At 73.2% G+C, this 54,103-nt stretch carries 52 protein-coding genes, 2 tRNA genes and 1 pseudogene (1 of these 55 cut by a window edge); 24 read left to right on the top strand and 31 right to left on the bottom strand.

Annotation, left to right across the window (positions count from 1 at the left end; genetic code table 11):
* Positions 1-367: the 3' portion of a FadR/GntR family transcriptional regulator gene (locus AC3EUJ_RS20075; protein WP_431963211.1), read on the top strand. The gene continues 341 nt to the left of window position 1, outside the view; the window shows 367 of its 708 coding nt (coding positions 342-708); the start codon falls outside the window, past its left edge; the stop codon is at positions 365-367.
* 53 nt (positions 368-420) lie between these two features.
* On the opposite strand, the gene AC3EUJ_RS20070 is transcribed toward AC3EUJ_RS20075, so the two are convergent.
* Positions 421-957, bottom strand: coding sequence for an AAA family ATPase (locus AC3EUJ_RS20070; RefSeq protein ID WP_431963209.1), 537 nt, complete (start codon positions 955-957; stop codon positions 421-423).
* Positions 958-1,112: 155 nt separating this feature from the next.
* Between AC3EUJ_RS20070 and AC3EUJ_RS20065 the strand changes: the two genes are divergently transcribed.
* Positions 1,113-2,072 carry a hypothetical protein gene (locus AC3EUJ_RS20065; protein ID WP_431963207.1) on the top strand — a complete coding sequence of 320 codons (960 nt, stop codon included), beginning with the start codon at positions 1,113-1,115 and terminating at the stop codon, positions 2,070-2,072.
* On the opposite strand, the gene AC3EUJ_RS20060 is transcribed toward AC3EUJ_RS20065, so the two are convergent.
* The 3 genes from AC3EUJ_RS20060 to AC3EUJ_RS20050 all read right to left on the bottom strand — a co-directional run bounded on the left by AC3EUJ_RS20060 (position 2,069) and on the right by AC3EUJ_RS20050 (position 3,361).
* Positions 2,069-2,527, bottom strand: coding sequence for a MarR family winged helix-turn-helix transcriptional regulator (locus AC3EUJ_RS20060; RefSeq protein ID WP_431963205.1), 459 nt, complete (start codon positions 2,525-2,527; stop codon positions 2,069-2,071). The genes AC3EUJ_RS20065 and AC3EUJ_RS20060 overlap by 4 nt on opposite strands.
* 106 nt (positions 2,528-2,633) lie before the next feature.
* Positions 2,634-2,969: a DUF202 domain-containing protein gene (locus AC3EUJ_RS20055; RefSeq protein WP_431963203.1), complete on the bottom strand. Its 336-nt coding sequence runs from the start codon at positions 2,967-2,969 to the stop codon at positions 2,634-2,636.
* Positions 2,969-3,361, bottom strand: a complete 393-nt coding sequence (locus AC3EUJ_RS20050; RefSeq protein WP_431963294.1) for a YidH family protein — start codon at positions 3,359-3,361, stop codon at positions 2,969-2,971. The genes AC3EUJ_RS20055 and AC3EUJ_RS20050 overlap by 1 nt, the downstream gene beginning before the upstream one ends.
* A gap of 111 nt (positions 3,362-3,472) precedes the next feature.
* Between AC3EUJ_RS20050 and AC3EUJ_RS20045 the strand changes: the two genes are divergently transcribed.
* A complete protein-coding gene (locus AC3EUJ_RS20045; protein ID WP_431963201.1) occupies positions 3,473-4,048 on the top strand; it encodes a TetR/AcrR family transcriptional regulator in 576 nt (191 codons plus the stop codon).
* A gap of 74 nt (positions 4,049-4,122) precedes the next feature.
* Positions 4,123-4,791 (top strand): annotated as a pseudogene (locus AC3EUJ_RS20040) (DUF817 domain-containing protein); the annotation flags it as partial.
* A 52-nt stretch (positions 4,792-4,843) separates the two neighbouring features.
* On the opposite strand, the gene AC3EUJ_RS20035 reads toward AC3EUJ_RS20040, so the two are convergent.
* Positions 4,844-5,380, bottom strand: a complete 537-nt coding sequence (locus tag AC3EUJ_RS20035; protein WP_431963199.1) for an NUDIX hydrolase — start codon at positions 5,378-5,380, stop codon at positions 4,844-4,846.
* 314 nt (positions 5,381-5,694) lie between these two features.
* Between AC3EUJ_RS20035 and AC3EUJ_RS20030 the strand changes: the two genes are divergently transcribed.
* The 4 genes from AC3EUJ_RS20030 (at position 5,695) to AC3EUJ_RS20015 (ending at position 10,067) form a co-directional block, all read left to right on the top strand.
* Positions 5,695-5,841, top strand: a complete 147-nt coding sequence (locus tag AC3EUJ_RS20030) for a hypothetical protein (RefSeq protein WP_431963197.1) — start codon at positions 5,695-5,697, stop codon at positions 5,839-5,841.
* 193 nt (positions 5,842-6,034) lie between these two features.
* Positions 6,035-7,396: an NAD(P)/FAD-dependent oxidoreductase gene (locus AC3EUJ_RS20025; RefSeq protein WP_431963195.1), complete on the top strand. Its 1,362-nt coding sequence runs from the start codon at positions 6,035-6,037 to the stop codon at positions 7,394-7,396.
* Between the two features lie 57 nt (positions 7,397-7,453).
* Positions 7,454-9,211: an acyclic terpene utilization AtuA family protein gene (locus tag AC3EUJ_RS20020; RefSeq protein ID WP_431963193.1), complete on the top strand. Its 1,758-nt coding sequence runs from the start codon at positions 7,454-7,456 to the stop codon at positions 9,209-9,211.
* Positions 9,212-9,218: 7 nt separating this feature from the next.
* Positions 9,219-10,067: a pirin family protein gene (locus tag AC3EUJ_RS20015; RefSeq protein ID WP_431963191.1), complete on the top strand. Its 849-nt coding sequence runs from the start codon at positions 9,219-9,221 to the stop codon at positions 10,065-10,067.
* Here AC3EUJ_RS20015 and AC3EUJ_RS20010 read toward each other — a convergent pair.
* The 3 genes from AC3EUJ_RS20010 to fahA all read right to left on the bottom strand — a co-directional run bounded on the left by AC3EUJ_RS20010 (position 10,018) and on the right by fahA (position 14,319).
* A complete protein-coding gene (locus tag AC3EUJ_RS20010; RefSeq protein ID WP_431963189.1) occupies positions 10,018-11,496 on the bottom strand; it encodes a pyridoxal phosphate-dependent decarboxylase family protein in 1,479 nt (492 codons plus the stop codon). The two genes, AC3EUJ_RS20015 and AC3EUJ_RS20010, sit on opposite strands and share 50 nt — an antisense overlap.
* Positions 11,486-12,919 carry an MFS transporter gene (locus tag AC3EUJ_RS20005; protein WP_431963187.1) on the bottom strand — a complete coding sequence of 478 codons (1,434 nt, stop codon included), beginning with the start codon at positions 12,917-12,919 and terminating at the stop codon, positions 11,486-11,488. Before AC3EUJ_RS20005 ends, AC3EUJ_RS20010 begins: the two co-directional genes overlap by 11 nt.
* A 146-nt stretch (positions 12,920-13,065) precedes the next feature.
* On the bottom strand, positions 13,066-14,319 hold the full coding sequence (gene fahA, locus AC3EUJ_RS20000) for a fumarylacetoacetase (RefSeq protein ID WP_431963185.1): 1,254 nt from the start codon (positions 14,317-14,319) through the stop codon (positions 13,066-13,068).
* 229 nt (positions 14,320-14,548) lie between these two features.
* Here fahA and AC3EUJ_RS19995 point away from each other — a divergent pair, with 229 nt between their 5' ends.
* Positions 14,549-15,838 carry a chloride channel protein gene (locus tag AC3EUJ_RS19995; protein WP_431963183.1) on the top strand — a complete coding sequence of 430 codons (1,290 nt, stop codon included), beginning with the start codon at positions 14,549-14,551 and terminating at the stop codon, positions 15,836-15,838.
* 351 nt (positions 15,839-16,189) lie between these two features.
* Here AC3EUJ_RS19995 and AC3EUJ_RS19990 read toward each other — a convergent pair whose 3' ends face one another.
* From AC3EUJ_RS19990 to AC3EUJ_RS19980, 3 genes are all read right to left on the bottom strand, one after another.
* The gene (locus AC3EUJ_RS19990) at positions 16,190-16,543 is read right to left on the bottom strand and encodes a hypothetical protein (protein WP_431963181.1); all 354 of its coding nucleotides are present in this window, start codon (positions 16,541-16,543) and stop codon (positions 16,190-16,192) included.
* Positions 16,544-16,699: 156 nt separating this feature from the next.
* Positions 16,700-16,843 carry a hypothetical protein gene (locus tag AC3EUJ_RS19985; protein ID WP_431963179.1) on the bottom strand — a complete coding sequence of 48 codons (144 nt, stop codon included), beginning with the start codon at positions 16,841-16,843 and terminating at the stop codon, positions 16,700-16,702.
* Positions 16,844-17,112: 269 nt separating this feature from the next.
* A tRNA-Leu gene (locus AC3EUJ_RS19980) sits at positions 17,113-17,200 on the bottom strand.
* 173 nt (positions 17,201-17,373) lie between these two features.
* On the opposite strand from AC3EUJ_RS19980, the gene AC3EUJ_RS19975 reads away from it, so the two are divergent.
* The 3 genes from AC3EUJ_RS19975 (at position 17,374) to AC3EUJ_RS19965 (ending at position 20,167) form a co-directional block, all read left to right on the top strand.
* Positions 17,374-18,702 carry a M20/M25/M40 family metallo-hydrolase gene (locus tag AC3EUJ_RS19975; RefSeq protein ID WP_431963177.1) on the top strand — a complete coding sequence of 443 codons (1,329 nt, stop codon included), beginning with the start codon at positions 17,374-17,376 and terminating at the stop codon, positions 18,700-18,702.
* Positions 18,703-18,843: 141 nt separating this feature from the next.
* A complete protein-coding gene (locus AC3EUJ_RS19970) occupies positions 18,844-19,077 on the top strand; it encodes a chaplin (RefSeq protein WP_431963175.1) in 234 nt (77 codons plus the stop codon).
* Between the two features lie 190 nt (positions 19,078-19,267).
* Positions 19,268-20,167: a chaplin gene (locus AC3EUJ_RS19965; protein WP_431963173.1), complete on the top strand. Its 900-nt coding sequence runs from the start codon at positions 19,268-19,270 to the stop codon at positions 20,165-20,167.
* 69 nt (positions 20,168-20,236) lie between these two features.
* Here AC3EUJ_RS19965 and AC3EUJ_RS19960 read toward each other — a convergent pair whose 3' ends face one another.
* The gene (locus tag AC3EUJ_RS19960) at positions 20,237-20,425 is read right to left on the bottom strand and encodes a DUF5703 family protein (protein ID WP_319133625.1); all 189 of its coding nucleotides are present in this window, start codon (positions 20,423-20,425) and stop codon (positions 20,237-20,239) included.
* A gap of 47 nt (positions 20,426-20,472) precedes the next feature.
* On the opposite strand from AC3EUJ_RS19960, the gene AC3EUJ_RS19955 reads away from it, so the two are divergent.
* A complete protein-coding gene (locus AC3EUJ_RS19955; protein ID WP_431963171.1) occupies positions 20,473-21,090 on the top strand; it encodes a hypothetical protein in 618 nt (205 codons plus the stop codon).
* 59 nt (positions 21,091-21,149) lie between these two features.
* Here AC3EUJ_RS19955 and AC3EUJ_RS19950 read toward each other — a convergent pair whose 3' ends face one another.
* On the bottom strand, positions 21,150-23,294 hold the full coding sequence (locus AC3EUJ_RS19950; RefSeq protein WP_431963169.1) for a helix-hairpin-helix domain-containing protein: 2,145 nt from the start codon (positions 23,292-23,294) through the stop codon (positions 21,150-21,152).
* Positions 23,218-24,198, bottom strand: a complete 981-nt coding sequence (locus AC3EUJ_RS19945; RefSeq protein ID WP_431963167.1) for an aldo/keto reductase — start codon at positions 24,196-24,198, stop codon at positions 23,218-23,220. The genes AC3EUJ_RS19950 and AC3EUJ_RS19945 overlap by 77 nt, the downstream gene beginning before the upstream one ends.
* 126 nt (positions 24,199-24,324) lie before the next feature.
* Here AC3EUJ_RS19945 and AC3EUJ_RS19940 point away from each other — a divergent pair, with 126 nt between their 5' ends.
* Entirely contained in the window at positions 24,325-25,377 is a 1,053-nt protein-coding gene (locus AC3EUJ_RS19940; RefSeq protein ID WP_431963165.1) for an LLM class F420-dependent oxidoreductase, read from the top strand.
* A gap of 30 nt (positions 25,378-25,407) precedes the next feature.
* Here AC3EUJ_RS19940 and AC3EUJ_RS19935 read toward each other — a convergent pair whose 3' ends face one another.
* The gene (locus AC3EUJ_RS19935) at positions 25,408-26,013 is read right to left on the bottom strand and encodes a hypothetical protein (protein ID WP_431963163.1); all 606 of its coding nucleotides are present in this window, start codon (positions 26,011-26,013) and stop codon (positions 25,408-25,410) included.
* A gap of 273 nt (positions 26,014-26,286) precedes the next feature.
* Between AC3EUJ_RS19935 and AC3EUJ_RS19930 the strand changes: the two genes are divergently transcribed.
* Positions 26,287-27,075 carry a ferritin-like domain-containing protein gene (locus AC3EUJ_RS19930; protein ID WP_431963161.1) on the top strand — a complete coding sequence of 263 codons (789 nt, stop codon included), beginning with the start codon at positions 26,287-26,289 and terminating at the stop codon, positions 27,073-27,075.
* On the opposite strand, the gene AC3EUJ_RS19925 is transcribed toward AC3EUJ_RS19930, so the two are convergent.
* Entirely contained in the window at positions 27,005-28,126 is a 1,122-nt protein-coding gene (locus tag AC3EUJ_RS19925) for a magnesium and cobalt transport protein CorA (RefSeq protein ID WP_431963159.1), read from the bottom strand. The genes AC3EUJ_RS19930 and AC3EUJ_RS19925 overlap by 71 nt on opposite strands.
* 64 nt (positions 28,127-28,190) lie before the next feature.
* Here AC3EUJ_RS19925 and AC3EUJ_RS19920 point away from each other — a divergent pair, with 64 nt between their 5' ends.
* The 4 genes from AC3EUJ_RS19920 to mshC all read left to right on the top strand — a co-directional run bounded on the left by AC3EUJ_RS19920 (position 28,191) and on the right by mshC (position 31,639).
* Positions 28,191-28,889: a histidine phosphatase family protein gene (locus AC3EUJ_RS19920; protein WP_431963157.1), complete on the top strand. Its 699-nt coding sequence runs from the start codon at positions 28,191-28,193 to the stop codon at positions 28,887-28,889.
* A 58-nt stretch (positions 28,890-28,947) separates the two neighbouring features.
* Positions 28,948-29,544: a DUF3090 domain-containing protein gene (locus AC3EUJ_RS19915; protein WP_431963155.1), complete on the top strand. Its 597-nt coding sequence runs from the start codon at positions 28,948-28,950 to the stop codon at positions 29,542-29,544.
* Positions 29,502-30,338 (top strand): SCO1664 family protein, encoded by an 837-nt coding sequence (locus AC3EUJ_RS19910; RefSeq protein ID WP_431963153.1) that lies wholly within the window; start codon positions 29,502-29,504, stop codon positions 30,336-30,338. The genes AC3EUJ_RS19915 and AC3EUJ_RS19910 overlap by 43 nt, the downstream gene beginning before the upstream one ends.
* Positions 30,339-30,409: 71 nt before the next feature.
* Positions 30,410-31,639: a cysteine--1-D-myo-inosityl 2-amino-2-deoxy-alpha-D-glucopyranoside ligase gene (gene mshC, locus AC3EUJ_RS19905; RefSeq protein WP_431963151.1), complete on the top strand. Its 1,230-nt coding sequence runs from the start codon at positions 30,410-30,412 to the stop codon at positions 31,637-31,639.
* A 124-nt stretch (positions 31,640-31,763) separates the two neighbouring features.
* Here the strand turns inward: mshC and AC3EUJ_RS19900 are convergent, their stop codons facing one another.
* The 11 genes from AC3EUJ_RS19900 to AC3EUJ_RS19850 all read right to left on the bottom strand — a co-directional run bounded on the left by AC3EUJ_RS19900 (position 31,764) and on the right by AC3EUJ_RS19850 (position 40,650).
* Positions 31,764-32,702, bottom strand: coding sequence for a PAC2 family protein (locus AC3EUJ_RS19900; RefSeq protein WP_431963149.1), 939 nt, complete (start codon positions 32,700-32,702; stop codon positions 31,764-31,766).
* Between the two features lie 150 nt (positions 32,703-32,852).
* Complete coding sequence (locus tag AC3EUJ_RS19895) at positions 32,853-33,893, bottom strand: glycoside hydrolase family 18 protein (protein WP_431963147.1); 1,041 nt, start codon at positions 33,891-33,893, stop codon at positions 32,853-32,855.
* 97 nt (positions 33,894-33,990) lie between these two features.
* Positions 33,991-34,662: a FadR/GntR family transcriptional regulator gene (locus AC3EUJ_RS19890; RefSeq protein WP_431963145.1), complete on the bottom strand. Its 672-nt coding sequence runs from the start codon at positions 34,660-34,662 to the stop codon at positions 33,991-33,993.
* 170 nt (positions 34,663-34,832) lie between these two features.
* Positions 34,833-34,906, bottom strand: a tRNA-Pro gene (locus tag AC3EUJ_RS19885).
* A 65-nt stretch (positions 34,907-34,971) separates the two neighbouring features.
* Positions 34,972-35,733, bottom strand: coding sequence for a ferredoxin reductase (locus tag AC3EUJ_RS19880; protein ID WP_431963143.1), 762 nt, complete (start codon positions 35,731-35,733; stop codon positions 34,972-34,974).
* On the bottom strand, positions 35,726-36,349 hold the full coding sequence (locus tag AC3EUJ_RS19875) for a sulfite oxidase-like oxidoreductase (protein WP_431963141.1): 624 nt from the start codon (positions 36,347-36,349) through the stop codon (positions 35,726-35,728). The genes AC3EUJ_RS19880 and AC3EUJ_RS19875 overlap by 8 nt, the downstream gene beginning before the upstream one ends.
* Positions 36,346-37,665 carry an amidohydrolase gene (locus AC3EUJ_RS19870; protein ID WP_431963139.1) on the bottom strand — a complete coding sequence of 440 codons (1,320 nt, stop codon included), beginning with the start codon at positions 37,663-37,665 and terminating at the stop codon, positions 36,346-36,348. The genes AC3EUJ_RS19875 and AC3EUJ_RS19870 overlap by 4 nt, the downstream gene beginning before the upstream one ends.
* Positions 37,662-38,429 (bottom strand): phosphorylase family protein, encoded by a 768-nt coding sequence (locus AC3EUJ_RS19865; RefSeq protein ID WP_431963137.1) that lies wholly within the window; start codon positions 38,427-38,429, stop codon positions 37,662-37,664. Before AC3EUJ_RS19865 ends, AC3EUJ_RS19870 begins: the two co-directional genes overlap by 4 nt.
* Before the next feature lie 54 nt (positions 38,430-38,483).
* Positions 38,484-39,359, bottom strand: a complete 876-nt coding sequence (locus AC3EUJ_RS19860; RefSeq protein ID WP_431963135.1) for a hypothetical protein — start codon at positions 39,357-39,359, stop codon at positions 38,484-38,486.
* Positions 39,356-40,267, bottom strand: coding sequence for an ABC transporter ATP-binding protein (locus AC3EUJ_RS19855; RefSeq protein WP_431963133.1), 912 nt, complete (start codon positions 40,265-40,267; stop codon positions 39,356-39,358). Before AC3EUJ_RS19855 ends, AC3EUJ_RS19860 begins: the two co-directional genes overlap by 4 nt.
* Positions 40,264-40,650: a GntR family transcriptional regulator gene (locus AC3EUJ_RS19850; RefSeq protein ID WP_431963131.1), complete on the bottom strand. Its 387-nt coding sequence runs from the start codon at positions 40,648-40,650 to the stop codon at positions 40,264-40,266. The genes AC3EUJ_RS19855 and AC3EUJ_RS19850 overlap by 4 nt, the downstream gene beginning before the upstream one ends.
* Before the next feature lie 136 nt (positions 40,651-40,786).
* Here AC3EUJ_RS19850 and AC3EUJ_RS19845 point away from each other — a divergent pair, with 136 nt between their 5' ends.
* On the top strand, positions 40,787-41,512 hold the full coding sequence (locus AC3EUJ_RS19845; RefSeq protein ID WP_431963129.1) for an ArsR/SmtB family transcription factor: 726 nt from the start codon (positions 40,787-40,789) through the stop codon (positions 41,510-41,512).
* Positions 41,509-42,351: an isocitrate lyase/PEP mutase family protein gene (locus tag AC3EUJ_RS19840; protein WP_431963127.1), complete on the top strand. Its 843-nt coding sequence runs from the start codon at positions 41,509-41,511 to the stop codon at positions 42,349-42,351. Before AC3EUJ_RS19845 ends, AC3EUJ_RS19840 begins: the two co-directional genes overlap by 4 nt.
* Before the next feature lie 54 nt (positions 42,352-42,405).
* On the opposite strand, the gene AC3EUJ_RS19835 is transcribed toward AC3EUJ_RS19840, so the two are convergent.
* The 4 genes from AC3EUJ_RS19835 to AC3EUJ_RS19820 all read right to left on the bottom strand — a co-directional run bounded on the left by AC3EUJ_RS19835 (position 42,406) and on the right by AC3EUJ_RS19820 (position 47,369).
* Positions 42,406-44,016 carry a glycerol-3-phosphate dehydrogenase/oxidase gene (locus AC3EUJ_RS19835; protein WP_431963125.1) on the bottom strand — a complete coding sequence of 537 codons (1,611 nt, stop codon included), beginning with the start codon at positions 44,014-44,016 and terminating at the stop codon, positions 42,406-42,408.
* A 7-nt stretch (positions 44,017-44,023) separates the two neighbouring features.
* On the bottom strand, positions 44,024-45,550 hold the full coding sequence (gene glpK / locus AC3EUJ_RS19830) for a glycerol kinase GlpK (RefSeq protein ID WP_431963123.1): 1,527 nt from the start codon (positions 45,548-45,550) through the stop codon (positions 44,024-44,026).
* A gap of 40 nt (positions 45,551-45,590) precedes the next feature.
* Positions 45,591-46,373: an MIP/aquaporin family protein gene (locus AC3EUJ_RS19825; protein WP_431963121.1), complete on the bottom strand. Its 783-nt coding sequence runs from the start codon at positions 46,371-46,373 to the stop codon at positions 45,591-45,593.
* A 231-nt stretch (positions 46,374-46,604) separates the two neighbouring features.
* Positions 46,605-47,369: an IclR family transcriptional regulator gene (locus AC3EUJ_RS19820; protein ID WP_431963119.1), complete on the bottom strand. Its 765-nt coding sequence runs from the start codon at positions 47,367-47,369 to the stop codon at positions 46,605-46,607.
* Positions 47,370-47,600: 231 nt separating this feature from the next.
* On the opposite strand from AC3EUJ_RS19820, the gene metH reads away from it, so the two are divergent.
* The 3 genes from metH (at position 47,601) to AC3EUJ_RS19805 (ending at position 53,906) form a co-directional block, all read left to right on the top strand.
* Complete coding sequence (gene metH / locus AC3EUJ_RS19815) at positions 47,601-51,107, top strand: methionine synthase (protein WP_431963117.1); 3,507 nt, start codon at positions 47,601-47,603, stop codon at positions 51,105-51,107.
* A gap of 117 nt (positions 51,108-51,224) precedes the next feature.
* Positions 51,225-51,926 carry an HAD family hydrolase gene (locus AC3EUJ_RS19810; RefSeq protein WP_431963115.1) on the top strand — a complete coding sequence of 234 codons (702 nt, stop codon included), beginning with the start codon at positions 51,225-51,227 and terminating at the stop codon, positions 51,924-51,926.
* A 384-nt stretch (positions 51,927-52,310) separates the two neighbouring features.
* A complete protein-coding gene (locus AC3EUJ_RS19805) occupies positions 52,311-53,906 on the top strand; it encodes an ABC transporter substrate-binding protein (protein ID WP_431963113.1) in 1,596 nt (531 codons plus the stop codon).
* The last annotated feature ends 197 nt before the right edge of the window (positions 53,907-54,103 follow it).

Genomic DNA, 54,103 nt, shown 5'->3' with positions numbered 1-54,103 from the left:
CGGTCTGGCGGCGGCCGCCGCGACCCCCGGGCAGTGCCGCGAACTGACCGTCCTCGCCGCCGAGATGGCCGCGGCCGGACGGGCCGCCGACCTCGACGAGTACCTGGTGCACGACGTGGCCTTCCACCGCGTGATGCTCGCCGCGTCCGGCAACGAGATGTTCGCCCGCCTCGGCGACGTCGTCGCGGAGGTGCTCACCGGGCGCACCGAGCACCACGTCATGTTCAGCGCCCCCGACCCGGAGGCGGTCACCCTCCACGTCCGCGTCGCCGAGGCCGTCCGTGCCCGCGACGCGGAGGCCGCGGAGCGCCTGATGCGCGAGATCTGCGTCGGCGCGCTGCGCGAACTGGACGTCCTGGCCCCCTGACCCCCCTGCCGTGCGGCCGCGCCGTACCGGGTGCGGGGGCGGGGGTCACGGGGTCAGCCGGTGGGGCCGGCGTGGCGGAGAATCACGTCCACGGTCTCCTGCGGGGTCTGGCGGGAGGTGTCCAGCCAGAGGCCGATCCGCGGGGTGCCCGCGCGCAGAGCCCGGTCGAGGTCGGCGGGGGTCCACGCGCCGTAGGCCCGCTTGGTCCGGCCCGCCTCGCGGGCGGCGATCGTCTCCGGGGAGGGGACGAGGACCACGACGTGCAGCGGTCGGGTGCGCAACAGGGCGATCGTGCGCGGCAGTTCGTCGCCGAGGATGACGTCCTGCAGAACGGGGGTGAACCCGGACGCCGCGTACGCGTCCGCGCTGGCCGCCGCCAGGGTGTGCCGGAGCCGCAGTTGCCGCAGAGCCTCCTCGGTCAGGCCCGCGACGTCCCCCGAGCCGTCGCCGGGCAGTGCCTCGGCCCGCCCGCCGACGATCATCCGCCGGAACGTGTCGCCCCGGACGTGCGCCGAGCGGGGCAGCCGCTCGGCCAGCGCCTGCGCCACGGTCGACTTCCCCGACGCGGGGATCCCGGTGATCAGGAACATCGCTCGCACCTCACCGCCGTGTGCCCTTTCCCTCACCCCGCCGGGTGCCGCGTGGCACCCAGGGCGACTCTATGTTCGAGACACGTCGAGCGGAACGTTTCGGCGGACCGAAATCCAGGTGACCGCTGCGGAGTTGGGGTGGTGCACTGGGGGTCATGACCGCCGCGCCGGACGCCCCGCCTCCCCAGCCGTACCGCTGGGCGCTGACGCGTGCCCGCGGCGGTGCGCCGCCGGACCGGCTCGGCACCCTGACCGAGGGCGCCGCGCGCCCAGACCTGTGGTACCTGCCCGAACTGACCGCGTGCACGGGGTTGGTGCTCGCCCGCTCGGGCGGCGCCGACCTCTGCTTCGTCGGACGCTCCCTGGACAGCATGTACGACCTTCTGACCGGTGCCTTCGAGGGCTCGTCCCGGGAGGGCGGCCTGCTGCGCCTGCCGCTGTCGCTGCGCCTGCGCCCGGAGCCGGAGCCCGCCCACACCGCCCGGCTGCGCGAGCACCTCGCCGCGGCCGGGCTCGCGCCGCACGCCCTGGCCCGTCGTAGCCGCCCGGTGGCCCTGGTCGACCTGGTCTCCGAGGGCGGCACCTATGACACGCTGTTCGCCGCCCTCGCCGCATGGGTGCGCGAGAGCCGCGAGCCGTGGCCGGTGATCCGCCGCAAACTGCGCTTCGTCGGAGTGACGGCCCGCCGGCGGACCAGCCCCCACACCTGGCGCTGGCAGCAGCACACGACGGGCGGCTGGGCCCGCGCCCTGCCGGCCGGGCACGTCGTCGGGGTGTCCCTGCACCCGTGGGTGTGGTCGTACTTCGGGAACGAGCAGGCCAAGCTGCAGCCGTCCTTCCCGCCGCCGCGCTGGTTCGACGCGTACGCCGCGGAGCCCTGGCACGGCCCGGACCTCCCCGCGGCGCTGGCCGAGTCGCTGGCACTGGTCCGGGCGGGGCGCGGACGGCCGGTGCGCGAGGAGCTGGTGCGGGTGATCGCGCGGGAACCCGGTTTCGCGGACCGCGAGGTCCGCGCCCTCGTCGCCCCGCTGCGCGGCCGGTCGCCGTCGCGGCCGACGTCCCGCTCCCGCCGGCGCTCCGGTTCCCGCGCCCTGCCGGGCCGGCCTTCGCGCTAGCGGTCCTTGCCGCGGGCCTCCATGACCGGGCGGAGCCGCTCCAGCAGCGTGTACAGGGCCGCCTGCTCCGTCTCGTCCAGGCTGTCCAGCGCCCCATGGGTGGCCTGCATCTCGTCGCGGACGCGGCGGATCGTCTCACGCCCGAGGCCGGTGGCGACGACGTTCTTGACCCGGCGGTCGGTGGCGCTCACCTCGCGGCGGACGAAGCCGTGCGCCTCGAGGCGGTCGACGATGCCGGTGACGTTGGACGCATCGCACACCAGCCGCTCGGCGAGGCCCCGCATGGGCACCGGGCCGCCCAGCTGGGCGAGCACCTTGGCCTGCATGGAAGTCAGCCCGTGCCGGGCGGCCGCGGCGGCGAAGTCCTGCCACTGCGCGGTGCCGATGGCGGCGAGCAGTTCCAGCAGCTCGATCTTGGTGGGCTGCGCGGTCGTCGCGGCGGTCGGGGCGCTCATGTCTTCGAGTGTACTCAAAAGCTTGAGATGGTAAATCATTAGCTTGACGACTTCAAGCGTCGGCCCCTCGCGGGGCGCCTCCGGACTTCGCCTCCGTGGCCGGCCCTCAGCGGGGCCCGAGGAAGACCAGCAGCGCTCCCGCGGCGGCCAGGACCAGTACGTACAGCACCGCCCAGGCCGCCGTCCTGGACGTCATCACGGCGGGCCGTGCCGAGCCCAGGGCGGTGATCCGCCGGTGGGTGGTGACGGTGAACGCGAGCCACACCAGCGCGCACAGCGAGAGCCCCAGCAACCCGGCCGGCGACACCCCGCGCAGCACCGCCTCGCGTCCCGCCAGCAGTGCCGCGACCGAGAAGGCCAGCGTGGTGCGCCGCCAGGCCAGCCGGGTCCGCTCCGGTTGCAGGCCCGGGTCCCGCGGTGTGTCCCCGCCCGGGGCGGTCATCAGCCCGCCCACCCCAGCGTCGCCGTGAGCAGCATCGCCACCGCCATCAGGGCCACCAGCACCGCCAGCACGGCGGGGAAGCGGGACACGGGCAGATCCTCCCCGCGTCGCATCGCCCGCTCGCAGCGCACCCAGTGGTTCACCGCGCGGACCGCGCACATCGCGCCGCCGACCACCAGCACCACCGCGAGTGTCACCCGGACCGGCCGGCGCAGGTCCCGGAGGAACTGGTCGACCGCGAAGCCGCCGCCCACCAGTGCGAGCGCGGTGCGCAGCCACGCGAGGAAGGTCCGCTCGTTGGCGAGCGAGAAGCGGTAGTCGGGCGTCGTCCCCTCGGCCCGCACCCGTGCCGGGGTGAACCACAGGGCGACCGCCCCGACCGCGGCCCGCACATGCTTGATCACGGCCCCACAGTATCGAGCGCGGTCCGGCCGGGCGCGCCTTGGGTGGGTCCCGGGGGAGCCGTAGTGTATCAATTGATCCAGAAATGGTAGGCTCGCGCCATGGCGCGCACCAGGGAGTTCGACATCGACCAGGCGCTCGACCGTGCGATGGACCTGTTCTGGCGCCGCGGCTACGCGGCGACGTCGCTCCAGGACCTGCTGGCCGAGCTCTCCATCGGCAGCGGCAGCCTCTACGCCGCCTTCGGCTCCAAGGACAAGCTGTACGCCCGCGCCCTGGAGCGTTACTGCTCCCGGTACGCCGGCGGACTCGTCGAACTCCTGGAGAACGCCGACGAGATCCGCCCCGCCGTCCGCACCGCCCTGACGCAGATGGTCGAGGACGACCTGGCGGACCCGGAACGGGGCTGCCTGCTGGTCAACGCCGCCACGGAGCGCGGCGACGACCCCGGCACCGTGGACCGTGTCACGGTCACCCTGCGCCTGCTGGAGTCCGCCCTCGCGGCGGCCCTGGAGAAGGCGAAGGCCAGGGGGGAGATCTCCGCCGGCAAGGACCCGGTGGAGCTCGCCCGCTTCCTCACCACCTTCGTGCAGGGCCTGCGCGTCGTGGGCCGGGCCCGCCTCGGCCGGGCGTTCGTCGAGGACGCCGTCGGGACCGCCCTGCGCTCCCTCGACTGATCCCGCCGCCTCCCGCCGCCTCCCGCCGCCTCGCGCGCGGAACCGGGGCGGCGGGCGGCGATGTCCCCCTCCCCATGGGACCGATCGTCACCGGCATCCGCAGGCTCGTGCTCTTCGGCTGGACGGAGGCGCGCTGCTGCGCCTTCGCCGTCGCGCTCCTGGCGGGCGTGGCCGGCTCACGGCTGCTGCCACCGCTGCCCGTCGCCCGCTACGACCTGCTGCTGTGCTACGGGGTGGCGCTCAGCGCGCTGTTCTGGGCCTGCGGCTGGGAACGCGGCAGTGACGTCGCGGTCATCGCGGTGTGCCACGCCGTCGGGCTGCTCTTCGAATTCGTCAAGGTGCACCTGGGCTCCTGGAGCTACCCCGAACCCGCGCTGACCAAGTTCGGCGGCGTCCCGCTGTACGGAGGCTTCCTCTACGCCGCCGTCGGCAGCTACGTGTGCGCCGCCTGGCGGCTGTTCGAACTGGGCCTGACCGGTTACCGCCGCCGGGCCATGACGATCCTGGCCGCGGCGGTGTACCTCAACTTCTTCACCCACCACTGGCTGCCCGACGCGCGGTGGCTGCTGGCCGTCGCTCTGCTGTGGGCCACGGCGGGCACCTGGGTGCACTTCACGGTCGACGGGGCGCGCCTGCGGATGCCACTGGCGCTCTCCTTCGTCCTCATCGGCTTCTTCCTCTGGGTCGCGGAGAACGCCGCCACCTACGTCGGCGCCTGGCGCTACCCCGACCAGCAGCACGGCTGGGTGCCGGTCTCCCTCGCCAAGTTCGGCGCCTGGGCGCTGCTGATCAGCGTCACCTTCGTCGTCGCCAGTCGCGCAGCCGCTGCCACGCCTCCAGGCCGTCGGGCACCCATTCCCGCTCCGGCAGGAGGCGTTCCAGTTCCTCCTCCGTCACGAAGCCGTGCCAGGCGACCTCCTCGGCCTGCGGCGACACCGGCGGATCGCAGCGCACCTCGTACACCCGGGACCACCAGGTGTGACCGGCCGCCGCCCCCGTGCCCTCGTACAGGAAGCTGAACAGCGGCGTCGGGCGCGGCAGACCGCACACCCCCAGTTCCTCCTCCGCCTCGCGCAGTGCCGCGTCGTCGTACCGCTCGCCCGCGCCCACCACACCGCCGACGAACATGTCGTGGAGGGAGGGGAAGACCAGCTTCCCCGCGGTGCGGCGGTGCACGAAAACGCGCCCCTCGCCGTCCCTGGCCAGGACGAAGACGCAGCGGTGCCGCAGGCCGCGCGCGGTGGCCTCGCCGCGCGTCGTCCGGCCGACCACCCGGTCCTGCTCGTCCACGATGTCCAGCAGCTCGTCCGCCGAGCGCGGAGCGTCCTGCATGGTGCCTCCCCGTCCGTCCTGGTGCCCATGGTGTCCGTGGGCACATGATCGGCCCCGCGGCGGGTTCCGGCCAAGCTCCCCGGCACCGCTCCCGGCGCCGGCGGACCGCGCACGGAAGCGACGCGTGACGACCGCTCACACGAAGGTGCCGGGCCCGGCGGGATGCCGCCGCCCGGGTCGGTGATCGAACTGCTGCGCGAGCCCCTCGACACGTACGAGCGCGCGCGGCACGACCACGGGGACCTCGTCCGCTTCAGCGCCGGCTTACCGGGTCTGCGCGCCCCCCCCGAGCGCCCGGCAGGTGGCCGGAGTGCGTGCTCGCCCTCGCCGTGCTGCTGCGCGGCCACGCACTGACCGCCCTCGACCAGGACGTCCCGCTCGGCGCCGGCATCACCCTCCAGGCCCGCGGACCGGCCCGCTGCCGCGTCACGTCCCGGGCGGCGGCGCGACCGGCGGGCTGACCCGCGCCCGGACAGCCGGGGCCCGCCCTCCGTGCCCCTTCATTTCCGCACGCCGGGGCCGGTAGCGTGCCGCACGCGGCCGCCGCCGCTCCGTTCGCGCCGCGACGAGGCGTGTGCGAGCGTGGCCGAAGGCGTATCCGCACACGCCGCGGGTAGGGAATCGGGCCCCGAACGGTCCTACGGGAGGCGAGTGATGAAGCGACCCAGGATCCTGGTCGTCGGCGGCGGCTTCGCGGGCATGGAGTGCGCGCACCGGCTGGAACGGCGGCTGAACCACGACGAGGCCGAGATCCACCTGGTCACGCCCTGGAGCCACCAGCTCTACCTGCCCCTGCTGCCGCACGTCGCCGCCGGGGTGCTCACCCCGCAGGCGGTCGCGGTCCCGCTGCGCCGGATGCTGCACCGCACCACCGTCATACCCGGCCGGGCGATCGGGGTCGACCCGGCCGCCAAGGCCGTCGTGATCAAGAAGATCACCGACGAGGAGCTCGTGGAGCCGTACGACTACCTCGTGCTGGCCCCCGGCAGCGTGACCCGCACCTTCGACATCCCGGGCCTCACCAAGCACGGCCGCGGCATGAAGACCCTCGCGGAGGCCGCGTACATCCGCGACCACGTCATCGCGCAACTGGACCTGGCGTCCGCCACCACGGACCAGGCCGAGCGGGAGTCCCGCCTGCAGTTCGTGGTGGTCGGCGGCGGCTACGCGGGCACCGAGACGGCCGCCGTGCTGCAGCGGCTGACGACCGCGGCGGTCAAGCGCTACCCGCGCCTCGACCCGGCCATGATCAAGTGGCACCTGATCGACATCGCGCCCCGCCTGATGCCGGAACTCGGCGAGAAGCTCGGCCTGAAGGCGCTGCAGATCGTCCGCGAGCGCGGCGTGGAGGTCTCGCTCGGCGTCTCCGTCGCCGAGGTCACCCCCGACACCGTCACCTTCACCGACGGCCGCAAGCTGCCGTGCCGCACCCTGATCTGGACCGCCGGCGTCGTGTCCAGCCCGCTGGTGAACACCCTCGGCACCGAGATCGCCCAGGGCCGGCTCGTCACCGACGCCGAGATGCGCGTCCCCGGCGCCGACGGGGTATTCGCCCTCGGCGACTCGGCCGCGGTCCCCGACCTCGCGGTGGGCGGCGACGCGGTCTGCCCGCCCACCGCCCAGCACGCCCTCCGGCAGGGCAAGACCGTCGCCGAGAACGTGGTCGCCACGCTGCACGGCCGCCCCCCGCAGCCCTACCGGCACCGGGACCTCGGGCTCGTGGTGGACCTCGGCGGGATCGAGGCGGTCTCCAAGCCCCTCGGCGTCCCGCTCAGCGGCCTCCCCGCCCAGGTCGTCGCCCGCGGCTACCACCTCGGCGCGCTGCGCACCTTCCCCGCGCGCTTCCGCGCCGCCGCGGGCTGGTTCCTCAACGCCGTCGCCGGCGACGACTTCGTCCGCACCGGGTTCCAGGCCCGCAGGCCGGCCGCGCTGAAGGACTTCGAGGTCACCGACATCTACCTCTCACCGGGGGAGATCCGCCGCCACGTCGAGTCGCTGCGCGCGACGGCCGCCTGAACCCCGCGCACCATCCCCACCCACATCTGAACACCGACACCGCTGACGGCGAGGGACATGACCCAGCGACGTGAGACCCTGCGCATCGCCAACTGCTCCGGCTTCTACGGCGACCGCCTGTCGGCCGCCCGCGAGATGGTCGAGGGCGGCCCGATCGACGTACTGACCGGCGACTACCTCGCCGAGCTGACGATGCTGCTGCTCTGGAAGGCCCGGCAGCGCGACCCCGAGGCCGGCTACGCCCTGTCCTTCCTCGCCCAGATGGGCGACGTCCTGGCCACCTGCCTGGACCGCGGCATCAAGATCGTCGTCAACGCGGGCGGACTCAACCCCGCCGGGCTGGCCGGCAAGCTCCGCGAGCTGGCCGCCCTGGCGGGTCTGAACCCCTCCGTCGCCCACCTGGAGGGCGACGACCTGCTCGACCGGCTGCCCGAACTCCAGCGTGAGGGCCACCCGTTCGCCCACCTGGCCGGCGGTCTCCCGCTCGCCGACGCCGGCGTGCGCCCGCTCACCGCCAACGCCTACCTCGGCGCCTGGGGCATCACCGAGGCCCTGCGCGCCGGGGCCGACGTCGTCATCTGCGGCCGCGTCACCGACGCCTCCCTGGTGGTCGGTCCCGCCGCCTGGGCCTTCGACTGGGCCACCGACGCCTGGGACCGGCTCGCCGGCGCGGTCACCGCCGGGCACATCATCGAGTGCGGGGCCCAGGCCACGGGCGGCAACTACTCCTTCTTCACCGAGATCCAACGGCCCGTGCGCCCCGGCTTCCCCATCGCCGAGCTGCGGCCCGACGGCTCCGCCGTCATCACCAAGCACCAGGACACCGGGGGAGCGGTCACCGTCGACACCGTCACCGCCCAGCTGCTGTACGAGATCGACCGCCCCTCCTACCTCAACCCCGACGTCGTCGCCCGCTTCGACACCGTGACCCTGGAGCAGGAGGGGCCCGACCGGGTCCTGGTCAGCGGCGCCCGCGGCGAGCCCGCCCCCGACACCCTCAAGGTCTGCCTCAACCACTTCGGCGGCTACCGGAATTCGGCCACCTTCGTGCTCACCGGGCCCGACATCGAGGCCAAGGCCCGGTTCGCCGAGGCGTCCCTGCTCGACGCGACCGGCGGCCCGTCCGGCTTCGAGACGTACGACGTCCGCACCGAGCCCACCGCCACCGGCGCCCGGCTCACCCTCACGGTCAAGGACCCCGACAAGGACAAGGTCGGCCGCTCCCTGTTCGGCGCCGTCGTCGGCACGGGCCTGTCCACCGCACCCGGGCTGCACATGGAGCACTTCTCGCCACGGCCGACGGAGTACGGCGTCCACTGGCCGGCCCTCGTCCCCGCCGCGGTCGTCCACCCCGAGGTCGTGCTGCACGACGGCACCCGCATCCCCGTCCCGCGCCCGCCCGTCACGTCGGTGCGCGTCCCCGCGCAGTCCCCGGCCCCGCCCGCCCGCCCCGCGGGCGGCCCCACCGTGCGCGCACCGCTGGGCCTGCTCGTCGGCGCCCGCTCCGGCGACAAGGGCGGCGACGCCAACGTCGGATTGTGGACCCGCGACGACGCCGCCTACACCTGGCTGCGCGCGTGGCTGGACGTCGAACGGCTGCGTGCCCTGCTGCCGGAGACCACCAAGCTCCCCGTCAGCCGCTACGAACTGCCCAACCTGCGCGCCCTGAACTTCGTCGTCCACGGCCTGCTCGGCGACGGCGTCGCCGCCTCCACCCGCCCCGACCCCCAGGCCAAGGGGCTGGGCGAGTACCTGCGCGGGCTGGAGGCCGACATCCCCGCGGTGCTCGTCCCCGGGCAGCGCCGCGAGGCATGATCGCGCCATGAGCAACCTCGATGTCCATCCCGTGCCCGCCACGTGCGGCGGGCGCGAGGACGTGTCCGCGCGGCCCGTCCACGACCTCCTCACCGGACGCCTCGTCCCGCTCGGCGAGAGCAGCGTCGTACGCCGTCTGCTGCCCAACCTCGGGCGCCGCATGGTCGGCGCCTGGTGCTTCGTCGACCACTACGGCCCCGACGACATCGCCGACCAGCCCGGCATGCAGGTGCCCCCGCACCCGCACATCGGGCTGCAGACCGTCAGCTGGCTCCACGAGGGCGAGGTGCTGCACCGCGACACCCTCGGCAGCCTGCAGACCGTGCGGCCGAGGGAACTGGGCCTGATGACCTCCGGCCGGGGCATCGCCCACTCGGAGGAATCCCCGCGCGAGCACGCCCGCCTCCTGCACGGCGCCCAACTGTGGGTCGCCCTCCCGGACGCGGCCCGGCACCGCGAGCCCGCCTTCGAGCACCACGCCGACCTGCCGGTGCTCCACGGCGGTGGCGGTCTCACCGCCACGGTGGTCCTCGGCGAGCTGGACGGCGCCGCCTCGCCCGGCACCGTGCACACGCCCATCGTCGGCGCCGACCTCGCCCTCGCGGGGGGCACCGACGTCACGCTGCCGTTGCAGCCGGACTTCGCGTACGCGGTGGTGGCTGGTCCGGCCGGTTCCGAGAGGCCTGCACGCCTCGGCGTCCGCGTCGCTTTCCGTGCCGCCGCCGCGGCCGGCTCGGCCTGGCCGGTCTCGCGGACCCCGCCGAGGCGTACGTGCCGCCCCCGGCCGACCCAGGCCGCGCGCGTCGTCAGACGCGGAAGACCGCGCCGACGAATTCCGTCAGCAACCGCTCCTTGAGCGGTACGGGCAGTGCGTCCAGCAGCGCCAGCACCGGGGCCATCCGGCGCGGCAGGCCGGTGTCCCCGCCCATGCCGGCGAAGGCCAGTACCGCCTCCACCTCCTCAGGACCCAGGGTGTCCGGGTCGAGCCCCGCCGCGAACTCGGCGACCACCGGGTCCACGCCCACCGGCTCCAGGGCGCGCGCCGCCCTCAGCGCCGCGTCCAGATCGGTGAGGAGCGCGTCGACCAGACCGGCCGACGCGGGGGTCAGGGTCAGGTGCAGGTTGGGCGGCAGCCCGTCGAAGGACAGCTGCGGCTGCAGGTACCAGCCGCGTTCGCGCATCTCGTCGGCGAGGTGGAGCAGCAGGCTCAGGTCCGGCGTGCCGTCGGCGCCGAGCAGGGTGAACGCGACGAGCCCGGCCTGGGGATCGCCGAGCACCCGCACCCCCTCGACGGCGCGCAGCCCCGGCAGCAGCCGGTCGGCGGCCGCGGCGGTGCGCTCGGCCAGTGCGCGGTAGCCGTCCTCCCCGATGTGCCGCTGCACGGCCCACGCCTGGGCGAGCAGCCCGGCCGACTTGGTGCCCTGCACCGTCGGGTTGACCACGGGGTACCCCGGCCAGCCCGCGTGCGCGAAGTACTGGTGGCGGCGCAGCTCGGCGTCCCGGTAGAGCACCACGGAGGCGCCCTTGTCGGCGTAGCCGTACTTGTGCAGGTCCACCGAGAGCGAGGTCACCCCGGGCACCGACAGGTCGAAGGCCGGCACGTCCCGCCCGGTGCGCCGCAGGTAGGGCAGCAGCCAGCCGCCGATGCACGCGTCGACGTGGCAGAGCACGCCGCGCCCTGCGGCCGCGGCGGCGATCTCCGTCACCGGGTCGACCACCCCATGGGCGTACGAGGGGGCCGAGGCGACGACCAGCGCCGTGCGGTCGGTGATCGCGGCCGCCACGGCCGCCGCGTCGGCCCGCAGCGTGTCCCGGTCCACCGGCACCACCACGGTATCCAGACCCAGGTAGGCGGCGGCCTTGTGGAAGGCGGCGTGCGCGGTGGAGGGCAGGACCAGCTGGGGCGCGGTCACCCCGCGCACCGCACGTGCGTGGTCGCGGGCGGTCTTGACGGCCAGCAGGATCGACTCGGTGCCGCCGCTGGTGAAGGTGCCCTGGGCGCCGGGCGCGCCGAGCAGCGCCACGGCGGCGGCGACCAGGTCGTTCTCCAGCCGTGCGACGCTGGGGAAGACCGTCATGTCCAGCCCGTTGACGGTGGCGAACGCCGCGTACGCCGATGCGGCCAGCTCGTCCACGCCGGACAGCCCGGAGTCGTAGACGTACGCGAAGGTGCGGCCGCCGCGGGTGGGGGCGTCCTGCGCGCGCAGCTCGCGCAGCCGCGCCAGCACCTCGTCGGCGGGGCGGCCCTGGGGGAGGGCGGGTGAGGGAGCGGGCTCAGTGGGCATGGTCGTCGGCGTCCTCGGGCGGGTCGGTGCGGGCGGTGGTGTGCGGGCCGGTGGTGTGCGGGCCGGGGCCGGCCGTGTCCTCCCGGTAGCGGTGGAGCAGCCACAGGCTGGTGGCGGCGAGCACCGCGGGCAGCACGCTCATGCCTGCGGTGATGCCGGTCAGCGCCGAGTCCGGCTGGTCGGCGTGGTGCGCGGCGTCCGAGGAACGGAACCCGCTCACCGCCAGCACCAGTGCGAAGGCCCCGGCGCCCAGCGCGAACGCCAGGGTTTCGGCGGCCGTCCACAGCCCGGTGAAGGTGGCAGCCCGGCGCCGCCCCGTGCGGACCGCGTCCGCGGCGAGGGTGTCGGCGAGCATGGTCAGCGGCAGCAACTGCAGTCCGGCGTAGGCGATCCCGACGGCCGAGACCGCCGGGTAGCCGAGCTCCGGCCCCGCGTAAGGGGTGAGGGCGAGCAGGGCGGCGGCGACGACGAAGAGCAGCGAGGCGCACCACTGCGCGTACTTCACTCCGCGCGCCCGGGCCAGCCGGCTCCACAGCGGCATCACCAGCACCAGCGGGCCGATCATGCAGACGAACAGCGGGGTGACGGCCTTCGCCGCGCCGAGGGTGTACGTCGCGAAGTACTGGACCCCGGCCAGCATGATCCCCACGGCGAGGGCCTGCAGCGTCCACATCCCCACCAGGAAGAGGAACGGCCGGTTGTCCCGGGCAGCCGCCAACTGCGCCCACAGCGACGGCTCCGACTCGCTGCGGGCGACCGACGGGGCGTGCCGGGTGAAATGCCAGGCGCCGAGCGTCCCCGCCAGCAGCAGCACCGCCACCAGCACCCCCATCAGCCGGTAGCTCGCGGGGGTGTCGCCCCGCTCGTGGGCGACCGCCGGGGCCAGCGCCCCCGACAGCAGGATCGCCACGCCGAGGAAGCCCACGCGCCAGCCCAGCACCCGGGCGCGCTCGTGCGGGTCCTCCGTCATCTCGGCGGGCATCGTCACGTACGGCACCTGGAAGACGGCATAGGCGGTGGCGGCCAGCAGGAAGAGCGCCGCCACGTAGCCCGCGGCGGCGGCCCCGCGCAACGGCGGCGCCGCGAAGACCAGCGCGAACAGCGGCGGCAGCGTGAGCGCCCCGGCCAGCAGGAACGGCCGCCGCGAACCGCCCTGCAGGCGGCTGCGGTCGGCGGCCGCGCCCACCAGGGGGTTGATCAGTACGTCCCACGCCTTGGGCAGGAAGACGGCCGCGCCCGCCACCGCCGCCGGGACGGCCAGCACATTGGTGAGGTAGTAGAGCAGGATCAGGCCCGGCACCGTGCCGAAGGTGCCGGTGCCCAGCGAGCCCAGGCCGTAACCGATCCGCACCCGCCGGGGCAGCGGTGGGGCGGACGCGCGGCCGGCGTCCTCGGCGGGTGCGGAGGGCAGCGTCTCGGACATGGCTCCCCTGCGGGTCCGGGTCGTTTCGGGGCGGACGGGCGTGCTCGCGTACGCGACGGCGCGGCGTGCCGTGGCCGGACGCCGCGCCGTCAGGCGTAGGAGATCACGCCGAGCCGGGACTCGGACAGACCCCTGAGCAGGTCAATTCACACGGGTACCGGTCCCGCCACCACGCGGCCCGCGACCTCGCCGAAGCCGATGCGGGTGCCGCCGGGACCGGGGGCGGTCGCCGAGATGACGAGCTCGTCACCGTCCTCCAGGAACGTCCGCTTCGTGCCGTCCGCCAGCACCAGCGGCTCCTCGCCGTTCCACGTCAGCTCGATCAGCGCGCCCCGCTGCTCGCGCCGCGGGCCGCTGACGGTACCCGAGCCGAAGAGGTCGCCCGCTCGCAACGAGGCGCCGTTCACGGTCATGTGGGTGAGCATCTGGGCGTACGTCCAGTACATGGTGGAGAACGGCGGACGGGAGACGACCTCGCCCCGCAGCCGGACCTCCACGGCGATGTCGAGCCCGCGCGGCGGCGTCCCCGCGCCCCGGTCGTCCAGGTAGGGCAGGATTCCCACGTCGTGCGGTGGCGGGTCGACGCGGGCCGCCGACAGCGCGTCGAGGGGGACGATCCACGGCGAGACGGAGGTCGCGAAGGACTTCCCGAGGAACGGCCCGAGCGGCACGGTCTCCCAGGCCTGGATGTCCCGGGCCGACCAGTCGTTGAGCAGGCAGACCCCGAAGACGTGCTCCTCGGCCGCCGCCAGCGGCACCGGCTCGCCCTGCGCCGTCGGGCCGCCGACGACGAAGCCGAGTTCGGCCTCGAAGTCCAGCCGCTCGCACGGCCCGAAGGACGGAGCGGACAGGCCGGCGCCCCTGCGCTGCCCGTGGGGACGCACCACCGGCGTCCCCGAGACGACGACCGTGCCGCTGCGGCCGTGGTAACCGATGGGCAGGTGCTTCCAGTTGGGGGGCAACGGCTCCCCGTCCGGGCGGAAGATCCGGCCGACGTTCGTGGCGTGGTGCTCGGAGGCGTAGAAGTCGACGTAGTCCGCGACGTCGAAGGCGAGATGGAGCGTGACGGAGTCGCGCGGCAGCAGATGCGGTTCGACGGCCGCCCGGTGGGCCTCGTCCGTCAGCCAGGCGCTGATCATCGACCGAACCGCCGTCCAGGACGAACGCCCGGCCGCCAGCAGCGGGTTGAGCGTGGGCGCCGTCAGCAGCCCGGCCTCCGGCCCGGCCGTTCCGGCTCCGGCGGCGCGCGCGGCGGCGCCCGCGTCGAGCACGTGGTCTCCGATCGCGACGCCGATCCGGCGTTCCCGCGGACGGTCCGCCGTGGTGAACACCCCGTACGGCAGATTGTGGACGCCGAAGGGGGAGTCGTCCGGCACGGCGACCCAGGTGGGGGCGGCCATGGCACCTCCAGATACGTCGGGGCCGCGCTTCCTCGCGCGGTCGGCTCACCCTAACGTCCAGCGTGGCCTGCGCCGCTGTGCGGCCCCGCGTCGGTAGTCTCGCCGGACATCACCCGTTCCGCCCCATTCGCGAGCGAGGAGGCCGGCGATCAGCCATTCCGGGAACCAGCCTCAGGAAGCCGACCAGCTGCGCGAACTACTGCGCCGTCCGGAGTACCGCAGGACGCTCGTGTTCTCCGCGGTGATCGGCATCCCGGTGTCCGTCCTGGCCTTCTGGTTCCTGGTCGCGCTCGACCAACTCGAGCGGCTGCTGTGGGAGGTGCTGCCCGGGCGGTTCGGCCTGCAGGCCCCTGCGTGGTGGTGGCCGCTGCCGCTGCTCACCCTCGCCGGTGCGATCGTGGGCCTGGTCGTCACCCGTATGCCGGGCCGCGGCGGCCACATCCCGGCCGGCGGCCTGCACACCGGCGGGCTCACCCCGTCCGCCCTGCCCGGCGTGGTCCTCGCCGCCCTGGCGGGCCTGCCGCTGGGCGCGGTGCTCGGCCCCGAGGCCCCGCTCATCGCCTTCGGCGGCGGACTGGCGCTGCTCTTCCGCGACATGGTCCGCTCGCCGGCGACCCCGCAGAGCAGCGCGCTGCTCGGCGCGGCCGGTTCCGCGGCGGCGATCGCCACGATCTTCGGCAACCCGGTGGTGGCCGCGGTGCTCCTGATGGAGGTGGCCGGGGTCGGCGGGCCCCAGCTGTTCGCGGTGATGCTGCCGGCCCTGCTCGCCTGCGGCGTGGGCGGCATCGTGTTCACCGGCTTCGGCCGCTGGACGGGGCTGAAGACGTCTCATCTCGACATCGGCCTGCCCCGCGCGCCCACGCTCGACGCGGGCGATGTGGTGTGGGGCGTGCTGCTCGCCCTGGTGGTCGGGACGGCCGTGCACCAGACGGTCACCGGCGGCAAGGCCACCGCGGCGTTCGTCTCCCGGCGGCCGCTGCCGCACATCGTGCTCTGCGCACTCGCCGTCGGCGCCTGCGCCGCCGTGTACGCGCTGGCCACCGGCCGGACACCGGAGGAGGTCGCCTCCTCCGGGCAGGCGGTGCTGTCGCAGATGGCCGCCGACCCGCACGCCTGGCCGGCCGGCGCCCTGGTCGCGGTGCTGCTCTGCAAGGGCGCCGGCTACGCGCTCTGCCTGGGCAGCCTGCGCGGCGGCCCGGTCTTCCCCTCGCTCTTCCTCGGCGGCGCCGCCGGTCTCCTGGCCGCCCCGCTACCGGGTTTCGGGGTCGTCCCGGCGATGGCGGCGGGCATGGCGGCGGCCACCGCCGCCGCGATGCGCCTGCCGGTGAGCAGCGTGGTCCTCGTGGTGCTCCTGCTCGGCAACATCGAGTCGGTGCCCGTCGTGGTGCTCGCGGTCGTCGTCGCCTTCGCGGTGGCCGAACTGCTACCGCAGGGGCCGGACATCCCGCCCTTGCCGCCGCTCGGCGGCGGGCAGCCTCCGGCCGGACGAGCGCCACGTCCGGCGTCGTCGCGGCCGTGACGGGCATCTCGCGGGCCGCGTGCCGCGAGGCCTGCTCGCCGGGGGATCTCCACCGGTCGTCCACGGTCATCGCCGTCACCGTCCTGCGGGTCCCTCGGATTCCCGGCATCAGCGCATACGCCGAGCGACTCAAACAGCCCGGCCCAAGGGCCCGGCGAGTCGGGTGCGGGCCGTGGATGTGCCCGTGAGGGCGGCCCCCGTGCCCCTGCCCCGACCCCCTGCCCCCGGCCCGCGACGGGGGCGCCCCGGATTCCGTCCGTACGGCTGGACGCCCTGCCGGCGGCCGGATACCGGTCCGGGCCGTGCCCGTCTCCCTGGACGCCGCCGAGTCCGGCCCCTGATGACCGCCGGTCAGGCGTTCCCGCCGACCACGGTGAAGCTCATCCACGGCTCCGCGTCGGGCATGCCCGGGTTGCTGGTCTTCGTCGCCAGGTAGTAGCTCTCCGTGCCCTCCAGGTTCTCGCAGCCGGGACCGGTGTGCAGGATCACGTCGTTGAGCGTGTTGTTCGCGATGGACCTGGCACCCGTGGGCGGCAGTTGGTGGCAGCCGTCCACCGACGGGTTGTTCAGCTGCACCACCTTGTTGTCGGGGGTGGTGTACACCACCGAGCCCACCGCTTTGGGGGTCACGCCCGAGCAGCCCGCGGCGCCGAGCAGAAGGAACAGGGCGCCGGCGCGAATGCCGTGCCGCCGGAGATCTGCCATGGTGAGCGTCCTCGTCTGTGCGGAGAGCGGTGCCAAGGCAACGCTGCCCCGGAGTGCCGGTGCTGTCATGCCGGGCGCGACCAGTCGGCCGAACGCCCGTCACCCCCTGGCGGGGACGGCGGAGCAGGTGTCGTCCGGTGTGCGTGCGCCGCTGCGTCAGGGCCGCCGCTCGGCGAGCGCGTCGAGGAGCCGGGCGGCGTTGGCGGCGGGGTCGGCCGTCGCGTCGACCCGCAGGCCCGGCTCGTCCGCCGCGAGGGGTTCGAGGACCGCGAACTGGGACTCCACCAGCGTCGCCGGCATGAAGTGGCCCCGCGGCGGGCGACGCGCCGGCGCGCCGTCGCCCGGTCCAGGATCAGGTCCAGGAGCCCGTGCCCCGCCTCGTCCCCGGCCGCTCCGCCGCCGCCCGCCCCGGGGCGCCAGGGCGGGCAAGCCGCAGCGGCCCGAGCAGCCCGGCGAACCGAAGGAGCGGCTGACGTCCCGGGCGCGGGGACGGCCCACCGGCAGCACGCCGCAAAAGCCTGTGGGCGGCACCGCCGGTCTCCCGGCCATGCCGCCCACAGGTTTTTGCGTGGTGTCCGAGGGGGGACTTGAACCCCCACGCCCGATAAAGGGCACTAGCACCTCAAGCTAGCGCGTCTGCCATTCCGCCACCCGGACAAGGTGTCGGCCGCCCGGCACTTGGCCCGGCGACGTGGAAAACAATAGCAAACATCCGGAGGTCCCCGATCACGCGCTTCCTGGGACGGGAGCGCGCCGGCCGCCCAGGGGCCCTCGCGGGCCGCGGAGGCCGCGCGGGAGGATGGCCGGGACCGACGAACGAAGGAGACACCGTGAGTGAGTCGAGCTCGGCCGCCCGTACGACCACCGGAGAGGACGAGGTCGTCGACCTCTGCCGGGACCTGATCCGGATCGACACCAGCAACTACGGCGACCACTCCGGGCCGGGTGAGCGGGCCGCCGCCGAGTACGTGGCGGAGAAGCTTGCCGAGGTCGGCCTGGAGCCGCAGATCTTCGAGTCGCACAAGGGGCGCGCCTCCACCGTCGCCCGCATCGCCGGCGCGGACCCCTCCCGTCCGGCCCTGCTGATCCACGGCCACACCGACGTCGTGCCCGCGAACGCGGACGACTGGACCCACCACCCCTTCTCCGGCGAGATCGCCGACGGGTGCGTGTGGGGCCGCGGCGCGGTCGACATGAAGGACATGGACGCGATGACCCTGGCCGTCGTACGCGACATGCTGCGCAGCGGCCGCCGGCCGCCCCGCGACATCGTGCTGGCCTTCCTCGCCGACGAGGAGGCGGGCGGCGTCTACGGGGCGCGGCATCTGGTCGACCGGCACCCCGGGCTCTTCGAGGGTGTGACCGAGGCCATCGGCGAGGTCGGCGGCTTCTCCTTCACCGTCAACGAGGACGTCCGCCTGTACCTGATCGAGACCGCCCAGAAGGGCATGCACTGGATGCGGCTCACCGTGGACGGCACCGCCGGCCACGGGTCCATGACCAACACCGACAACGCCATCACGGAGCTGTGCGAGGCGGTCGGCCGGCTCGGCCGGCACGAGTTCCCGGTGCGGGTGACCAAGTCCGTGCGCGGTTTCCTGGACGAGTTGGGCGACGCCCTCGGTACCGAGCTCGACCCGGAGGACATGGACGCGACGCTCGCCAAGCTGGGCGGCATCGCCAAGATCATCGGGGCCACGCTGCGCAACACCGCGGCCCCCACGATGCTGGGCGCCGGCTACAAGGTGAACGTCATCCCCGGACAGGCCACCGCGCACGTCGACGGCCGCTTCCTGCCCGGGCACGAGCAGGAGTTCCTGGCCGACGTGGACCGGATCCTCGGCCCCCGGGTGAAGCGCGAGGACGTGCACTCCGACAAGGCGCTGGAGACCAGCTTCGACGGCGCCCTGGTCGAGGCCATGCAGGCGGCGCTGAAGGCCGAGGACCCGATCGCCCGCGCGGTCCCGTACTGCCTGTCCGGCGGGACCGACGCCAAGTCCTTCGACGACCTGGGGATCCGCTGCTTCGGATTCGCGCCGCTGCAGCTGCCGCCGGAGCTCGATTTCGCCGGAATGTTCCACGGCGTTGACGAGCGGGTGCCGGTCGACGGACTGAAGTTCGGCGTGCGCGTTCTCGACCGTTTCCTCGCGAACTGCTGAAACGACGCTCGCATTATCGACATTTCTTGCCGCTTAGCCGAAAAGAGTGAATGAATCCTGGCGGCAGTAGCGCGCCTCCTCCCTGGTCGTTGGTTCGTGTGCGGTCCGAGGTTGGGGCCGTTTTGCCAACAAGGAGGAAAAATGATCAAGAAGGTCGTCGCTGCTGCCGCTGTCACCGGAGGGCTCGTGGCTGCGGGTGCCGGCGTGGCCGTCGCCGACTCCGGCGCTCAGGCCGCCGCCGTCGGTTCCCCGGGGGTCCTCTCCGGCAATGTGATCCAGGTGCCCGTCAACATCCCGGTCAACCTGTGCGGCAACACGGTCAACATCGTGGGGCTGCTGAACCCGGCCCTGGGCAACGCCTGCTTCAACAACTGACGTCGCGGCGGGCCGCACTGCTGCAGGCCTGATCCCGGCGGCCCCGGATACGCCATCTCCGCGTTCCGGGGCCGCCGCACCGGCTAGGGGTGGGACACCGGTCATCCGGCCCCGGGGGGTCATTCATTCCCCCGGCGGGCGACAGTCCGCCGGTTTCCGTATCGGAAAAAGCAAGAGGCAGGGACATTCAATGCGACAAGTCGCGAAAAAGGGGCTGCTCACGGCAGTCGCGACAGGCGGCGTGCTCGCCGTCACCGGCGGTATGGCCTACGCGGACTCCCACGCGTCCGGGGTCGCCGCCGGCTCTCCGGGCGTACTGTCCGGCAACACCATCCAGGCGCCGGTGAACATTCCGATCAACGCCTGTGGCAACACCGTCAACGTCATCGGGCTCCTCAACTCGGCGGCGGGCAACACCTGCGTCAACGGCTCCATCGACCGCGGCGAGGGCCAGGGCTACGGCCAGGGCAAGGGCTACGGGAAGAAGGAGAGCGGCGGCTACGGCGGCGGCAAGGGCTATGGCCAGGGTGGCGGCAAGGGCGGCTACGGCGGCAAGGGCTACGGCCAGGGCGGCAGCAAGAGCTACGGCGGCGGCAAGAGCCACGGCGGCTACGGTGACGACGGCTACGGCCACGGTCACGGTGGCGGCGCCACGGCGCGTGCAGCGGCGGTCGGTTCCCCGGGTGTCCTGTCCGGGAACGTGATCCAGGCGCCGGTCAACATCCCGGTCAACGTCTGCGGCAACACGATCGACATCGTCGGGATCCTGAACCCGGCGGTGGGCAACACCTGCGCCAACACCGGTGGCTACCACCACCACAAGGGTGGCAAGGGTCACCCGCACAAGCCCGAGAACCACGGCAACCGCCACAAGCCGGGCAAGGAGAACAACAAGAACAACAACAAGAACAACAACAAGGGTGGTGGCGGTGGCGGCGGCCGTGGCAACCAGCCGCAGTCGATGGGCCACGGCGGTCCGTCCCTGGCCCGCACCGGTGCCGGCGACATCGCCACGGGCCTGCTGACCAGCGCCGGTCTCCTGCTGGGCGGCGCGGTGCTCTTCCGCCGCGCCCGCGCGGTCAGGAACTGAGCCTCACGGTCTCACCCCTTCGAGCGGGGCCCCGCGGTTCGCGGGGCCCCGTTCCGCATGCCGGCGACCTCACCAGGTGGCGCGTATCTGCCGGATGATACGGCGGCGCAGCCGCACCCTGCGGCTGCCGTCCGGGTAGAGGCGGAGCCGGTCGAGCTCCCAGTGACCGTACTCGGCGTGATCGGTCAGCAGGCGATGAGCCTCCTTGCGGGAGACTCCCCGCGGCACGTACACATCTCTGAATTCGTATTCGGGCATCGCATCTATTGTGCGGGGAACGCCTCGGTACGGATAGCGTCTTCTGCATGTCTGATGCCGCGCAGCCCACCGTTGCCGAGGTACGAGCCGCCGTCGAGGCGGTGAAGGCCGCACTGGACCGCCACCTGGACGCGGTCGAGAACCGCACCGGGGAGGACGATCCCGCGGTCCACCGGGCCTTCGAGGCCCTCGCCTCGGCCGCCGAGGCCTACGACGAGCTGCTCTACGACACCTACGACGAGGTCACCCCCTTCGAGGTGCCGATCGGGGACACCCTCCCCGACTACTCCGGCCCCGGGGAACCCGGCGCGATCAGTGTCCTGATCCGCCGGGACTACACCGTGGCCGACCCCCAGCGGCTGACCCGGCAGGCGGAACGCGTCTCCGAATCCGCCGCCGACGAGAGCGGCGGCGGCATCGGCGCGGCGGTGGGCGCCCTCTTCGGGGAGTTCGAGCCCGACGAGATCGCCGAGCGCCACAAGGAGTTCGGTCTGGAGGAGGGCGACTCCACGCTCTGGGTCACCGCGGCGCAGCCCGCAGAGCCGGGCGAGTGGCTCGCCGCGCCCTTCGACCAGGCGGACCCGCGGCTTCTGCTCTGCCGCTTCGACGTCAGCGCGGTCTATGACGACGAGGCCGACGCGGACCGGCTCGACCGGATGGCCTGATCCGGCGGGGCGCGGATCCTGCGCGAGCCCGGGGAGCCGCCCCGGGCCCGCGCCGTGGATCACTGTGCCGCGGCGGCGGCCGCCTGCTCGCGCAGGATGTCGCGCAGGCGCGTGGTCCGCTCCCGGGCGGGGACCTCGGCCACGGCGTGGGCGAGCGCCTGCTCGACGCCCTGCACCACGGACAGATGGCGTTCCCCGCGGCTGAAGGCGGTGTAGACCCAGGCCCGGGTCAGGGTCTTCGCGGTGTCTCCCGGCAGGACCACGACGACGGCCGGCCAGCGGCGGCCCGCCGCCTGGTTCGCCGTGACCGCCCAGCCGTGCCGGACCTCCGTGGGCACCGCGTCGGGCGCGACCACCAAGGGCCTGCCTCCGCAGTCCAGCCGCAGCCCTTCCGCGTCGGCGGAGACCACGGTGCCCGGCACGGCCGTCCCGGTGGCCGGGGCGTGGACGATCCGGTCACCCGGGTCGAAGCCGCCGAAGCGGCCGGGACCGGGGTTGAGACGCTCCTTGAGTGCGGCGTTGAGCACCCGGGTGCCGGCGGCGCCACCGTGGCCCGCGGTGATCACTTGGGTGTGCTCCGGGGGCACGCCGATGACCCGGGGAACGGAGTCCACGACGAGCTGGACCGTGCGGTGCACGGCCTCGGCGGCGTCCCGCACGGGGACGATCACGACTTCCTTCCCGGGGGCGTCGACGGTGGCCAGCTCGCCGAAGCCGATCCCGGAGACCAGCTCGCCGACCGGACCCGGGTCGGGCGTGCGCGAGGCGACCTGGGGGCACACCTTCGCCGCCAGCAGGTCGGCCAGGACTCGGCCGGGCCCCGCGGACCACAGCACCGCCGGATCCCCGGAGAGCACCAGGCGCGCCCCGTCGGGCACGGACTCGACCAGGGTCGCGGCCGTCTCCACGTCGAGCTGGGGTGCGTCCAGCACCGCCAGCAGGTCCAGCGCCAGCGCGCCGTCCTCGTCCCGGCCGGGACCCTCGTGGCCCGCGAGCAGCCCGGCGAGGGTGGCGGTCGCCTCCGCGTCCACGTGCTCGGCCAGCCGCCGCCTGCCGTCCTCGGTGGCCGCGACGGCCCAGGCCCGCAGCCCCAGCGACCTGGCGGCCGCCACCAGGGCCGCCGGTTCCGCCCGGGCCGCCTCCGCTCCGGTGTGGGCGACCAGCCCGCTCCCGGCGACCGCCCGGACCAGCGCCGCGGCGGACGGGGACGGGGCCGCGCCGACCGCGCCCTCCCAGTCCTGCGACTCGTCCGCCTCGAAGGTGTTGAGGAGCCTGCTCAGGCCGTCCGCGAGGCTCTCCTCGGCGAGCGCGTAGCGGTCCAGGCCGAGGAGCAGCCGCACCGGCGCCTCCTCGTCCTCCTCGCCGGTCGCCGGACGCGCACCGGCGCTCTCGTCCGGGACGTGGAAGACCAGCACCAGGCCGTCCGCGACGGCCGCCTTCAGGGTCTCCTCGGCGTCGGTGACCCCGTTCCGCCCGAGGGCCGCGCCGAGCGTGCCCCACTCGAGCGCGGTGTGGCCCAGCTCCGCCGCCCGCTCCAGCAGCCAGACGACCAGCGCGCGCACCCGCCGCTCGTCGTCGGGGCCGGCCTCGCCGCCGAGCAGCGTCTTGGCGAAGCCGTCGGCCTGGCCCACGCGGACCCCGGAGAGCGCCAGCACCTGCCACGGGTCCTCGCGCAGCGCCTCGCCGGCACGCTCGCCCAGCGCCAGCACGGCGGCCTCGGCCAGGCTCTCCGGAGCCCCGCCCGCCGCGAGCACCGTCCGCGCGGCCGCCACCGCGTCCCCGCTGAGCTGCGCGGGCAGCACGGGCCGCGCCCCAGGGGCCGGCGCCTGCGCCGGGGCGGGGGAGGGGGCTGCCGCGGGCCGTGAGGCCGCGGGACGTGTGGGAGCGGTCCTCGCGGGCGCCGCGGGGCGCTCGCCGCGCTCGATCGCCCGGACCGCGGCGGCCAGGTCCGTGAGTTCGGCGGGGAGCTGCGAGCCGACGCCCTCGGTCGACGGCCGGGGCCGCCGGGGAGCCGCGGTCTCCTCGCCGGCAGCCTCACCCGGCTCGGCGCGGTCCTCGCTGTCGCGGTCGTCGCGGTCCTCGGTCACGGTGGCCTCCGTTGTACGGCGGACTACGGTCGGGGCCCGATCACAGCGTGCTCCAGTCGTGGTCCGGATAGCGGTGCACCGGCGCAGAGACGTCGTCCAGCGCCTGGCAGATCTCATCGGGAAGACTAAGGGTCTCCACCGACAACGCCGCGGCGAGCTGCCGGGCGTTGCGCGCCCCGACGATCGGCGCGGTCACGCCGGGGCGGTCCCGCACCCAGGCGAGGGCCACCTGCAGCGGGCTGGCGGCCAGTCCGTCGGCCGCTATGGCCAGCGCGTCCACGATGAGCCGGGCCGTGTCGTCGAGGTAGGGCGCGACGAAGGGCGCCATCTCCTCGGAGCCGCCGCGGGAGTCCTGCGGGGTCCCGTGCCGGTACTTGCCGGTCAGCACCCCGCGTCCCAGCGGCGAGGAGGGCAGCAGCCCCACCCCCAGGTCCAGTGCGGCGGGCAGCACCTCGCGCTCGATGCCGCGCTGCAGCAGCGAGTACTCCATCTGCGTGCTGGCCAGCGGTGTGCGCGCCGGCACGGCCTGCTGCCAGGTGGCCGCCTTGGCCAGTTGCCAGCCGCAGAAGTTGGACACGCCGACGTAGCGGGCCCGGCCGGAGCTCACGGCGAGGTCGAGGGCCTGCAGCGTCTCGTCCAGCGGGGTGCTCGCGTCGTACGCGTGCACCTGCCACAGGTCGACGTAGTCCGTGCCGAGCCGCTGCAAGGAGGCGTCCAGGGCGGCGAGCAGATGGCCGCGCGAGGCGTCGAAGCGGCGGTAGAGGTCGGGCACGCTGCCGGCCTTGGTGGCGATCACCAGGTCCGAGCGTGGCACCAGGTCCTCGACCAGCCGGCCGAGGAGGTACTCGGCGCCGCCGTCCCCGTACACGTCGGCGGTGTCCACGAGCGTGCCCCCGGCCTCCCAGAAGGCCTTGAGCTGGTCGGCGGCGTCCAGTTCGCCGGTGTCGCGCCCCCAGGTCAGCGTGCCGAGCCCGAGCCTGGACACGCGCAGTCCCGTACGGCCGAGGTGCCTTTGCTCCATGAGGGGTGAGATTACTGGTCGTCCGGGACCTTTGGGCAGGAGTGACGTACCCGACAGGCGCCGGCGCGCGCCCGGAGCGATAAGGTCCGGGGAACAAGGACGTTACTCATCGGTAAGGGGATCGCCATGCGGCTCGGGATCAACCTCGGCTACTGGGGCGCCGGGATGGACGCCGACAACCTCGCCGTGGCGCAGGAGGCGGACCGCCTCGGCTACTCCGTGTGCTGGGCGGCCGAGGCCTACGGCTCGGACGCGCCCACTGTGCTGTCCTGGGTCGCCGCGCAGACCGAGCGCATCGACGTCGGTTCGGCCATCTTCCAGATCCCGGCCCGTACGCCCGCGATGACGGCGATGACCGCCGCCACCCTGGACTCCCTGTCCGGCGGCCGCTTCCGGCTGGGCCTGGGCGTCTCCGGCCCGCAGGTCTCCGAGGGCTGGTACGGCGTCACGTTCGACAAGCCGCTGGCGCGCACCCGCGAGTACGTCGAGATCGTCCGCAAGGCGATGTCCCGGGAGCGGCTGAGCCACGAGGGCGAGCACTGGACGCTGCCGCTGCCCGGCGGCCCCGGCAAGGCGCTGAAGCTGACCGTGCACCCGGTGCGCGAGCACATCCCGCTGTACATCGCCGCCATCGGCCCGAAGAACCTGGAGCAGGCCGGCGAGATCGCCGACGGCGCGCTGCTCATCTTCCCCTCGGCCGCCCACCTGGAGGACACCGCGATCCGCCACCTCCGGGCGGGCCGGGAGAAGGCCGGGAAGACCATGGAGGGCTTCGACGTCTGCCCGACCGTGCCGCTGGCCGTCGGCGAGGACGTGGACGCGCTGGCCGACCTCTTCCGCCCCTACACCGCCCTGTACGTGGGCGGCATGGGCAGCCGCAAGCAGAACTTCTACAACCGGCTCGCGCAGCGCATGGGGTACGAGAAGGAGGCCGCCGAGATCCAGGACAAGTACCTGTCCGGCGACAAGGCCGGCGCCGCCGCCGCGGTCCCGCGCGAACTCATCGACTCCACCACCCTGCTGGGCTCCGTGGAGCGGATCGCCGACCGGATGCGGGCCTACGCGGCCGCCGGTGTCACCACGCTGACCCTGGCCCCGGCCGGGTTCACCCTGGACGAGCGGGTCGCGGCGCTGCGCGCGGGCGTCGAGGCGCTGGAGCGCGCCGGAGTCGCCGGGTAGGGGCGGCGGACCCCCGGCGCCGGTCCCGGCTCAGCCCGGGACCAGGCGCCCCATCATCCGCCCGAAGGCGATCAGGCGCGCTATCTGGCCGGCCCCGCCGTCGTCGAGGGACTTGCTGAACCGGAAGGACTCCGGCCGGAAGCGGGCGGCGGCGACCCCGCCGTCGGCGTCCCCGCGCACCGCGCTCAGTTCGTGCGGCATGGCGGTGGCCAGCACCACGTACACCCCGCGGTCGATCCGACGGCCCTGCTCGTCGCGGCCCACCAGGGTGCGCATGCCGACGTGGCCGATCGCCTCCAGGGGCAGCACCTGCACGGAGGAGTCCAGTACCCGCCCGCCCGGCGCGTCCTCGTCGGCGACCTCCTCGCTGTGCCACAGGATGAGCCGCCGGCCGTCGCAGACCGCGGCCTCCTGCCACACCGAGGTGCCGGCCTCCGTCAGGTCGACGACGCGTTCCAGGGTGAAACCGCGGACCCGCCGCCGGCCCAGGACGCCGTCGATCGCGTCGAGGGCCACGTCGGCGTGGAGGAAGTAGGCGCGTGCCGCGTCGTCAAGGCGTGCGTAAGGGGCCCAGTCCGAGCCCGCCGGGCCTCCGGGGCGTGCCGTCGTCCGGCTGCGCGTCGCCTTGCTGAACATGTCTTGGTCGTGACCCCTCCGAGGGGCTATGAAATCACGGGCACTCGGCCGGCGGCGGGGCCCCTCGGTTTCCGCGGCCGTGGTGGGGGCTCGGGGGTCTTCCCCGCCACGGCCGTCACCAAACACAACGCCCGAAAGCGCCAGGGGTTACGTGCCCGGGGCGGGTCGGCCCTCATCCGTTCGGCCGAGTTGACGCCCGGGCCTGTTGCCTCATGCTTTGCGGGCGACTTGACTCGTCTTTTGCGTATGCCCGATTCGCGCAGGAGGTACGTCATGCTCTCCGCCCGGAGTCTGTTCCAGGAGATCGTCGACAACGACGACTCCTTCCGGCTGTTCTGCTCGATCGCCGCCAGCGGTGAGTCGCAGGGCGGCTGGGAGAACGGCAGGATCGCCGCCCTGGTTCCCGAGTCCCAGCGTGAACTGGCCCCCAAGATCGCCCGGCACGGCGCCGACGAGGACAAGCACGGCCGGATCTTCAACGCCCTGATGCGCAAGCGCGGCCTCGAACCCGTCCCCGTCCCCCCGGACACCGACTACACCATGCTCCTCGAGCACAGCGGCATCGGCCTCGCCCACGACAAACTGCGCCGCGACGAGGCCCTGACCGTGCAGGACATCGTCACCTACCTCGCCCACAGCCGGGTCACGGAACAGCGCGCCTCCGAACAGATGGCCCTGCTCACCAAGTACTTCGCGGACCACCCCGACATCGGCAGGGCGGTCCGCATGATCTCCGCCGACGAGGACAACCACCTCGCCTACTGCCACGAGGAGCTGCTGCGCTTCGCCGAGGCCGGCCACGGCGCGGTCATCGAGCGCGTCCTGAGTGAGTGCGCCCACGCCGAGATCCGCATCCACCGCGACGTCAGCCTCGCCGTCATGGACCACATGGGCCGGATCCTCGGCTGGTCCCGGGCGAAGGCCGCGGTGCTGCGGGCCGGGATCCACGGGGCGTACGCGTACGAACGCCTGGGCGGCTGGCGGCGGATGGTCAGGCTCGCCATGCCCCAGCGCCGCGACGCCCTCGGCGGCCCCGAGCCCGCGGCCGAACCGGCCCTCTGAGCCGCCCCCCGGCCGCTCGCCCCCGTCGGGCGCGGGGCCGGGAGACCGCTCCGAGCCAGCCGTGCCTTTTGAACATCCGGTACAGCAGGATCTCCGACACGGCGATCACCGACAGGACCGCCGGATAGCCCCACACCTGGTGGAGCTCCGGCATGTACAGGAAGTTCATGCCGTAGATGCCCGCGATCATGGTGGGCACCGCCGCCATGGCCGCCCACGCCGAGATCTTGCGCATGTCGTCGTTCTGCCGCACCCCCACCTGGGTCAGATGGGAGCTCAGGACGTCGCTGAGCAGCCGGTCGAGGCTGTCCACCTGCTCGTTGGCCCGGGTCAGGTGGTCGGCCACGTCGCGGAAGAAGGGCTGGGTGCCGGCCGCCACATGCGGCAGCGTGCCCGCCGAGAGCCTGATCATGGGCTGCATCAGGGGCGCGGTCGCCCGCCGGAACTCTAGCAGCTGGCGCTTGAAGCCGTAGATCCGGCTCGCCGTGCTCTCGGCGCCCCGGCGCGCGACGGACCTGCGGCTCTCCGGGGCGAAGACCTCCGTCTCCAGGTCCTCCAGACCGGCCTGGAGATCGGCCGCGACGACCATGTAGTCGTCCACCACGGTGTCGCTGATGGCGTACATCACCGCGGTCGGCCCGTGCTTGAGGACCTCGTGCTCCGCCTCCAGGCGGTGCCGGATCTCACCCGGTGCGATCGCCTCGCCGTGGCGCACGGTGACGACGAAGCCCTCCCCGACGAAGATCATCAGCTCGCCCGCGGTGACCGTGTCCCGCTCGTCGTCGTACGAGACCGGCTTGAGCACCAGGAACAGCGAGCCCTCGTACACCTCCAGTTTGGGCCGCTGGTGGGCGCAGAGCGCGTCCTCCACGGCCAGCGGGTGCAGCGCGAACTCGCGGCTGACGAGGTCGAACTCCTTCTGCGTCGGCTCGTACAGGCCGATCCACACGAACGCCCCGTCCGTCGACCGCGCCGCCTGCAGCGCGTCGGACAGGTCGTCGGGGGCGGCGGTGCGCTCCCCGTCGCGGTAAATGGCACAGTCGACGATCACACCAGTCTTCTTCCGCGCTACGTCGGCGCCACACCGGACAACCCGGGGTCGTATGGTGGCGGTCATGCCCACCGTGATCCTGGTCCGGCACGGCCGGTCCACCGCCAACGCGGAGAAAGTGCTGGCCGGACGACTCCCCGGAGTCGCCCTCGACGAGACAGGGCGCGACCAGGCCGCGGCCCTGGCCGCCCGGTTGGCCGGACTGCCGCCGGCCGCCGTCGTCACCAGCCCGCTGCAGCGGTGCCGGGAGACGCTGCAGCCGCTCATGGACGCGCTTCCCGACGTGCCGCTCCACGTCGAGGAGCGGATCTCGGAGTGCGCCTACGGCGACTGGAGCGGCCGCAAGATCGCCGAGCTGGCCGACGAACCGCTGTGGGGCGTGGTGCAGCGCTACCCCTCGGCCGCCGTCTTCCCCGGCGAGGGGGGCGAGTCGGTGCGCGCCATGCAGGCCCGCGCGGTCGACGCGGTGCGCGAGTGGAACGCCCGTGTCGAGGAGACCCACGGACCCGACGCCCTCTACGTGATGTGCTCCCACGGCGACATCATCAAGTCCATCGTCGCCGACGCCCTCGGCATGCACCTTGACCTCTTCCAGCGCGTCGCCGTCGACCCCTGCTCGGTCACCGCGATCCGCTACACCCCGGAGCGGCCCTTCCTGCTCCGGCTCGGCGACACCGGCAGCCTGGAAAGCCTGCGCCCGAGGGAGCGGCCCACCGCGGCCCCGGGCGACGCGGAGGTCGGAGGCGGTGCGGGCGCACCGTGATCAGCTTCCGCAGTAGGGTGGACCGAACCGCGAAGACACCGAACTAACGGAGCAGGACGTGCCTCGTCAGGTGTTCCTCTACGACAAGCCCGAACGCTTCGTCGCCGGCACCGTGGGCCAACCGGGCCAACGCACCTTCTTCCTGCAGGCGAGCGCCGCCGGCCGGACGACCAGCGTCGCGCTGGAGAAGACCCAGGTCGAGGCACTCGCCGAGCGCATCGACGAACTGCTGGACGAGGTCGTGCGCCGCACCGGCGGCGCCGCCCCCGTGCCCGCCGTCGCCCCCACGGAACTGCTCGACAACAGGCCGCTCGAGGTCCCCGTGGAGGAGGAGTTCCGGGTCGGCACCATGGCCCTGGCCTGGGACGGCGCCGAGGAACGGATGATCCTGGAAGCCCAGGCGCTGGTCGAGATCGAGGCCGAGGACGAGGACGACCTCGAGGCGGCCGAGGAGATGCTCCTGCAGGACGACGAGAACGGCCCGCCGCTGCTGCGGGTGCGCCTGACCGGCGCCCAGGCCCGCTCCTTCGCCAAGCGCGCCCTCGACGTCGTCGCGGCCGGCCGCCCGCCCTGCCCGCTGTGCAGCCTGCCCCTGGATCCGGAAGGACACGTATGCCCGCGTCAGAACGGGTACCGGCGGTCGGCGACGGCCTGAACGGGGACATAGCCACCGAGCTGCTCGCGCGCGGCGAACTGACCGTGCGTGGGCGGCTGCGCGACGCCTCCAACGCGGTGCTCTACTGCACGGTCGAGCACGAGGGCGTGCGCGCCCACTGCGTGTACAAGCCGGTGGCCGGGGAGCGGCCGCTGTGGGACTTCCCCGACGGGACGCTCGCCCAGCGCGAAGTCGCCGCGTACCTGGTCTCCGAGGCCACCGGCTGGGGCCTTGTGCCGCCGACCGTGCTGCGTGACGGGCCGTACGGCGAGGGCATGGTGCAGCTGTGGATCGAGACCCAGCAGGAGGGCGGCGAAGGGCTGCTGGCCCTCGTGGAGGGTGACGAACCGGGCGACGGCTGGAAGGCCGTCGGCTTCGCCGAGGTGGGCGAGGGCCGCACCGCGCTGCTCGTGCACGCCGACGACACCCGGCTGCGCCGGCTGGCCGTCCTGGACGCCGTGATCAACAACGCCGATCGCAAGGGTGGCCACCTGCTGCCGGCCGCCGACGGGCAGCTCTACGCCATCGACCACGGCGTGACCTTCAACACGGAGAACAAACTGCGCACCCTCCTGTGGGGCTGGGCCGGCGAACCGCTCACCGAGGAGATCGCCGAGGTCCTCGGCAAGCTCTCCGTGGAGCTCGCCGACGGGGGCCTCGGCGCACGGCTGGCCGAGCTCATCACGCCCGCGGAGCTCGACGCCCTGCGGGCCCGCGTGGCCGCGCTGCTCGGCTCCGGACATCATCCCGAGCCCTCCGGGGAATGGCCCGCCATCCCCTGGCCGCCCATCTGAACCCCCGGGCCGGACGTCCCGTGCGGACCCACGGGTCGTTTGTGGATCAGGCGGGCGGTTAATCTCATGACATGCATGCCTGGCCCGCTTCCGACGTCCCTGCCCTCCCGGGCACCGGGCGCGACCTCCGTCTCCACGACACCGCGACCGGTGGCCCGGTAACCCTGAGCCCCGGTCCGGTCGCCCGCATCTACGTGTGCGGGATCACCCCCTACGACGCCACCCACATGGGTCACGCGGCCACCTACAACGCGTTCGACCTCGTGCAGCGCGTGTGGCTCGACACGAAGCGCCAGGTCCAGTACGTCCAGAACGTCACCGACGTCGACGATCCGCTGCTGGAGCGGGCCGACAAGACCGGCGAGGACTGGACGGCCCTCGCCGAGCGCGAGACGACCCTGTTCCGCGAGGACATGACGGCCCTGCGGATGCTGCCGCCCGCCCACTACATCGGCGCCGTCGAGGCCATCCCGGGGATCGTCCCGCTGGTCGAGCGGCTGCGCGGGGCCGGCGCGGCGTACGAACTGGACGGCGACATCTACTTCCACGTCGACTCCGACCCGCACTTCGGCAGCGTCTCCCACCTCGACGCGGCCGCCATGCGCGCCCTGTCGGCCGAGCGCGGCGGTGACCCGGACCGCCCCGGCAAGAAGAACCCCGTCGACCCGGTCCTGTGGCTCGCCGCCCGCGAGGGGGAGCCCAGCTGGGACGGCGGCAGCCTGGGTCAGGGCCGTCCCGGCTGGCACATCGAGTGCGTCGCCATCGCCCTGGACCACCTCGGCATGGGCTTCGACGTGCAGGGCGGCGGCTCCGACCTGGCCTTCCCGCACCACGAGATGGGCGCCTCGCACGCCCAGGTGCTCACCGGCGAGTTCCCCATGGCGAAGGCCTATGTGCACGCCGGCATGGTCGCGCTGCACGGCGAGAAGATGTCCAAGTCCAAGGGCAACCTCGTCTTCGTCTCCCAGTTGCGCCGTGACGGGGTGGACGCGGCGGCCATACGGCTCAGCCTGCTGGCCCACCACTACCGCGAGGACTGGGAGTGGACCGACGCCGTGCTCGCCGACGCGGTGGAGCGGCTGGCCCGCTGGCGGGCCGCCGTCTCACGGCCGGACGGCCCGCCCGCCGAGGCGCTGCTGGAGGAGATCCGCGAGGCGCTCGCCGACGACCTGGACGCCCCCGCCGCGCTCGCGGCCGTGGACCGCTGGGCCGTCCGGCAGGAAACCGAGGGCGGCACGGACACCGGCGCCCCCGGCCTGGTCTCCCGCGCGGTGGACGCCCTGCTCGGCGTCGCGCTCTGACGCTCCCGAGCGACGGCCCGGCCGCCGCCCCCGCGCGGGGACGGCGGCCGGGCCGTTTTCCGGTGTTCCAGGTGCCTCGGGTTCTTCAGGTGCTTCGGGTTCTCCCGGGGCGGCACCGCGCGGGTCATTCCCCGTCGGAGCCGTCCTCCTTCTCGTCCCGGTCGTCCTTGGGCTTCTGCGACATGTCCCGCAGGTAGGGACCCGCGTCGGACTCGCCCGCCTGCGGGTCACGGCGCCGCAGGTAGCGCTCGAACTCGCGGGCGATGGCCTCCCCCGAGGCCTCCGGCAGCTCCGCCGTGTCGCGGGCCTCCTCCAGCGTCTGGACGTACTCGGCGACCTCGCTGTCCTCGGCGGCGAGCTGGTCCACGCCGACCTGCCAGGCACGCGCGTCCTCCGGCAGCTCGCCGAGCGGGATGCGCAGGTCCAGCAGGTCCTCCAGACGATTGAGCAGCGCCAGCGTCGCCTTCGGGTTCGGCGGCTGCGACACGTAGTGCGGCACGGCCGCCCACAGGCTGACCGCCGGGATGCCGGCGTGGGTGCAGGCCTCCTGGAGGATGCCGACGATGCCGGTGGGGCCCTCGTAGCGGGACTCCTCCAGGCTGAGCGCGGTCGCCAGGTCCGGGTCGGAGGTGACGGCCGTGACGGGCACCGGACGGGTGTGCGGGGTGTCGCCCAGGAGGGCGCCCATCACCACCACCATCTCGATGCCGAGCTCATGGGCGAAGCCCAGGATCTCGTTGCAGAACGAGCGCCAGCGCATGCTGGGCTCGATGCCCCGTACGAGGACGAGGTCGCGTGGCTTGGGGGTCTCGATGCGGATGACGGACAGCCGCGTGGTGGGCCAGGTGATCCGCCGTGTGCTGCCGTCCATCCAGACCGTGGGGCGGTTGACCTGGAAGTCGTAGTAGTCCTCGGCGTCCAGCGCGGCGAACACCTCGCCCTTGAACTCCCGGTCCAGATGCCCGACCGCGGCGGAGGCGGCGTCCCCGGCGTCGTTCCAGCCCTCGAACGCGGCCACCATGACCGGGTCGATCAGCTCGGGAACCCCCTCGAGCTCGATCACCCAGCGCCTCCTTCCGGCCGGTAGGGGGAGGGTGCCACCCCCGCCGGCTGCCGTTCCTTCGCGTGCGGCACCAGCCTACGGCTTCGTGAGGCAGGTGCCGCCGCCTTCGTAGGGGGATGATCCCCACAGTCATCGGACGTACGCGTCCGGTCAGCCACCGCTCCAGGCCGAGCGGTACGCGGCCCAGTCCGCCGGCGTCGCGGCGAAGTCGACGTACAGGGCGAGACCGAAGCGTTCACGGGTGGGCGCCTTTCGGGCCAGGCCGAGCCGGGCGCCGCGCACGGCGGCCGTGACGGTCTCCGCCCAGGCGTGGCGGCCCAGGTTGTTCGTGTGGTAGCCGGGCAGGCCGACGAGCAGGTCCGTGCCGGACGGTGTCACCTCCAGGGCGAGCGCGGTCTGCTGGGCCACGTAGCCGCCGTAGAGGCCCTCCAGAGGGAGGGCGGTGTCGTAGGTCATCATCGCGACCTGGTCGACGCGCCTGGCCACCTCCCCGAAGTACCGCTGCGACCACCACTTGGGGTGGTTGAACAGGGTGCCGCTCACCGAGTGCAGGGAGGGCAGCGGGTCGATCTGGTGGGTCGCGACCGACAGCGGAACGCCGCGGGCGGCGGTGAGCGGGTGCACCGAGTCCAGCAGCGCGAGGAAACCGCGGTCGCCGGAGTACATCGGCTCCAGGTCCAGGTGGACGCCGTCGAAACCGGCCGCCAGGACCTGGGCGGCGCTGTCCCGCACCCGGGCGCGGGTCGACGGGTCGTCCAGGTGCAGGCCCTTCGAACCGTCGTGCGAGAGGACCTGGCCGAGCCACGCCTGGACGCGCACCCCCGGCAGCTCGGCGTGCATCCGGCGGATCATGTCCCGTGCTCGCGGGTAGAGGCCGGCGTCGAGGCGGCCGTCGAACTCCAGGGGCCCGGTGTGCACGTACAGGTCCCGGGTGCCGCTGCCGCGCAACTCCCGGGCCAGCGCTTCGAGGTCGGCCCCGTCGCGTTCCCCGTCGACCCAGGCGTGCCCGAGCCACACCGCGTTCCGGTCACGGTTCGCGCCCGCGCCGGAGGGGTCGCCGGTGTACTCCAGGCGCAGGGCGACCCCCGCGACGAGCGCCGGGAGCAGGACGACGAGGACGGCCGGCAGCGCGCCACGGCGCAGCGTACGGGCCGAGGGGCGGCGCAGGCGCAGCCTGAGGCGTGGATTCATCCGATCCCTCTTTTCGATCACTCTTACGAAGGACCGGACGCATCCCGGCACCGGGCGGTTCACCCGCCGGCGGGATGCGGCGGGGAACAGCCGGGTCTCAGAGCGTGGACCGAAGCCACTGCTCCACGCTCGCGATGTGCACCGTCGCCCAGGACCGCGCGGCCTCCGCGTCCCGGTCCCGCAGGGCCGCCAGGATCGCGCGGTGCTCGTGCAGGGTGCGGCTGACCGCGTCCTCCTGGGTCAGCCCACGCCAGATCCGGGCCCGCGTGGTCGGCCCGGACAGCCCGTCCAGCAGCGAGCACAGCACCGAGTTTCCCGAGGCCTGGACGATGCCGCGGTGGAACTCCAGGTCGCACGCGACCAGTTCCTCCACCGACGGCTGCGTCCCCAGGGCCTCCAGTTGCCCGGTCAGCGCCTCCAGCTGGGACTCTCCGATGCGCGCGGCCGCCATCGCCGTGGCCGCGGGCTCCAGGATGCGGCGCACGGCGAGGAACTCCAGGACGGTGTCGTCGCGGTGGAAGTCCACCACGAAGCTCAGCGCCTCCAGCAGCAGCTGCGGGTCCAGGCTGGTGACGTACGTGCCGTCGCCCTGCCGTACGTCCAGGATCCTGATCAGGGACAGCGCGCGGACCGCCTCGCGCAGGGAATTGCGCGACAGCCCGAGCTCCGCGGCGAGTTCGCTCTCCTTGGGGAGCCGGTCGCCGGGGCGCAGCGCGCCGGAGACGATCATCCCCTTGATCTTCTCGATCGCCTCGTCGGTGACCGCCATCAGCCCTCGCCTCCCCGGACATCCGATGTATCGGGCCATTATGCCCGCACCACCGGGAGCCCGGAGCCCTCTCGGGGAGTCTGATCACCGCCCCGCGCCACCCCGCCCCGCGGAACGCCGAAGGCCGTGCCCGCTGTCGCGGACACGGCCTTCGGCCTGTGAAATCACCGTCGGGACGACAGGATTTGAACCTGCGACCCCTTGACCCCCAGTCAAGTGCGCTACCAAGCTGCGCCACGTCCCGGTGACGTACCCCGGGGCGCCGCCCCGGAAGATCACGTACAGAGGAGGATACCCGAACCTCGCTGATCAGCCGAATCGCTCGATGCGGATCCGGTCGAGCGGCTGCCCGCCGTCCGCCAGCAGACGCGACGCGTGCTCGGCGAAACCGTTGCCGCCGCACACGTACGCCTCCCAGCCGCCGGGCGGCGGATCCGCGAGGTACGGGGCCAGGTGGGCGGCGGTGAGGCGGCCCTCGGCGCGGGTGAGCAGCACGGTCGTCTCCGGCCCGTACTCGGCGGCGTAGATCAGGTCCTCGCGGGTGCGGGCCGAGACGATCAGCCGCAGCGGCACGTCCAGGCCGCGCAGCCGGCGGTGGCGCACCATCGACATCAGGGGGACGACCCCCGATCCGGCACCCAGCAGCAGCGCCGGGTGGTCCCCGGTCCAGGCGAAGAAGCCGCTGTGCGGGCCGCGGACCTCGACGGTGTCGCCCGGCCGGGCGACGGTATGCAGGTGCCCGGAGACCTCGCCGCCGGCCACGTGGTCGAGGGTCAGCTCGATGTGGCCGGAGTCGTCCGGGGCGGAGGCGACCGAGTAGTTGCGCTGCGCCGTGTAGCCGTCGGGGGCGGTGAGGCGCAGCGTCAGGTACTGGCCGGGCAGATGGCCCGCCCAGCCGGGCACCGCGAGGCGGAAGGTGGACGCACGCGGCGTCTCGCGGCGGATCTCCGCGATCACCGCGCGCCGCCAGACCGAGGAAGCGGCCTCGGGGACGGCGATCCGGCCGGGCACGGCGAACCGGGCCGGCGGGACGAACGCCGGTACGGGAGCGGGGGTGATGAGGTCAGTCATGGGCGTAGCGCTGCTCCTGCCAGGGGTCGCCCCGGTGGTGGTAGCCGTTCTGCTCCCAGAAGCCCGACTCGTCGTGGTCGAGCAGGCGCAGGCCCGCGATCCACTTGGTGCTCTTCCAGAAATACAGGTGCGGGACGATCAGCCGGGCCGGGCCGCCGTGCTCGGGGGCGAGCGGCGCGCCGTCGTACTCCCAGACGATCCAGGCGCGGCCTCCGGTGACGTCCGTGAGCGGCAGGTCGGCGGCGTAGCCGGTGTGCGACCAGGCCACGACGTGGGTGGCGGCTCGGGAGGGGCGCACGGCATCCAGGAAGGCGTCGACCGACACCCCGCCGAAGCGCACGCCGAACTTGGACCAGCCGGTCACGCAGTGGATGTCGCCCCGGTACTCCGAGCCCGGCAGGGCGTGCGCCTGCTCCCAGTCCCAGGTGCGCGGGCGGTCCACCAGCCCGTCCACCCGCAGCGTCCAGTCCTCGGCCGCGATCGCCGGCGTGACCTCGGCGGAGAGGACCGGCCATGTGTCGCGGGCGTCGTACTGGCCGGGCGGCAGCCGCGGGTCGCGGTCGGCGGCGCGGCCGCGCCCGGTGAAGCCCCGGGTGGGTTCGACGGCGGAGCTCATGCGGGGTGCTCCCGCTCCAGCTTCTCCAGCTCGCGCAGCGCGGCGGCTTCGTCGAGGGTGAGCAGCACCCGGTCGCGCATGAGGATCCGGCCGTCGACGACCGTGTCCCGTACGTCCGCGGCCGCGGCCGCGTACGCCAGCATCGACCAGGGGTCGTGGCGCGGCGCGAGGTGCGGGCCGCCGAGGTCCAGTACGGCCAGGTCGGCCCGCTTGCCCGGCTCCAGGGAGCCGAGGTGGTCGCCCAGCCCCAGCGCGCGGGCGGCCTCGATCGTCGCCATCCGCACCGCCTGCTCCGCGCCGACGGCGGTCGGGTCGCCGCCGGCCTTGTGCACCAGCGCGGCCGCCCGCACCGCGCCCAGGACGTCGAGGGTGTTGGAACTCACCACACCGTCGGTGCCGAGGCCGACGGTGACGCCCGCGGCCAGCAGCTCCGGGACGCGGGCGATGCCGCAGCCCAGCTTCAGGTTGGAGACCGGGCAGTGCGCCACGGACGTGCCGGTCCTGGCCAGGGCGGCTATCTCGCCGTCGGTCAGGTCCACGGCGTGCGCCAGCAACACGTCGGGCCCGAGGACACCGAGGGAGTCCAGCAGCTCGACCGGCCGCTTGCCGTGCGCCTGGACCACCATCGCCACCTCGGCGGCGTTCTCCGCCGCGTGGACGTGCAGCAGCGCGCCGTGCTCACGGGCGAGCGCGGAGATCGCGACGAGCTGCTCGGGGCCGAGGGTGTAGGCGCTGTGCGCGAAGACCACCGGGCGGGTGCCCGGCGCCCGGCCGGTCCACGCGGCCAGGCCGGCCGCTGCCCAGGCCATGCGGTCGCCGTAGGGGCGGCCGTCCGGCGGCCCGGGCACGTCCATGAAGGTCGGGCCGGCCAGCAGCCGCCAGCCCGCCGCCCGCGCCGCCTCATCGGCGGCCTCGTGGAACCAGTACATGTCCAGGCCCGTGGTGACCCCGGCCCGTACGCTCTCCGCCACGGCCACCCGCACGCCCGCGGCCACGGCCCGCGGCGACAGCAGTTCGGCCTCGCGGGGGATCACCCGGGCCAGGAACTCCTGCAGGCCGACGTCGTCGGCGCAGCCCCGCAGCAGGGTCATCGCCAGGTGGGTGTGGGTGTTGATCAGCCCGGGGAGCACCAGGCACCCCGAGGCGTCGATCTCCTCCGCGGCGCGGTACGTCGCGCGTACCTCCGCGGCGGGGCCCACGACGAGGATCTCGCCGTCCCGTACGGCGATCGCGCCGCCGGGGACGACGGTGCCCGCCGCGTCGACGGTCAGCACATCGCCGCCGTGCACCAGCAGATCGGCGTCCTGAGCGCTCACTTCTCGTCGCTTCCGTACTCGGTGGCCAGCAGATGCAAGGCGTCCAACGTTACCCGGCCGCCGCGGGCGACTCCCTCGGCGACCACCGCCCGGTGCGGGTCGTAGCCGCCGGTGGCCTCCACGTCGACCAGGTCGTCGGCGTTGGCGCCGTCGACGACGAGGGCGCCGCCGGCCACCAGCCCGCGCGTCGAGGCCAGCACCAGGAGCGCCGACAGCTCCATCTCGATGGCGGCGATCCCGGCCGCCGCGTACGCCGCGCCGGGCAGTGGCAGGAAGCCCGGCTGGAACGCCGCCCGCGTCCACACCACGCCCCGGTGGTGCGGCGCCCCCGCCGCCCGCGCAGCCCGCTGCAGCGCCAGCACCGCCTCCGGCGCCGCGTACGCCGGGTACTCCGGCGGCAGCAGCAGCTGCGTCACCCCGTCGTCCCGCACGGCGGCCTCGGCGATCACCAGGTCGCCGTCGCCTATCCCGGCGCGGATGGCGCCGGCCGTGCCGAGCCGCAGGATCGTGCCGACGCCCGCCTCCGCGAGCTCCTGGAACAGGCACATCGCGCCCGGCCCGCCGACCCCGTGCGAGGACACCACGACCGGGGTGCCCTTCCAGGTGCCGGTGAAGGTGCGGTACTCGCGGTGGTGCGCGACCTCCCGCGGGCCGGTGAGCAGGGAGGCGACCTCCGCCGCGCGCACCGGGTCGCCCACGACGACCGCGTGCGGTGGCAGACCGGTGCGCGGGATGCGGGAGATGGGCAGCTGATCCGTGGTCATCGGGCCTCCGGGCCGGGCGGGACGATGCTGTGCGGATCACCCTATGGCCCCGTCTCAGGCGGTCCGACGGCGGAGCAGCGCGAAGCATGCCCAGCAGGCGAGAGCGGCCAGGGCCAGCACGATGCCGGTCTCGACGAGCTGCAACGGCCAGTAGTGGGAGGCGGGATGGACCAGCGCCACGGGATCGCCGAAGCCCGCGCCGTCCGCGGGCTTGGCCACGCGTTCCGCCGACCAGTCCGCGGCACCGACGTGCGAGAGCCCGGTTTCGACCTTCGGCCACAGCGCAGAGCGGTAGAACCCCGCCGTGACGAGCACCGAAGAGGTGGCGAAGAAGGCCAGTCCCAGTCCGCTCAGCGCGCGCCGCGTCAGCATGCCGGCCAGCGCGCCCAGGGCCAGGGCCAGCAGCACGTGGGCGACCAGGGCCAGGCCGGTGGACAGGAAGATGTCGTTCTCGTACCACCCGGGGCGATCCTCCGGGTGGCCCGTGCTCCACACCCACCGGAAGAGCAGCGTCAGGCCGGCCGTGCCGACGGTCAGCAGCAGGGCCGGTACGGCGAGCTTGGCGGCGAGCCAGCGGGCGGGAGTGACCGACTGGGCCCACGCGAGCGCGGCGGTGCCCCGCTCCAGTTCCCGGCCGACGAGGGCGCCCCCGGCGAACACCGCGACCGCGAGCGGAAGGAGCGTCATCGCGCGGCCCTGCAGCTGGAGGGGGACATAGGCGTCGAAGGGCTCCGGGTCGATGCAGCGCGGAACGCAGGCGGGGTCGTACCGCTCGTCGCCCGCGGTCAGCCACAGGGCGCGCAGGAGCCAGGCCGTCCCGGCCGCGACGAAGGCGATCCACAGCCACAGGGCCGTACGGTGCAGGCGCACCACCGACCAGGTCAGGCCGTGCAGGACGGACGGGCGCGGGGTGGGGGCGACGGCGGTCATACGACGGCCTCCGGGCGGGTTGCGGGCGTGGCGTCGGTGGTGAGCAGGGCGGGTGCCCCGGGGTTGCGCAGATGGGCGAGGACCAGTTCCTCGAGGGTGGGCTCCTCCACCAGCCAGTCGCCGCACCCCTCCAGCGCTCCGACGGGGCGGACCAGCGCGGTGTGCCCGCGCCCGTTGGCGTGCCCCTCGACGACCGTGTGAGGGGCGAAGTCCGAGCCGGTGCCGGTGATGCGGCGGTGCGCGGCCAGCAGGTCGTCGGTGTCGCCGGCCAGCCGGACCCGGCCCTCGCCGAGGAGCAGCAGGTGGTCGCAGACGCCGTCCAGTTCGGCGACGACGTGCGAGGAGATCACGATGGTCGTACCGCGCTCGGCCGCCGTGGCCATGAGGGCGCCGGTCAGCTCGTGACGGGAGAGCGGGTCGAGGTCGGCCATCGGCTCGTCCAGGAGCAGCAGTTCGGCCCGCTTGCCCAGGGCCAGGGCGAGCGCCACGCGGGTGCGCTGGCCGCCGGAAAGGGCGCGGACCCGTGCACCGGGCGCCAAGCCGCTGCCGTAGGCGACGCGTTCGGCGGCCTCCCGGTCCCAGTGGCCGGGGTTGAGTTCGGCGCCGAGCCGCAGTGTCGCCGCCACGGTGAGCTGCGGGTGGAGCGGCTTGTCCTGGGCGACGTAGGCTAGCCGCGCTCGGGCCGCGCCGGGCGTCGTGCCGCACACGCGCAGTTCCCCCTCGCTGGGGCGCAGCAGCCCCGCGGCGAGCGCGAGCAGTGTCGACTTGCCCGCGCCGTTGGGCCCGACGAGCGCGCAGATGCGCCCGGCCGGCAGCCGGAAGGAACAGTCCCGCAGGACGGGGTCCCGGCCCCACGCGTAGCGCATGCCGAGCCCGGCCGCCTCGACGGCGGCCGCTTCCTGATTCATCTCTCTCCCTCGGAGAATTCCTGGTCCAGTACGGAGTGGAACAGCGCGGCCGCGTCCTCGCGGTCGAGGCCCGCGACGCGCGCCCGGCGCATCCAGTCGGTGAGCTCTCCCGCGAGAGGGGAGCCGGCCGGGTCGGCGCCCAGCGACTTCTGCACGAAGGTCCCGAGGCCGCGCCGCGCCTCCACCAGCCCCTCGCGCTCCAGTTCGCGGTACGCCTTGAGGACGGTGTTGGGGTTGACGGCGGTCGCCTCGACGACCTCGCGGGCCGTCGGCAGCCGGTCGCCGGGTTCCAGCAGCCCCAGCCGCAGGGCCTGTTTGGTCTGCTGGACGATCTGGAGGTATGTGGCGACACCGCTGCGGCGGTCGATGCGGAACTCGACCATGCGCGAAACACCCTTTCACTAAGCAAGTGGTGAAAGGGTGGGGCCTCGACTGACGTCCTGTCAAGCCGCGGTCCGCGGCGGCACCGGCCGTGACGCTTCGGCGTGCGCCGAAACGTTCAGGGGGCAGGCTGAGGGCATGGAGAGAGACGACCACGCGGGAAGCGCCCTCGCCGCCCTCGCGGCGCTGCTCGCCGACGAGACGCGGGCGGCGATGTGCCTGGCGCTGCTCGACGGCCGGGCCTGGACCGCGGGGGAGCTGGCCCGGTACGCGGGAGTGGCGGCCTCGACCGCCAGCGAGCACCTCGGCCGGCTCGTCGCGGGCGGCCTGCTCGCCGAGGAACGCCAGGGCCGCCACCGTTACGTACGCCTCGCGGACGCCCGTACCGCGCAGCTCGTCGAGGACCTCGCCGCACACGCCGGGCCGCCGCCCACCGGGCCGCGCACCCTCGGGCAGGCGGGCGCCCGCAGCGCCATGGCCCGCGCCCGGACCTGCTACGACCACCTCGCGGGACGCCTGGGCATCCTCGTCACGGACGCCATGACCGACCGCGGACTGCTGGCACAGAGCACCGGCTTCGCCCTCACCGACGAGGGCGTGGAGTGGTTCGCCGGGCTCGGCGTCGACCTGGCCGCCGCCCGCACGGGCCGCCGTCCCCTCGCCCGGCCGTGCCTGGACTGGACGGAACGCCGCCCGCACCTGGCGGGCGTCGCCGGGGCCGCGCTGTGCGGACACGCCCTCGCGTCCGGCTGGTGCGCGCGCATCGGCAGCGGCCGGGCCCTGAAGCTCACCGCACAGGGCCGTGCGGCCCTCCACACCCACCTGGGCATCGCGCCCGACGCCCTGGAGGCACCCACCGCATGAACCGCTTCGAGGCCTTTCGCGCCCTGCACCGGGCCGGGCGCCCCCTGTTCCTGCCCAATGCCTGGGACCGCGCCTCCGCGGCCGCCCTGGCCGCCCGGGGCTTTCCGGCGATCGGCACCACCAGCCTGGGTGTCGCCGCCGCGGCGGGCCTGCCGGACGCGGCCGGTGCCACCCGCGAGACGACCCTGTGGCTGGCCCGCGACCTGGCCGCGCTGCCCGTCCTGGTCAGCGTCGACATCGAGGGGGGCTTCGGCGCCACGCCCGAGGACGTCGCCGAACTCGCCACCGACCTCGAACGGCTGGGTGTCGCCGGGGTCAACATCGAGGACGGCCGCCCCGGGGGAGCGGGTCTGACCGACGCCGCGCTGCAGTGCGAGCTGATCAGCGCGATGAAGCGCACCGCCCCGGGGCTCTTCGTCAACGCCCGCACCGACACCTACTGGCTCGGCACCGCCGAGGACAACCGGGCGGCGGACCGGGCGGAGGAGACCCGCCGCCGTGCCGCCGCCTACCTCGCCGCGGGCGCCGACGGGATCTTCGTGCCGGGCCTCGCGGACGCGAGCGCCACAGCCGCGCTCGCGGCCGGCCTCGACGCCCCGCTCAACGTCCTGCTGCCGCCGGACGGCCCGGGGCTCTCCCGCCTCGCCGCACTCGGGGTGAGCCGGGTCAGCACCGGTTCGCTGCTCTTCCGCGCCGCGCTCCACGCCGCCCTGGACACCGCCGGGCGCGCCCTGCGCGGCACACCGCTCCCGGCCGGCCTGCCCTCGTACGCCGACGCCCAGCGCCTCGCGGCCGCCTACGCCCCCGGGGAAACACGGCGGCCCGGGCGTCCGGGGTGAGCGGGGAGGCCGGTTGCGCTCACGCCGGGGCGCCCGGGCCCACGGGTCGGGGTGTCAGTCGCGCCGGCCCGCCAGCAGCGACTCGACCCGCTCCCGGACGTCCAAGGTGTCCAGGCCGCGCACCGTCAAGGTGGTGCGGCGACGCAGCACGTCGTCCGCCGTCTGCGCCCACTCGTGGTCGCGGGCGTACACGACCTGGGCCCAGATCTCCGGGCCGTCCGGGTGGATCCGCTCACCGAGCGCCGGGTCCTCGTTGACCAGCCGGGCGATGTCGAAGGACAGCGCGCCGTAGTGGGTGGCGAGATGACGGGCCGTCAGCGGGTCGAGGCGCCGGCCCGGCTCGCGGTCCACCAGCAGCCGGTGGGCGACCGCGTTGGGGTTGGCGACGCCGGGCAGCGGGACCCGCCTGGGCAGGTGGTCCAGCGGCTCCATGTCCTCGTTCAGCGGGCCGCCGGGCAGCTTGGCGAGCTTGGCCATGACCGTGCGCCCGATGTGCCGGTACGTCGTCCACTTGCCGCCCGCGACCGACAGCATGCCGCCGCTGCCCTCGGTGACGACGGTCTCGCGCCTGGCCTTCTCCACGCCGCCGGGGCCGCCGGGCAGCACCCGCAGGCCCGCGAAGGCGTAGGTGATCAGGTCGCGGGACAGGTGCTCGTCCCGCACCGAGTGGGCGGCCTCGTCCAGGATCTGGGCTATGTCGGCCTCGGTGGCCCGCACGTCGGCCGGGTCGCCGGTGTACTCCTCGTCGGTGGTGCCCAGCAGCAGCTGGTCCTCCCACGGCAGGGCGAAGGTGATGCGGTACTTGTCGATCGGGGTCGCCATGGCCGCCCGCCACGGGGCCTTGCGCTTGAGGACGATGTGGGCGCCCTTGGACAGCCGGATGCTGGGGGCGGCGCCCTTGTCCTCCATCCGCCGCAGATGGTCGACCCACGGGCCGGTGGCGTTGAGCACCAGCCGCGCGTCGACGCCGAACTCGGCGCCGTCCAGCCGGTCCTTGAGCTCGGCTCCGGTGACCCGGCCGTGAGTGAAGCGCAGACCGGTGACCTCGGCGTGGTTGAGGACGACGGCGCCCGCCTCGACGGCGGCGCGGACCGTCATGACCGCCATCCGCGAGTCGTTCATCTGGTGGTCGTAGTAGACGGCGACGGCCTTGAGGTTCTCCGTGCGCAGGGCGGGGTTGGCCGCCGCCGCCCTGGCCGGGGAGATGATCCGGCCGACCCCGTCGCCGAAGGCCGACAGCGCCGAGTAGGCGAAGACGCCCGCCCCGAGCTTGGCGGCGCCGACCGGGCCGCCCCGGTAGACCGGCAGGTGGAAGGTGAGCGGGTTGACCAGGTGCGGAGCCACGTCCCTGGCCAGGACCCGCCGTTCCATGTGGTTCTCCGCCACCAGCTTGACCGCGCCGGTCTGCAGGTAGCGCAGACCGCCGTGGACGAGCTTGGAGGAGGCGGAGCTGGTGGCGCCGGCGAAGTCGCCGGCGTCCACCATCGCGACCCGCAGCCCCGACTGCGCGGCGTGCCATGCCACGGAGGTGCCCAGGATGCCGCCGCCGATGACCAGCAGGTCGTAGGTGGCGCGGCTCAGCAGTTCCCTGGTCTGCGCGCGGCCCGGGTTGCGGCCGGCGGTCGGATGCGTCCCGAGAGCCGGGACGTGCTGCGGGGTGCTCATGATCGGTTCACTTCTCCTCTTCGATCCAGCCCATGGTCCGCTCGACGGCCTTCAGCCAGTCCTTGTACTCGCGGTCGCGGACCTCGGCGTCCATGCGGGGGGTCCATTCGGCGGCACGGCGCCAGTTGGCGCGCAGCTCGTCGGTGTCCTGCCAGAAGCCCACCGCGAGGCCGGCCGCGTAGGCGGCGCCCAGGCAGGTGGTCTCGGCGACCAGCGGGCGCACGACCGGGGCGTCCAGGAAGTCGGCGAGGGTCTGCATCAGCAGGTTGTTCGCGGTCATGCCGCCGTCGACCTTGAGCGCGGTGAGCTCCACGCCCGAGTCCTTGGTCATGGCGTCGACGATCTCCCGGGTCTGCCAGGCGGTCGCCTCCAGCACGGCGCGGGCGATGTGGGCCTTGGTGACGTACCGGGTGAGGCCGGCGATCACACCGCGGGCGTCGGAGCGCCAGTACGGGGCGAACAGGCCGGAGAAGGCGGGCACGAAGTACGCGCCGCCGTTGTCCTCCACCGACAGGGCGAGGGTCTCGATCTCGGCCGCGGTCTTGATCAGGCCCATCTGGTCGCGCATCCACTGCACCAGCGAACCGGTGACCGCGATCGAGCCCTCCAGGGCGTACACCGGCTTCTGGTCGCCGATGCGGTAGCCGACGGTGGTGATCAGGCCGTTGTAGCTGTTGATCGGCTTCTCGCCGGTGTTCATCAGCAGGAAGGTGCCGGTGCCGTAGGTGGACTTGGCCTCGCCCTCGGAGAAGCAGGTCTGGCCGAACAGGGCCGCCTGCTGGTCGCCGAGCGCGGAGGCGACCGGCACTCCGGCCAGGGCCCCGGAGGCGGCGGTGCCGTACACCTCGGCGGAGGAGCGGATCTCCGGCAGCACCGCGGCGGGGACGCCGATCGACTCCAGGATCTTCTGGTCCCAGTCCAGGGTGTGCAGGTTCATCAGCAGCGTGCGGGAGGCGTTGGTCACGTCGGTGACGTGGTGCCCGCCCTCGGCACCGCCGGTGAGGTTCCAGATCACCCAGCTGTCCATGGTGCCGAAGAGGATCTCGCCGGCCTCGGCGCGCTCGCGCAGGCCCTCGACGTTGTCGAGCAGCCAGCGGATCTTCGGTCCGGCGAAGTACGAGGCCAGCGGCAGGCCGGTCTCCCGGCGGAAACGGTCCTGCCCGACGTTGCGGCCGAGCTCCTTGCACAGGGCGTCGGTACGGGTGTCCTGCCAGACCAGGGCGTTGTGCACCGGCTCGCCGGTGTTCTTGTCCCACAGGACGGTGGTCTCGCGCTGGTTGGTGATGCCGATCGCCTTGACGTCGGCGGAGGTGATGCCGGCCTTGCTGACCGCCTCCTCGATGACCTCCTGCACGTTGGTCCAGATCTCGGCCGCGTCGTGCTCGACCCACCCCGGCTTGGGGAAGATCTGCTCGTGCTCCTTCTGGCCGACCGAGACGATCCGGCCGTCCTTGTCGAAGATGATGCAGCGCGAGGACGTGGTGCCCTGGTCGATGGCCGCGATGAACGGGCCTGTGGTGTGGGCGTCGGTCACGGTGTGCTCCTCAGGTCCTTGGGGTGTCGGGGGCTGCTTCTCAGAATGCGATCTTGTAGAGACCGGCCGCGAGGGCCGAACCGACGATCGGGCCGACGACGGGTATCCAGGCGTAGCGCCAGTCGGAGCCGCCCTTGTTCGGCAGCGGCAGCAAGGCGTGCACGATGCGCGGACCGAGGTCGCGTGCGGGGTTGATGGCGTAGCCGGTCGGCCCGCCCAGCGAGAGGCCGATGCCGACGACGACCAGTGCGACCATCAGGGTGCCGGTACCGGAGACCGCGAGACCCTTGGTGAGGCCGAGGGTCAGGATGAAGAGCACCAGGACGAAGGTGCCGATGATCTCCGTGGCGAGGTTCTGCGCCACGTTGCGGATCTCGGGGCCGGTGGAGAATACGCCCAGCACCGGGCCGGGGCCCGTGGTCTGCTTCTCGGCCGCCGCGGTGGCCTGCGCCCCGGGGCCGCCGGTGATCTCGGCGTCGGTCAGGTGGGCCTGGAACTGGCCGTAGTAGGTGATCCACACCAAGGTGGCGCCGATCATCGCGCCGAGCATCTGGCCGGCCAGGTAGACCGGGACCTTGCTCCACTCGCCGCTGTCGATCGCGAGACCGATCGTGACGGCGGGGTTCAGGTGGGCGCCGGAGAGGGAACCGGAGATGTAGGCGCCGGCCAGGACCGCGAAGCCCCAACCGAAGGTGATGGCCACCCAGCCGGCGTTACGGGCCTTGGAGCTCTTGAGGGTGACAGCCGCGCAGACGCCGCCGCCGAGGAGGATCAGAACAGCGGTACCGATGGTCTCGCCGATGAAGATGTGGTCGCTGGACATGCGACTCCTTTGTCCTTCGTCCAGGGGAAGGCGGACCCCGGTCCCGTTCCGGAGTCCGTGGGCCTGTCACCAGGCCCTTCGGCGGTCCCACGGTTACGTACACCTTACCGAATTCGTCGGCTGGTGTTCGACAATGTCGACCGTCGAACGAGAGTGTTCTCCTGCGCAACCACGCGCGTCAAGGGTTCGTCAGGTTGCGGAACGGTCTCCGAGCCGAGTCCGGGCCAGGCGTCAGAAGCGGCCGGCGCCCAGGTCTCGGGAGACCGCCCTGGCGCAGTCCCGAACCGCCGCGACCAGTTGCGGCCGGATGTCGCCGTCCGCGCAGACCCGTTCGACCGCGCCGGTGACGGCCACCGCCCCCACGGTCATCCGGTGCCGGTCGTGGACGGGGGCGGCGATGGAGGCCACGCCGTCCCAGGTCTCCTCCAGGTCGGAGCTCCAGCCGCGGGCGCGTGTGAGGTCCAGCACACCCTCGAAGGCCGCGTCCTCGGTGACGGTGCGCGCGGTCAGCGGCTCGCGCTTCATCTCGACCGCCTCGCTGTGCGCGACCGGGTCGTAGGCCGACAGCACCTTGCCCAGCGCGCTGCTGTGGAGCGGGTGCATGGCGCCGACCTCCAGCACCTGCCGGCTGTCGTCGGGGCGGAAGACGTGGTGGACGATGAGCACCCCCTGCTGGTGCAGCACGCCCAGGTAGACGGCCTCGCCACTGGAGCGGGCCAGGTCGTCGGTCCACACCAGGGCGCGGGCCCGCAGCTCGTGCACGTCCAGGTAGCTGTTGCCCAGCCGCAGCAGCTCCGCCCCCAGCTGGTAGCGGCCGGAGACCGGGTCCTGCTCGACGAAGCCCTCCTGCTGCAGCGTGCGCAGGATGCCGTGCGCGGTGCCCTTCGCCAGGCCCAGGGACGAGGCCACGTCCGACAGGCCGAGCCTGCGCTCGCCGCCGGCCAGCAGGCGCAGGATCGCGGCCGCCCTGGCGAGCGACTGGATGGGACCTGGCATGAACAACCCCTCCGTTAGGAACGACCACGCTCCGATACAACTGATTCGACAATGCTGAACGATGTCAGACGATGCCGACCGTCATCATCCCAGAGAAGAGTGTGGCACCGCCGTCCGCCCCTCGGAATGCCCCGCGGCGGAATCCGGGGTCTTGGCTACGCTGGCCTGGTGTGTACCAGCAGGACCGGCACACACCAAGCCGACAGCCGTCGCACTCCAGGGAGCACACCCATGGCCCAGTCGTCCCTTCCGTCCACGAGCAGTGCCCGAGCCGCAGCACTGCGAGAGGCCCTGGCGACCCGGGTGGTCGTCGCAGACGGGGCGATGGGCACGATGCTCCAGGCGCAGAATCCCACCCTGGACGACTTCCAGGGACACGAGGGCTGCAACGAGGTCCTCAACCTCTCCCGCCCCGACATCGTCGCCTCCGTGCACCGCGAGTACTTCGCCGTCGGCGTGGACTGCGTGGAGACCAACACCTTCGGCGCCAACTTCTCCGCCCTCGGCGAGTACGACATCGCCGACCGCATCCTCGAGCTGTCCGAGTCCGGCGCCGGCATCGCCCGCGAGGTCGCCGACGAGTTCACCGCCCGCGACGGCCGCACGCGCTGGGTCCTGGGTTCCATGGGCCCCGGTACCAAGCTGCCCACCCTCGGCCACATCGGCTACGGCGCGCTGCGCGACGCGTACGAGCAGAACGCCACCGGGCTCCTCACCGGCGGCGCCGACGCGCTGGTCGTGGAGACCACCCAGGACCTGCTGCAGACCAAGGCCGCGGTCATCGGCGCCCGCCGGGCCCTGGAAGCGGCCGGTCTCGACGCGCCCCTGATCTGCTCGGTCACCGTGGAGACCACCGGCACCATGCTGCTGGGCTCCGAGATCGGCGCCGCCCTCACCGCGCTGGAACCGCTGGGCATCGACATGATCGGCCTCAACTGCGCCACCGGCCCCGCCGAGATGAGCGAACACCTGCGCTACCTGGCCCGGCACGCCGGCATCCAGCTCTCGTGCATGCCCAACGCGGGCCTTCCCGTCCTCGGCAAGGACGGTGCGCACTACCCGCTGACCCCCGGCGAACTCGCCGACGCCCAGGAGGCCTTCGTCCGCGAGTACGGGCTGTCCCTGGTCGGCGGCTGCTGCGGCACCACCCCCGAGCACCTGCGCCAGGTCGTCGAGCGCGTCCGCGGCCAGGAGGTCACCGCCAGGACGCCGCGCCCCGAACCGGGCGCCTCCTCGCTCTACCAGACCGTCCCCTTCCGCCAGGACACCTCGTACCTCGCCATCGGCGAGCGCACCAACGCCAACGGCTCCAAGAAGTTCCGCGAGGCGATGCTGGACGGCCGCTGGGACGACTGCGTGGAGATGGCCCGCGAGCAGATCCGCGAGGGCGCCCACCTGCTCGACCTGTGCGTCGACTACGTCGGCCGCGACGGCGTCGCCGACATGAACGAGATCGCCGGACGCCTGGCCACCGCCTCCACCCTGCCGATCGTGCTCGACTCCACCGAGCCCGAGGTGCTCCGCGCCGGCCTGGAGAAGCTCGGTGGCCGCGCCGTGATCAACTCCGTCAACTACGAGGACGGCGACGGCCCCGACTCCCGCTTCGCCCGCACCACCCGCCTCGCGGCGGAGCACGGCGCCGCACTGATCGCCCTCACCATCGACGAGGAGGGCCAGGCCCGCACCCCCGAGGCCAAGGTGGCCGTGGCCGAGCGGCTCATCGCGGACCTGACCGGCAACTGGGGCGTCGCCGAGACCGACATCATCGTCGACTGCCTGACCTTCACCATCGCCACCGGGCAGGAGGAGTCCCGCAAGGACGGCCTCGCCACCATCGAGGCGATCCGCGAGCTCAAGCGCCGACATCCGGACGTGCAGACCACGCTCGGCCTGTCCAACATCTCCTTCGGCCTCAACCCGGCCGCCCGCATGGTGCTCAACTCGGTCTTCCTCCACGAGTGCGTCGAGGCCGGCCTGGACTCGGCGATCGTGCACGCCTCCAAGATCCTGCCGATCGCCCGCATCCCCGAGGAGCAGCGCGCGGTCGCCCTCGACCTCGTGTACGACCGGCGCCGCGAGGGATACGACCCGCTGCAGCGCTTCCTGGAGCTCTTCGAAGGCGTCGACACCAAGTCCGTCAGGGCGAGCCGCGCCGAGGAACTGGCCGCGCTGCCGCTGGAGGAGCGCCTGCGGCGGCGCATCATCGACGGCGAGAAGAACGGCCTGGAGGCGGACCTGGACGAGGCCCTGAAGGCCCGTCGCGCCCTCGACATCGTCAACGACACCCTCCTGGAGGGCATGAAGGTCGTCGGCGAGCTGTTCGGCTCGGGCCAGATGCAGCTGCCGTTCGTCCTGCAGTCGGCCGAGGTGATGAAGTCCGCCGTCGCCCACCTCGAACCGCACATGGAGAAGTCCGACGCCTCCGGCAAGGGCACCATCGTGCTGGCCACCGTCCGCGGCGACGTCCACGACATCGGCAAGAACCTCGTGGACATCATCCTGTCCAACAACGGCTACAACGTCGTCAACCTCGGCATCAAGCAGCCCGTCTCGGCGATCCTGGACGCCGCGCACGAGCACGCGGCGGACGTCATCGGCATGTCCGGCCTGCTGGTGAAGTCCACGGTGATCATGAAGGAGAACCTGGAGGAGCTGAACCAGCGCGGCCTCGCCGCCCGCTACCCGGTTATTCTCGGCGGCGCCGCGCTCACCCGGGCCTACGTCGAGCAGGACCTCCACGAGCTCTACGAGGGCGAGGTCCGCTACGCCCGCGACGCCTTCGAGGGACTGCGCCTGATGGACGCCCTCATCGCCGTCAAGCGCGGCGTGCCCGGCGCCACGCTCCCCGAGCTGAAGCAGCGCCGAGTGGCCGCCCGTCAGAGCGTCGTGCCCGAGCCCGAGGAGAACCGGGGCCAGATCCGCTCCGACGTCGCCGTCGACAACCCGGTGCCCACGCCGCCGTTCTGGGGCTCCCGCGTCGTCAAGGGCATCCCGCTCAAGGACTACGCGTCCTGGCTGGACGAGGGCGCCCTCTTCAAGGGCCAGTGGGGACTGAGGCAGTCCAGGACCGGCGGCCCCACGTACGAGGAACTGGTGGAGGCAGAGGGCCGTCCGCGGCTGCGCGGGCTGCTGGACCGCCTGCAGAGCGAGGGGCTGCTGGAGGCCGCCGTCGTCCAGGGCTACTTCCCCTGCGTCTCCAAGGGCGACGATCTGATCATCCTCCACGAGGACGGCACCGAGCGGACCCGCTTCACCTTCCCGCGCCAGCGCCGCGGCCGCCGGCTGTGCCTGGCGGACTTCTTCCGCCCCGAGGAGTCCGGTGAGACCGACGTGGTCGGCCTGCAGGTCGTCACCGTCGGCAACCGGATCTCCGAGGCGGCCAACGAGCTCTTCGCCGCCGACGCCTACCGCGACTACCTCGAGCTGCACGGCCTGTCCGTCCAACTCGCCGAGGCCCTGGCCGAGTACTGGCACGCCCGGGTCCGCGCCGAGCTCGGCTTCGCCGGGGAGGACCCGGCCGCCATGGAGGACATGTTCGCCCTGAAGTACCGGGGCGCCCGCTTCTCGCTGGGCTACGGCGCCTGCCCCGACCTGGAGGACCGCGCCAAGATCGCGGAGCTGCTGGAGCCCGGGCGGATCGGGGTCCTGCTCTCGGAGGAGTTCCAGCTCCATCCGGAGCAGTCCACCGACGCGATCGTCGTCCATCACCCGGAGGCCAAGTACTTCAACGCGCGGTAGTCGGACATACGTCGTACACTGGACGGTCCGATACGGCACCTGGCCGGTCGCACGCCCCACCACCCGGGCGCGAGGCGACCGGCCTTTGTGCCCCCTGGACGCAGAGGAGTGGGGCGCATGACGAGCGGTATTCCCGCTACCGAGATCCGGCCGGCCCGGGGGGCAGGCCTGCAGGCCGTGCTCCTGGACATGGACGGCACGCTGGTCGACACCGAGGGCTTCTGGTGGAACGCGGAGGTCGAGGTCTTCGCCGAGCTCGGCCACGTCCTGGACGACACCCACCGCGAAGTCGTCGTCGGCGGCCCCATGACCCGCAGCCTGGGCCACCTCATCTCGGTCACCGGGACGGACGCCACGCTCGCCGAGCTGTCCACGCTGATCAACCTGCGATTCGTCGAGCTCATCGGCCGCGGTGTGCCGCTGATGCCGGGCGCCCAGCGGCTGCTCACCGAACTGGCCGCGCACGGGGTGCCCACCGCCCTGGTCTCCGCCTCCCACCGGCGCATCATCGACGCCGTCATGCTCTCCCTCGGCTCCCACCACTTCGCCTTCTCCCTTGGCGGGGACGAGATCGAGCGGACCAAGCCACACCCCGACCCCTACCTGACGGCCGCCGCGCGGCTCGGCGCGGACCCGGCACGGTGCGTGGTCGTGGAGGACACCCCCACCGGTGTCGCGGCCGCCGAGGCGGCCGGCTGCCGGGTGGTGGCCGTACCGTCCATCGCCGCCATCGCGCCGGCCCCGGGACGGACCGTGGTGGCCTCCCTGGAGCGGGTCGACGTGCCTTTTCTGAGCTCTCTGATTACAGCCGTTCACTGAGCGTCGTCGTGAATTGAGGCGGAAACTCTGGGCGCTTGCCCGGCTATTTTCCGTGACGATTCGGAGCGCCGAATTGTTTACCGGCCAGTACCGCGGGACGTGATACTTTTCACATCCGCCGGTGTCGACAGCGCGCGCAGGGCGTGCCTCAGCCCGTCAAAACGCGGTGCGGTCAGGTGGTTGTGTCCGGATTGGGGAGCCCCGGGCTGTTCGTTCCGCTGTCCGGATATCGGTACGGCACTCCCTGTTATGCGCCTGTGACGCGGGCTCAACTTCTCCGTGTTCGGGGGCGGTCCAGCCGAATGCCGGTCCCCGGCAATTACGGGTATCGTCGCCCCGCTCAACACTGCACGGCCGAGGGCCGGAAGAGGGAGAACAACGAGGATGAATCGCAAGCTACTGGTGCTGCCGGCCCTGCTGGGTCTCGCCGCGCCCGTACTCGCCGGGTGCGGTGACTCGACCGGCGGTGGCGGTGGCGGTGACGCGGTCGTCATCGGCACCACGGACCTCATCGAGGTGTCCGCGGACCAGCCTTCCCCCCTTGACCCGGCCACGGCCTACGACGGCGGCACGTACAGCTTCTTCAACAACACCTTCCAGATGCTGCTCGGTTACTCGCGCAGCTCCACCACCCCCGAGCCCGACGCCGCCAAGTCCTGCGGGTTCTCCGACACCAAGTCGGAGACGTACCGCTGCACGCTGCGCGACGGCCTGAAGTTCGCCAACGGCCACGAGCTCACCTCCGAGGACGTCAAGTTCTCGGTCGACCGCGTGCTGAAGATCAACAGCGACATCGGCCCGGCGAGCCTCCTGGTGGGCATCGACAGTGTCGAAGCCCCGGACCCGAAGACCGTCGTCTTCCACCTCAAGGCCTCCGACGCCACCTTCCCCTCCAAGCTGGCGACCCCGGCCGCGGCCATCGTCGACAGCGAGGTCTACAGCGCCACCGAGCCGCTCAAGGGCCTGAAGATGGAGGGCTCCGGCCCGTACAAGCTGGACTCGTGGGAGGACGGGAAGGCGGTCCTCAGCGCCAACCCGAACTACAAGGGCCTGATCGGCAAGCGTGCCAACGACAAGGTCGAGGTCCGCTTCTACCCCGCGGCCCCCGAGATGCTGAAGGCGCTCAAGGCCGGCGAGGTCGACCTGGTGAACCGCACGCTCACGGCGGACCAGATCAACGAGCTCGAGCAGGGAACGGTCCAGGACGTCAAGCTGACCGAGACCCAGGGTGCCTCGGTCCGCTTCATGTTCTTCAACGTCGACGACCCGTCGGTGAAGCCCGAGGCCGTCCGTGAGGCCATCGCCCGCGTCATCGACCGCGACAGTCTCACCCGCGACGTGACCGGCCGCACCGCTTCCCCGCTGTTCGGCGCCGTCCCGACCGGCATCACCGGCCACGCCAACTCGTACTTCAACGCCTATGGCGAGCCCGACCGCGACAAGGCCGCCCAGGTCCTGTCCTCCGCCGGCATCAGCACCCCGGTCAAGTTCACTTGGACCTACCCGACCGAGCACCCCTCCACCCCGGACAAGGAGGAGGCGGAGCTGCTGAAGAAGCAGCTCGAGGCCACCGGGCTGTTCAAGCTGGACCTTCAGCCGATCACCTGGAAGAAGTTCCTGAAGGGCGCCGCCAAGGGCCAGTTCGCCGCCTACTCGCTCAGCTGGCTCCCCGACTTCCCGGACGCCGAGACCTACATCGCGCCGTTCTTCGCGGACGACGGATTCCTCGACCTCAACTACAAGGGGTCTGCCATCAAGAACCAGCTCCTGCCGGCCACCCGCCAGTCCGCGAACCGCAGCAAGACGGACAAGGACTTCGGGCAGATGCAGGAGATCCTGTCGCGTGAGCTCCCGATGATCCCGCTGTACCAGGACAAGCAGTTCGTCGCCAGCCGCGACGGCATCACGGGAGCCGAATGGTTCCTCAATTCCTCTTCAACCGCTCAGTTCTGGGAGATTGGCCGCGGTGTGACAGGATGAGCCGCCGGCCGGCCGAACCCGGGACATCACCCCGGGGCCCGGCCAGCCCGGCCCGCCCGTACGACGAAGCTGTGAGGGAAGTCTCGTGAGGAACCGAGTCCAGCGACTGGCGCTCCCGCTCTCCGCGACCGTGACGGCGGTCGTGGTCGCCGGCTGCGGTACGGGAGGGACCGACGGCGAATCCACCGGAGAGCCCA

It is taken from the genome of Actinacidiphila sp. bgisy160, assembly GCF_057707815.1.
The sequence above is the reverse complement of the archived record's forward strand: the minus strand, read 5'-3'. Positions and strand labels throughout refer to the sequence as shown.

Excerpts from the sequence above, each read along its gene's own strand:
- AC3EUJ_RS20010 (WP_431963189.1), bottom strand. The coding sequence starts at position 11,496 with ATGCCCACTGAGCCCGCTCCCTCACCCGCCCTCCCCCAGGGCCGCCCC.
- AC3EUJ_RS19910 (WP_431963153.1), top strand. The coding sequence starts at position 29,502 with ATGCCCGCGTCAGAACGGGTACCGGCGGTCGGCGACGGCCTGAACGGG.
- AC3EUJ_RS20070 (WP_431963209.1), bottom strand. The coding sequence starts at position 957 with ATGTTCCTGATCACCGGGATCCCCGCGTCGGGGAAGTCGACCGTGGCG.
- AC3EUJ_RS19825 (WP_431963121.1), bottom strand. The coding sequence starts at position 46,373 with ATGTCCAGCGACCACATCTTCATCGGCGAGACCATCGGTACCGCTGTT.
- AC3EUJ_RS19855 (WP_431963133.1), bottom strand. The coding sequence starts at position 40,267 with ATGAATCAGGAAGCGGCCGCCGTCGAGGCGGCCGGGCTCGGCATGCGC.
- AC3EUJ_RS19920 (WP_431963157.1), top strand. The coding sequence starts at position 28,191 with ATGCCCACCGTGATCCTGGTCCGGCACGGCCGGTCCACCGCCAACGCG.
- AC3EUJ_RS19990 (WP_431963181.1), bottom strand. The coding sequence starts at position 16,543 with ATGGCAGATCTCCGGCGGCACGGCATTCGCGCCGGCGCCCTGTTCCTT.
- AC3EUJ_RS19805 (WP_431963113.1), top strand. The coding sequence starts at position 52,311 with ATGAATCGCAAGCTACTGGTGCTGCCGGCCCTGCTGGGTCTCGCCGCG.
- AC3EUJ_RS19930 (WP_431963161.1), top strand. The coding sequence starts at position 26,287 with ATGCTCTCCGCCCGGAGTCTGTTCCAGGAGATCGTCGACAACGACGAC.
- AC3EUJ_RS19840 (WP_431963127.1), top strand. The coding sequence starts at position 41,509 with ATGAACCGCTTCGAGGCCTTTCGCGCCCTGCACCGGGCCGGGCGCCCC.
- AC3EUJ_RS19850 (WP_431963131.1), bottom strand. The coding sequence starts at position 40,650 with ATGGTCGAGTTCCGCATCGACCGCCGCAGCGGTGTCGCCACATACCTC.
- AC3EUJ_RS20035 (WP_431963199.1), bottom strand. The coding sequence starts at position 5,380 with ATGCAGGACGCTCCGCGCTCGGCGGACGAGCTGCTGGACATCGTGGAC.
- AC3EUJ_RS19945 (WP_431963167.1), bottom strand. The coding sequence starts at position 24,198 with ATGGAGCAAAGGCACCTCGGCCGTACGGGACTGCGCGTGTCCAGGCTC.
- AC3EUJ_RS19835 (WP_431963125.1), bottom strand. The coding sequence starts at position 44,016 with ATGAGCACCCCGCAGCACGTCCCGGCTCTCGGGACGCATCCGACCGCC.
- AC3EUJ_RS19860 (WP_431963135.1), bottom strand. The coding sequence starts at position 39,359 with ATGACCGCCGTCGCCCCCACCCCGCGCCCGTCCGTCCTGCACGGCCTG.
- AC3EUJ_RS20060 (WP_431963205.1), bottom strand. The coding sequence starts at position 2,527 with ATGAGCGCCCCGACCGCCGCGACGACCGCGCAGCCCACCAAGATCGAG.
- AC3EUJ_RS19970 (WP_431963175.1), top strand. The coding sequence starts at position 18,844 with ATGATCAAGAAGGTCGTCGCTGCTGCCGCTGTCACCGGAGGGCTCGTG.
- AC3EUJ_RS19875 (WP_431963141.1), bottom strand. The coding sequence starts at position 36,349 with ATGAGCTCCGCCGTCGAACCCACCCGGGGCTTCACCGGGCGCGGCCGC.
- AC3EUJ_RS19965 (WP_431963173.1), top strand. The coding sequence starts at position 19,268 with ATGCGACAAGTCGCGAAAAAGGGGCTGCTCACGGCAGTCGCGACAGGC.
- AC3EUJ_RS20015 (WP_431963191.1), top strand. The coding sequence starts at position 9,219 with ATGAGCAACCTCGATGTCCATCCCGTGCCCGCCACGTGCGGCGGGCGC.
- AC3EUJ_RS19890 (WP_431963145.1), bottom strand. The coding sequence starts at position 34,662 with ATGGCGGTCACCGACGAGGCGATCGAGAAGATCAAGGGGATGATCGTC.
- AC3EUJ_RS19895 (WP_431963147.1), bottom strand. The coding sequence starts at position 33,893 with ATGAATCCACGCCTCAGGCTGCGCCTGCGCCGCCCCTCGGCCCGTACG.
- AC3EUJ_RS19955 (WP_431963171.1), top strand. The coding sequence starts at position 20,473 with ATGTCTGATGCCGCGCAGCCCACCGTTGCCGAGGTACGAGCCGCCGTC.
- metH (WP_431963117.1), top strand. The coding sequence starts at position 47,601 with ATGGCCCAGTCGTCCCTTCCGTCCACGAGCAGTGCCCGAGCCGCAGCA.
- AC3EUJ_RS20025 (WP_431963195.1), top strand. The coding sequence starts at position 6,035 with ATGAAGCGACCCAGGATCCTGGTCGTCGGCGGCGGCTTCGCGGGCATG.
- AC3EUJ_RS19985 (WP_431963179.1), bottom strand. The coding sequence starts at position 16,843 with ATGCCGGCGACGCTGGTGGAGTCCCAGTTCGCGGTCCTCGAACCCCTC.
- AC3EUJ_RS19960 (WP_319133625.1), bottom strand. The coding sequence starts at position 20,425 with ATGCCCGAATACGAATTCAGAGATGTGTACGTGCCGCGGGGAGTCTCC.
- AC3EUJ_RS19935 (WP_431963163.1), bottom strand. The coding sequence starts at position 26,013 with ATGTTCAGCAAGGCGACGCGCAGCCGGACGACGGCACGCCCCGGAGGC.
- AC3EUJ_RS19845 (WP_431963129.1), top strand. The coding sequence starts at position 40,787 with ATGGAGAGAGACGACCACGCGGGAAGCGCCCTCGCCGCCCTCGCGGCG.
- AC3EUJ_RS19880 (WP_431963143.1), bottom strand. The coding sequence starts at position 35,733 with ATGACTGACCTCATCACCCCCGCTCCCGTACCGGCGTTCGTCCCGCCG.
- AC3EUJ_RS20045 (WP_431963201.1), top strand. The coding sequence starts at position 3,473 with ATGGCGCGCACCAGGGAGTTCGACATCGACCAGGCGCTCGACCGTGCG.
- AC3EUJ_RS20065 (WP_431963207.1), top strand. The coding sequence starts at position 1,113 with ATGACCGCCGCGCCGGACGCCCCGCCTCCCCAGCCGTACCGCTGGGCG.
- AC3EUJ_RS20020 (WP_431963193.1), top strand. The coding sequence starts at position 7,454 with ATGACCCAGCGACGTGAGACCCTGCGCATCGCCAACTGCTCCGGCTTC.
- AC3EUJ_RS19820 (WP_431963119.1), bottom strand. The coding sequence starts at position 47,369 with ATGCCAGGTCCCATCCAGTCGCTCGCCAGGGCGGCCGCGATCCTGCGC.
- AC3EUJ_RS20055 (WP_431963203.1), bottom strand. The coding sequence starts at position 2,969 with ATGACCGCCCCGGGCGGGGACACACCGCGGGACCCGGGCCTGCAACCG.
- mshC (WP_431963151.1), top strand. The coding sequence starts at position 30,410 with ATGCATGCCTGGCCCGCTTCCGACGTCCCTGCCCTCCCGGGCACCGGG.
- AC3EUJ_RS19865 (WP_431963137.1), bottom strand. The coding sequence starts at position 38,429 with ATGACCACGGATCAGCTGCCCATCTCCCGCATCCCGCGCACCGGTCTG.
- fahA (WP_431963185.1), bottom strand. The coding sequence starts at position 14,319 with ATGGCCGCCCCCACCTGGGTCGCCGTGCCGGACGACTCCCCCTTCGGC.
- AC3EUJ_RS19950 (WP_431963169.1), bottom strand. The coding sequence starts at position 23,294 with ATGAGATCTGCCAGGCGCTGGACGACGTCTCTGCGCCGGTGCACCGCT.
- AC3EUJ_RS20005 (WP_431963187.1), bottom strand. The coding sequence starts at position 12,919 with ATGTCCGAGACGCTGCCCTCCGCACCCGCCGAGGACGCCGGCCGCGCG.
- AC3EUJ_RS19810 (WP_431963115.1), top strand. The coding sequence starts at position 51,225 with ATGACGAGCGGTATTCCCGCTACCGAGATCCGGCCGGCCCGGGGGGCA.
- AC3EUJ_RS19940 (WP_431963165.1), top strand. The coding sequence starts at position 24,325 with ATGCGGCTCGGGATCAACCTCGGCTACTGGGGCGCCGGGATGGACGCC.